The following is a 43,844-nucleotide window of genomic DNA, read 5'->3' on the forward strand; positions in this document are numbered from 1 at the left end:
GCAATCAGCATCTTGTCGCAGGGCAGGCAGACGGTAGCCTGATGGGCATCACAGGGGCAAAGCGAGACGATGAAGGCGGCCAGCCGCTGATAGGTGGGCTGGTTGGTCAACTGATCGAGCTGGCGCACCAGGTAGCGCAGCAGCCCCGACAGGTTGGCCAGCAGGTTGAGGGCCAGGCCGTGGTTCTGCTCCAGGGTGGTCAGGAAGTGGTCGGCGGTGAACACCAGCAGTCGGGCATCCTCGGCCACCGCTGCGTGAACGGGAAAGCCCAGCCGGTCGAACATCGCCGCCTCGGCGAAGGACTCACCGCGGGTGAACAGCCCCACCATGCACTCGTTGCCGTCGGGGCTCTCGCGAAAGAGCTTGACCCAGCCATCCAGCACAACATAGAAGCGATCCGCGGGCTCGCCTTCACTGAACAGCAGCGTACCGCGTCGATAGCTACGCTCCACGGCGCCGCCGGTCAGCAGCGCCAGGGTCTCGTCTTCCAGCCCCCGGAATAACGGCACCTGCCGAACGGCCTGCAGTGCCTCACGGCTCAATGTCGGCCTCATGACCACCTCCTCGAATATGACTTCACGTTCAACCCTCCGCCGCGGAAAGGGCTACCTGGGACAGGTTGCCGCGGATGATGTCTGCCTCCGGCGAATCATCCGGCAGGACGCCGAGCAGCCGCTCCCAGTGCCGTCGTGCAGCGTCGAGATCCGCCTCTTCGAACGCCAGCGAACCAGCCATCCACAGCCCCTGGGCGTGGTCGGGGTCGATGGAAAGCGCACGCTCGATCAGCTCACGGGGCTCCCCTTCCAGGCTGCCCTGCCGCTCCGCCAGCACATCCGCGTAGCGGGTCAACAGATTCGGATCGCGATCGCCGCCGTGGACCATCGCCTCGCGGAAGGCGCGCTCCGCCGCTGCCAGGTCGTCCATGAACGTCAGTGTCCGGCCGAGCAGGATCCAGCCCTCCAGGTCATCGGGGTTCTGCGCCAGCCGCCCCTGCAGCTCCTGGGCGAGCCTCTCGAACTGGCGCTGCATCGCCTCATCGGAAGCCGGTGCGGGCTCCTGCATGCTGGCCATCTCCCCCGGGGGCAGCTGCGTGGCAAAGACCTCATCGGCATAGCCAACGCCCAGATAGAGCCCCACGGCCATGAACGGCAGCACGGCGATACTGGCAAAGGCAGCGATGGCGGCCACTCGCCTCGGTCCGCGAGCTTCATGGGCCGCATTGTTGTCCACCGCATCCGGCTCAATGCTGCCGCTGTCGAGCAGCTCCCGCTCGAGATCGGCCAACGCGGTGTCGTACTGCTCTTGGGTCAGGGTGCCTGTCGCCAGGTCCTGATCGAGCTCACGGACACGGTCACGATGCACCCTCAGGTTGATCGCCCGCCGAGAGTGGCCCGTCTCCTGACGCGGCTCACGCAGCAGCGGATAGACCACGAAGGCAAGCGCCATCACGCACAGCACCATGGCAGAAAGCAGAAAAATTCCGTTCATCATCACCTCCGGCGATCAGTCGCCGCTACGCAGCCGCTGAAGCGTCTCGCGCTCCTGCTGGGTGAATTCCGGGCGCTGCGGCATGCGCTTGCGCCCCACGATCATTCGCCACCAGGCTACCCCCCCGATCAGCATCAGCAGGAAGGGGCTGGCCCACAGCAGGGCGGTATTGGCCTGCAGGGGGGGGCGATAGCGGACGTAATCGCCGTAGCGCTGCACCATGAAGTCGACGATGGCGTCGGCATCGTGGCCGGCCAGGGTCATGTCGTAGACCCGGCGGCGCATGTCGGCGGCCAGCTCGGCGTTGGATTCATGGATGGTTTCGCTCTGGCACACCGTGCAGCGCAGCTCGCGCACCAGGGTGTCGTACTGGCGCTTCTGGGCTTCGCTTTCGAACTCGATCGGCTGGCCGATGGCCAGCGCCATGGCAAGCCCTGCCGCTAGCCAGAGCGGCAAGCCAAGCAGGCTCAGGAACAGGGATCGCTTCATGACTGTGCCACCCTCCTCGCCTCATTCCTGCGCTGTTCATCGCGCAGCTTTTCAACCAGCGGCAGCACCTCGTCGAGCAGCAGCTGCCGGTTGAGCGGCCCGATGCGCTTGTAGCGGATCACGCCTTCGGCATCGAGCACATAGGTCTCCGGCGTGGCGTAGACGCCCCAATCGATACCGGCATCCCCGCGGGGGTCGTAGGCGATGACCTGATAGGGGTTGTCGCTGACACTGAGATAGCGCAGTGCCGCGTCGCGCTCGTCGCGATAGTTGAAGGCATGGATGGGAATGCCGCCGGCAGCCAGCTCCATCAGCAGCGGCTTCTCGGCGCGGCAGGTGCTGCACCAGGTGGCCCAGACATTGACCAGCGCCACTTCACCGATGAAATCCTGCTCGGTGAGGATATGCTCGGCGTCTTCCAGCGCCTCGAGCTGGAAGGCCGGTGCCGGCTTGCCCACCAGCGGCGAAGGCAGGTCGCGTGAGTTCATGCCCAGGCCGATGAACAGCAGGCCGAGCAGGGCCGATATGGCGATCAAAGGTATCAACAGACGCAGGTTCATCAGGTGGTCACCTCCCGCGCCGGGCCGCTGCCCTGGGTGCCGGCGTGGCGGGTATCGACGGCGCGATTGCGTGCCAGCCGATAGCGTCGGTCGCTGGCCGCCAGTAGCCCACCCACGGAGAGCAGGATGGCACCGGACCACATCCAGAACATGTAAGGCTTGTAGTAGAGACGGAAACTCCAGGCATCGCCCACCAGCCGTTCGCCGAGGGAGACGTAGACATCACGGGTCGCCGCACGGTGCAAGGACGCCTGATGCATGGGGTTCTGGGGCTGCGTATCGTAGTAGCGCCGCTGGGGCAGCAGGGTCGCCACCGGCCGGCCGTCACGGGTCACATCGACGACCGCCTGGTCGGCATCCCAGTTGGGGCCACGCACCATTTCCATGCGCTGCAGGGTGAAGTCGAAGCCCGCCGCCGAGGTGGTCTGGCCAGGCTCCATGCGTACGTCGCGCTCCACCTCGTAGGTGTTGACCATGGCGATGGCCACCACGATCAGCGCCAGTCCCACGTGGGCCAGGTGCATGCCCATGAAGCTGGGGCGCATCACCTTTCGCAGCCGAGTGGCCAAGGGCTGCCTCGCCGACCCCATGCGCTTGTGGATATCCAGCAGCGCGGTGACGATGATCCAGGTCGCCAGCATCAGCGACAGCGCGGTCAGCGGCCGCCAGGCGCCCATGGTGAGGGGCCAGAGCCCCCCGGCGATGACGCTCACCAGCAGCGCCCAGCGCAGCTGGCGGAAGGTGTCGCTGGGGTTGGCCTGCTTCCACATCACCGCGGGGCCGAGGCCGATCAGGAACAGCAGCGGCAGCATCAGCGGGGCGAAGACGGTATCGAAGTAGGGAGGGCCCACCGAGATCTTGCCCAGGCCGAAGGCGTCCAGCGCCAGCGGATAGAGGGTGCCGATGAATACTGCGGCGCAGGCCACTGCCAACAGCACGTTGTTGGCCATCATCAGCGATTCGCGGGAGTACCAGGCGAAGGAGCCGCCAAGCCCCACCTTGGGGGCCCGCCAGGCGTAGACGGTCAGCGAACCCAGCAGGGTCAATGCCAGCATGCCCAGGATGAACACGCCGCGCTCCGGGTCGGTGGCGAAGGCATGAACCGATGTAATGACGCCCGAGCGCACGATGAAGGCACCCAGCACGGTCAGGGCAAAGGTAAGGATCGCCAGCATCAGCGTCCAGACCTTGAAGCCGCCGCGCTTCTCCGTCACCGCCAGCGAATGGATCAGCGCGGTGGCGGTGAGCCAGGGCAGGAAGGAGGCATTCTCGACCGGGTCCCAGAACCACCAGCCGCCCCAGCCCAGCTCGTAGTAGGCCCACCAGCTACCGATGGCGATCCCCAGGGTCAGAAACACCCAGGCCACCGTGGTCCAGGGTCGCGACCAACGTGCCCAGGCGGCATCGAGACGGCCTCCGAGCAGGGCCGCCATGGCGAAGGCGAAGACCACCGCCGTTCCCACATAGCCCATGTAGAGCAGCGGCGGATGCAGGATCATCCCCGGGTCCTGCAGCAGCGGGTTCATGCCGCGCCCATCCATGGGTCCCGGAACGATGCGTTCGAAGGGGTTGGAGGTGAAAACGGTAAAGGCAAGGAAGCCCACCGAGACCATGCCGAGCACGGCCAGCACCCGGGCCAGCATCTCCCGGGGCAGCGTTCGGCTGAAGATCGCCACGGCGACACCCCAGGCTGCCAGCAGCCACACCCACAGCAGCAGCGAGCCCTCGTGGCCGCCCCAGACGGCCGTGACCTTGTAGATCGTCGGCTGGCTGAGGCTGGAGTGACTGGCCACATAGCGCACCGAGAAGTCACTGACCACAAAGGCCCATATCAGTACCGCCAGGGAGAGCGACAGGAAGACGAACTGGCCGGTGGCCAGGAAGCGTCCCGTACGCATCAGGCGGCCATTGTCGCAGTAGGTGCCCAGCAAGGGCAGTACGCTCTGGATAACCGCCAGGCACAGCGCCAGTATGAGTGCAAAATTTCCGAGTTCCGCCACCATGGATTGGCTACCTCCTGCCTAACCCCGGCTCGGAGAGGATCACCCTGTCAGCCGGTCACGATCTGGGTATTGGTGGGCGAGGCATCGCGGCTTGGAAGACATCGGCGCAAGGTGCCTCGACCTGCATGCCTGAATGGTCCGGCGATCGGCGCATAAAAGCCATACCAAGTACTTCTTTACTCCGGTCACATGTGATCCACGTCAAACAATCCAGCGTGGCGGTATGTCGCGCCGCGGCCTCAGGCATCGAAAGCCTGACAGCAGGGCCTCACAGACCGTAAGCTAGGCACACAAACAACATCCCTTCGTTCCACGAACAGGAGCCTCCAGTGCTGAAACGAACCCTGTTGACCCTTCTTGTCGCCGGCACTCTACCGCTGGCCGCCCAGGCCAATGCGACCGACGCCGATGTCATCCTGCATACCAACCACGGCGAGATCGCCATCGAGCTGTTCCAGGAACAGGCTCCGGAAAGCGTCAACAACTTCCTGACCTACCTCCAGGACGGCCACTATGACGGCACCATCTTCCACCGCGTGATCGACGGTTTCATGATCCAGGGCGGCGGCTTCGATGAGGATTTCCGCCAGAAGCCCACCCGGGATCCGATTACCAACGAAGCCGACAACGGCCTGAAGAACGAGCGCGGCACCCTGGCCATGGCCCGCACCGGCGCCCCCCACTCGGCCACCGCCCAGTTCTTCATCAATGTGTCCGACAACGCCTTCCTCGACCATCAGGGCACCCACTCCGGCCAGGCCTGGGGCTATGCGGTGTTCGGCCAGGTAGTGGATGGCATGGACGTGGTGGACGCCATACGCGCGGTGCCCACTACCACCAGCGGTCCCTTCCAGGACGTGCCCGCCGAGCCGGTGATCATCGAGCGCGCCGAACTGCGCTAGGTTCGTCGTCATTGCCAGGCTGAAAACGACGACGCCCCGTCACCTTGCGGTGACGGGGCGTCGCTGTGTATCCGCTCTGAAAGCCTAGGCCGCTGCTCTCATGCAGCTTTGGCTAGGAACCTTTTGCGAAAGACATGCAATACCAGCACGGCAGTTGCCGCGCCGAGGCTGTTGGCGAGGATATCCCACCAGTCCCCGCCGCTGCGGCCGGGCACCGGTATCTGCAGGTATTCGATGAAGATGCCATAGAACACCGCCGTGGCGAAGGCCCAGGGGAGCCGCACCCCTGCCAGCGCCACCAGCCCCGCCAAGCCACCGTAACCGACGAAATGATTGAACTTGTCCCAGGGCAGACTCTCGGGCATCTCGCTGCCCGGGGTCAGGCTGCCGATGGCAATGACAATAGCTCCCACAATCGCCAGCACCGCCCAGAGGCGGTGCCGGTCATGCCAGGTTTGCAGCGTGCTTCTGTCAGGCATTCTGGTACTGGATGGTACGGTGGTATTGCGGGCTGAGCTCGTTCAACGCGTCCATGAAGGCAGTGACGTTGTCCGGGTCAGTGAACTGGCTGATGCCATGGCCCAGGTTGAAGATATGCCCCGGGCCGTTACCGTAGCTGTCGAGGATCCGGCCCACCTCGGCGCGAATCGCCGCTGGACGGGCGAACAGCACGTTGGGGTCCAGGTTGCCCTGCAGCGCCACCTTGTGTCCGACCCGGGCGCGGGCGTCGCAAAGCTCGGTGGTCCAGTCGATGCCCAGTGCATCCGGGCCTGCCAGGGCGATATCCTCGAGCCACTGGCCCCCGTTCTTGGTGAACAGGATCACCGGCACGCGCCGGCCCTCATGCTCGCGGATCAGGCCGGCAACGATCTGCTCCATGTAGCGCAGCGAGAACTCCAGATAGGCCGGCGTGGAGAGTACGCCACCCCAGGTGTCGAAGATCTGTACCGCCTGGGCACCTGCCCTGATCTGGGCGTTCAGGTAGTCGGTGACCGAGTGTGCCAGGGTATCGAGCAGCTGATGCATGGCGTCGGGGTTGTCATAGAGCATGGTCTTCACGTGACGGAAGTCCTTGCTCGAGCTGCCCTCGACCATATAGGTGGCCAATGTCCAGGGGCTGCCGGAGAACCCGATCAGCGGCACGCGGCCATTCAGCTCGCGGCGAATGGTCGATACGGCCCGCATCACGTAGTCCAGGTCACGCTCGGCATCCGGCGCCTTCAGCGCTTCCACGTCCGCCACGGTACGCACCGGCTTGCGGAATTTCGGACCCTCGCCGGTCTCGAAGTAGAGTCCCAGCCCCATCGCATCGGGGATGGTCAGAATGTCCGAGAACAGGATCGCGGCATCCAGCGGGTAGCGCTCCAACGGCTGCAGCGTCACCTCGCAGGCCAGGTCGTGGTTGCGACACAGGTCCATGAAGTCGCCGGCCACGGCACGGGTAGCGCGATATTCCGGCAGGTAGCGGCCGGCCTGACGCATCATCCACACCGGCGTGCGATCCACCGGCTGACGCGCCAGGGCGCGCAAAAAACGATCGTTCTTGAGTTCCATGCAGGCAGTCATCCACAGGAAATGTCGAGCTATTGTAGCGCATGAATTTGCGCAGGGCTTGACCGAGGCCAAGGGAAAACGCGAACGCCGCCCGGCAAGCCGCACATTCGTGAGCCCCGACGGCGTTCCTGTTAGAATACGGGATTCACTTCCGGCATCGCCGTGGTCTTTCACCGAGGTACCCCGTGACGATTCGATTCATCGCCGCCTCCCGGCTGCCCACTCCCTGGGCCACCTTCACCATGCATGGCTTCGAGGACGATGCCACCGGCAAGGACCACATCGCCCTGACCCTTGGCGACGTAGCCGATGGCAAGCCTGTACTGGGGCGGGTTCACTCCGAGTGCCTGACCGGGGACGCCCTGTTCTCGATGCGCTGCGACTGCGGCTACCAGTTGCAGGAGGCGCTCAAGCGCATCGCCGACGAGGGGCGCGGCGTGCTCTTCTACCTGCGCCAGGAGGGTCGCGGCATCGGCCTGCTCAACAAGATCCGCGCCTATCACCTGCAGGACCAGGGCGCCGATACCGTGGAAGCCAACGAACAGCTCGGCTTCGGTGCCGACATGCGCCGCTACGATCTCTGCGTCCCGATGCTCGACCACCTGGGCATCGATGGGCTGCGGTTGATGACCAATAACCCGCGCAAGGTCGACGCCTTGACCCAGGCCGGTGTCACCATCATGGAACGAGTGCCCCTCACCACCGGTCTCAATCCTCATAACGAGCACTATCTTTCCACCAAGGCTGGCAAGCTCGGCCACATGATGGCGCTGGGCGACTTCACCCAGGCCAACGATGTGGATATCGAACGCAAGCCCTGAGCTGCACCACGGCATCGGGTGCCCTTCTGAGTGAGAGCCATGCCCCTTAGCCAGCACCACCACAGCGTCATCGAGGAGCTGCTCAACAGCATCAGTCATGGTGTTGGTGCCATCCTGAGCCTTGTCGGGGTGGTGGTATTGATCGTGCTGGCCAGTCTCGCGGCCCACGTCGACCCGTGGAAGCTCGTCGGCATCAGTCTTTATGGCATCACCCTGGTACTGCTCTATACCGCCTCGACCCTCTATCACGGCATCACGCATATTCGGCTCAAGCGGCTGTTCCAGCACCTGGATCACTGCGCCATCTACCTGCTGATCGCCGGTACCTATACCCCCTTCCTGCTGGTCAACATGCGCGGCCCCACGGGCTGGACCCTGTTCGCCATCGTCTGGTCCCTGGCACTCGCCGGGATCGCCTGCAAGCTCGCCTGGCCTCACCGCTTCACCGTACTGCGGGTGGCCATCTATCTGGTCATGGGCTGGCTGATCGTCTTCGCCAGCGGCGAGATGTCGGCCAGCCTGTCCACCAGCGGCATCGTCCTGCTGGCTGCCGGCGGAATCACCTATACCCTCGGCGTGATCTTCTTCGCCATCAGTGCGATCCCCTACAACCACGCCATCTGGCATCTGTTCGTGCTCGGCGGCAGCACCTGCCACTACTTCGCCGTATATGCCGCGGTGCTGCCGCATGGGGCGTAGGCTCTCTGAGCGCAATTCCCAGGCCCTGTTTCTAAACTCAATCCCAGGCACCCTGTCTCTTGCGGGCCGGCCCCCTTGCCATTGCGCTGGAGTGGCGCCGGGAAAAATATAGCGCTTCATGAACGAGGCTTCTTTCGTGTAAAACATGGGAAAAGCACGATTTACTATAAAAACAAAGGACGCGCATGAAGCCCCGGCTCAGTCTGGTTGGTCGCTATTCGTTCCTGTCGCTGACACTGATGATCGGTTCGGTGGCGGTGCTGAGCGCGCTCTATGCGACGGTCGCGGATTCAGTCACGGAGCGCCTGGCCGGCGAGCGGCTGGAAGCCCAGGTAGCGGGCACGGCCAACCGGCTGACCAACTTCATCGAGAACCGCATCTACCAGCTCGAAACCCTTTCGACCCACCCCTCCATGCCGCTTTATCTGCTCTACAGCGATGCGGTACCGGAAGGCCTGCAGGAGCTCGTACGGGTGGAAGCCGACGCGCCCGATCTCTATGGCATCCTCTTCTTCGACGCCAACGACAGACTGTCCGAGGTCATCCCCGGTCAGGCGGCATCCGGGCAGCCTTACTGGGGCCGCGATAACTGGTCAATCCTTGAGCTGCCTTCCGTCTATCTGGGCACCAGCGAGATCATCGGCCCGAGCCTGACCACGGGCAGCGGCCCCGGCTGGCTGCTCATCCGTCAGCCGCTGAGAGACATCGCCGGCCAGAGCACCGACGGAGCGATAGCGCTTCATGTGCGCCTGGCTTCCCTGACCGAACTGATGCGCACTGAAAGTCTGGCCGGCGTGCTGCGGCCGTTCCTGAGAACCCCCGCCGGCAACCTGCTGGACCCAACCGGGAACGTTCATGACAGCGAACCGGAAGGGCTGCGAACCGGCCCGGAAGTGCTGCCCGGCTGGCGCATTGACTATCTGGTTTCCGCCGGAGACATTCTCAGCCCGCTACGTAACGCACAGTTCGGCCTGTATGCGCTTGCCGGCGTGATGGCACTCGGCATCGTCGCCCTATTCTGGGCGTTGGCCAGAAGCCTGCGCCGACGGGTGAGCCGACTGGTTGCAGGGGCCGAAGCCTTCGCCTCCGGCAACCTGCACTTCCGGCTGCTGACCCCCAGAAACGACAAGGACGAAATCGATGTGGTCGCCCATGCGTTCAACGCCATGGCCGACCGGCTGCAGGAGATGATCGAGCGAACCGTACAGGCAGAGAAGATGGCAGTGCTGGGCGAATTCGCCACTGGCGTGGCCCATGAAGTGCGCAACCCGCTGGCAACGATCAAGCTGACGGTACAAGCCCTGGAAAAGGGCGAGCCGGATAGCCGGCGCCGTGATCTACTAATATCCGTGGAAGAGGAGATCGACCGGCTCAACCGGGTCGTCGGCGACCTGCTGGATTACGGCAGGCCGGTCGCCGGTGAGCCGCAAGCCGTGGCGATCGGCCAGGTATTCAGGCACGCTTCCATCTTGACCTCCGGCCTTGCCGACAGGCGGGGCATTACCGTCACCGTCAGTGGCAATCCGTGCCTCGCTGTCTATGCCAGCCCGGACCAGGTGATCCAGTGCCTGGTCAACCTGGTCGCCAATGCCATCCAGGCGTGCGAACCGGGCTGCCAGGTGCAGCTGAAGGCTTTCCCCAGCGGTGACAGCGTGACGATTGAGATCATCGACGACGGCTGCGGCATGGATGAGACGATCCTGGCCCAGGTGATGGAGCCGTTCTTCACCACTCGCCAGGAAGGCACGGGGCTCGGCTTGAGCATTACCCGTCAACTGATAGAACTGAACGGTGGCAGGCTGGAGATCCATAGCACACCGGGAAAGGGCACGACCGTATCCATGAGACTCCCCCTGGTGCCGGCCGACGCCTTAGCACAGCAGGATTCAGCACAGCAGGACTCGTAGCGCCGCTACCATAACAAGAGCAACAATCAGAAAACGCCATGCACACAGATATCCTGATCGTCGATGACGAAAAGAGCTTCGTCCGTTCGCTGACATTCGCCCTGGAAGAAGCCGGCTTCACCACCCGCAGCGCCCATTCCGGCGAAGCGGCCCTGACCGCACTGGCGGACGCCCAGCCAGGGCTGATGCTGCTGGATCTGCGCCTGCCGAAGATGAGTGGCATGGAAGTGCTCGATACCGCCGCCCGCCTTTACCCGGAGCTGCCGGTGGTGATGGTGTCGGCCCACGGCGATACACGAGCCGCCGTGCAGGCCGTCAAGGCCGGCGCGACCGACTATCTCACCAAACCCTTTGCCCTGGACGAGCTGCTGCATCTCGTCGGAGCCATCACCAAGCGCACTCAGCTGCGCGATGAGCTGGCCTACCACCGTAGCCGTGGCGCCTCCTCCTCGGGGCTGGTGGGGGGCAGCGATGCCATGGAGCAGCTCTGGCAGACCATCCAGCGCATCGCCGGCAGCAGTGCCGGCCGCATCCTGCTGCTGGGCGAGTCCGGCACCGGCAAGGCCGTGGTAGCCAGGGCCATCCACGACCAGAGCCCGCGCAGCGACAACGCCTTTGTGGAGATCAACTGCGCCGCCCTGCCGGAGCAGTTGATCGAGGCGGAGCTGTTCGGTGCAGAGAAGGGGGCTTACACCGGCGCGCATCAGAAGCGATCCGGCCTGGTGGCCCTTGCCCATGGCGGCACGCTGTTCCTGGACGAAATCGGCGAGTTGCCCCTGCCCCTCCAGGCCAAGTTCCTGCATTTCCTCGAGAATGGCGACTACCGACCGGTGGGCGGGTCTGCCAGCCATACTGCCGATGCCCGTGTCATCGCCGCGACCAACCGCTCACTGGAAGCCGAAGTCCGCAACGGGCACTTTCGGGAGGACCTGTTCTTCCGCCTCAATGTCATTGAACTCTCCATCCCCCCGCTACGCGATCGGGGCGCGGATATCGAAGAGCTGCTGCAGGTCTTCATCGACGCCCAGGCCCGGGAGGAGGGTTGTCGGCCCATCACCGTGCCCAGGGAGACGCTCGACCTGCTGATCGCCTATAGCTGGCCGGGCAATGTGCGGGAGCTGCGTAACCTGGTAGAGCGCCTGACCATCCTGTATCCCGGCCAGCGGATTCGCCCCGGCCAGCTACCCACCGAGTTCCATCAAGGCCCGGCAGCAAGCGACCAGGCTCACGACCCCTCTCTCGGCGAGCGCCTGCAGAGTACCGAACGGCAGCTGGTGCTCGATGCGCTCGACAAGACCGGTGGCCACAAGGGCCAGGCCGCCCAGCAGCTGGGACTGTCGCGCCACGCCTTCAAGCGCCGCCTGCAACGCCTGGGGCTGGCCTAGCCGAAGGCTCTCACCTGGCCGAAGATCCTGGCCGAGCGGTAACCGCTCACCCTCTCGCGCCGATGAGCGCTATCCGCTCACCTCTCGTACCGCTGTGGCCGAGAGCGCCCCGGAAATGGGGCACTCTCGGCATGGCACGCTTATTGCTCATGCTATAGACCAGCAGGTTTATAACAACAATCAACGACCACACGCCGGACTCAACCGGTCCAGGAGGCAACCTTGCCGGGACTGATAACTCGCCTGCGCTTCGCACAGGGCGCTCGCGTTTTCGCCACCACCCTGATGCTGGCTCTGTACGGCCTGCCTGCCGCCCATGGCACAGAGGCACTCTACGAAACGACCTCGGTGGGCCGGGTGGAACTGGGTGCGGACGCCGCAGATGCCGACGCCACCATCGCCTGCCTGTATCCCATGACCGGGCGCTCCGCCAGCTATGGGCGGGACAGTATCGTCGCGATCCGCATGGCCCTCGACGAGCTGGCCACCGACCCGGCGGCGCCCCGCCTGCGCGTCATTGTCGATGACTCCCGCTCCAAGGCCTCCTTCGCGGTGCGCATGGCCGAAGATTTCATCGAGCAGGATAACGCCAACATTCTCTGCGGCATGGTCAGCTCCGGCGTCGGCATGGCCGTCAGCCGTCTGGCCCGGCAGCGCAAGACCATCCTCATCGGCACCGACCACGCCTCCTCCCGCGCGGCGCTGGAAGAGGGGCATCGCTACTATTTCAGGGTCTCCAGCGATACCTGGCACTCCCAGGCCGCCGGTGCGAAATACCTGCAGGAACTCCAGCAACAAGAAGGGTGGAGCAAGATCGCCTTCCTCGGCCCCGACTACGAATACGGTCGAGTCGCCTGGCGCGACCTGCAGGAGGCCTTCGAACTCTACGATGTCGACTACCAGGTAACCGGCAGCTACTGGCCGAAACTCTACGAGCCGGATTACTCCCTCTATATTCAGTCGCTGCTCGAGTCGCCGCCGGACGTGCTGGTGGTCGCGCTGTGGGGCGGGGATTTCACTGCCTTCATCGACCAGGCCCGCACAACCCGCCTGTTCAGCCAGATGCGGGTGGCCAACTTCGATACCGGCGGCGATTACGAGACCCTGGTTGCCCTCGGCGACACACCGCCGGAAGGCCTGATTCTCTCCGCCCGCCACCACGTCAACTGGCCCCCGACGGCGCTGAACCGCCAGTTCGTGGAGCGGTTCCACGAACGCTCCGGCCGCTACCCCAACTACTCGGCGCAGGGTGCCTGGGCCGGCATCCTCACCGTCGCCAAGGCCATCACCCTGGCCGGTGACGTGACCGACACCGAAGCAATGGTCGAGGCGCTGCAAGGCCTGGAAATCCACTTGCCCAAGGACCCGGAAGGCTACGTCTCCTACATCGACGCCGAGACCCATCAGATCATCCAGGCCCAGGCCATCGGCACACCGGTGCCCAGCCAGGATTACCCCCCTGCCCAAGTGGTTCTGGGGAACTGGAAAGTCTACGACGCCGAATCCCTGAAACCCTCGCCAGCTCTCATCGAGAGGCGGCGCGGTACGCCCGGTGGTGACTAGTTCCTCCACCGTTTTCTTCAAGCAGCACCAGTACCTTGCAAGATAACGACGCACCGCAGAACAGAGCAACGCCACATGGCACACAACAACAATCAAGGAGTAGAACCATGAAGCACGCCACTCAACCCGGAAGCTGGAAGCGTACCCTGCTCAGCACCACCACCGCCGCTGCCATCGCCTCGGCGGGGATGTTGGGCATCAGCGCGACAGTTCAGGCAGAAGAGACCTTCAAGGTCGGCCTGGTCACCTTTCTCTCCGGGGGTGCCTCGGGGCCCTTTGGCGTTCCCGCCGCCCAGGCGGCGGAAACCGTGATCAAGGCGATCAATGCCGGGGAGCTTCCTCCCCCCTACGACACGCCTGGCGTCAACGGCTTGCGGCTTGAATCCGTGGTCGTCGACGAGGCCGGCGGCCCCACCCAGCAGGTCGAGGAGTACCGCAACCTGGTGCAGCGCCAGAACGTGAATGCGGTGATCGGCTACATCTCCAGCGGCGACTGCCTGGCCGTCGGCCCCGTGGCCGAAGAGCTGCGGACCTTCACCATCGCCTTCGACTGCGGCACCCCGCGCATGTTCGAGGAACTCGACAACCCCACCTACTTCTTCCGCACCGGTCTCGATGCCGTCGCCGACAACGTGGGTGCGGCACGCTATCTGCTGGACCTCCACCCCGACGTTACACGCATCGCTGGCATCCAGCAGAACTACGCCTGGGGGCAGGACTCCTGGCTCGACTTCACGCTCTCCATGGAGCAGCTGATGCCGGACGCCGAGATGGTCAACAACCAGACGCCACAGCTCTTCTCGGGCAGCTACGGCAGCGAGATATCCGCGCTGCAGACCCGCCGGCCCGAGATCGTCCATTCCAGCATGTGGGGTGGCGACATGGAGTCTTTCGTCTCCCAGGCCAATTCCCGCGGCCTGCTGGGCCAGGCAACCGCCATCCTGACCACGGGTGAATCCGGTCTGCACCGGTTCCAGGGTCAGGCCCCCAACGGCACCATCCTCGGTGGACGTGGACCCTTCGGTGCCTTCATGCCGGAAAACGCGCTGAGTGAGTGGTTCAACGAAGCCTACGAGGCCGAGCACGGCACCAAGCCCAGTTACCCCTCCTCGAAAATGGCCCAGGCCATCCTTGCCCTGAAGTTTGCCGCCGACAATTCCGGCGCCGACGGGGTACCCACCAGCGAGCAGCTTGCCAGCACCCTGAAAGGGGCTGAGTTCGAATCCGTCAGCGGCACCGTGCGCATGGCCCTGGCCGATGGCCACCAGGCCATGCAGGACATGCTCTACGGCGAGTACCACTACACCCCCGGTGAAGGTGCCGAGCTGCGTAACGTGCGCTCCTACCGCGGCGAATGCGTCTCCGCGCCGGATGGCCAGAACGCCCAGGAGTGGATCGAAGCCGGGTTCCCCGGCGCCCAGTGCGACTGACACTCTCCCCTGCCGGCAACCTTCGGGTTGCCGGCCACCGGGAGCCACTGCCCTCCGCTTGCTACGTCTAAATCCTGTGCCACCGCTCCTCGAGTGGTCGGAGGCATGACGCCGAGCGCCAGCAGTGGTTCCTAACCGATAACAGGAGCACGCGAGATGTTAACGGTCTGGGCAATACTGATCGATGGTTTCATCTATGCCTCATGGCTCTTCCTGGTGGCGGCGGGCCTGACCGTCATCTACGGCGTCATGAGAATTCTGAACATGGCCCACGGCAGTCTCTATGCCCTGGGCGCCTACGCCGCGGCTTCGGCCCTCGGCTGGTATTACGCCGGTGGCGGCAGCCAGCTATGGATGGCCTTCGCCATTCTGGCCAGCTGCGCCCTGCTCATCGGCGCCATCAGCGGGCTGTTGATCGAACGGGGCATCCTGCGGCTGATGTACGGCCGCGACGAGATACTCATGCTGATCGTCACCTTCGCGATCCTGCTGATTCTTGAAGATGTGATGAAGCTGCTGTGGGGCACGACCCCTTATTTCGCCTGGCAGCCCTACGCCGCCATGGGGCGAGTGGAGATCGACGTCCTGACGGTCTCCGGCTACGACATCATGGTGCTGTGTCTGTCCGCCGTCATCGGCCTTGGCCTGTGGTTCTGGCTGGAGCGTACCCACACCGGCAAGATCCTGCGCTCCATCATCCATGACCGGGAAGTCTCGGAAGCCATGGGCGTCAACGTACGCCGCATGTTCACCATTACCTTCATTATTGGCGCCACCCTGGGCGCGGTCGCCGGTGGCATCACCGCGCCGATCATCTCCGTGGTACCGGGTATCGGTATCGAGGTCATCGTGCTGGCCTTCGCGGTGGTGGTCACCGGTGGACTGGGCAGCATCACCGGTGCGGCGGCGGGTGCCATCATCGTCGGCCTGGCACGGGCCACCTCGATCCACACCATGCCCCAGTTCGAACTGTTCATCATCTACGCCGTCATGGCCGGGGTGCTGATCTTTCGGCCCAACGGCCTGTTCGGCCAGGCAATCGCGAGGAAAATCTGATGAGTATCCAGAAATCCGAAGCCCTGATGATTGCCGCCGCCGTGGGCATTGGCCTGGCCGGCTTGATGAGCCCCAACTGGCTGATCTTCACCACCACGCTGGCGGTCGCCAAGGCACTGGTGGTGCTGGGCGTGGTCATGCTGATGCGCTCCGGGCTGGTCTCTTTCGGCCAGGGCCTGTTCTTCTGTATCGGGGGCTATGCGGTAGGCATGGGCGGTCGCTTCTGGGGTATTCAGGACGCCCTGCTGCTGATTCTCCTGGGCGTACTGGCCTCGACGGCGCTGGCCATGATTCTCGGCCTGCTGTTGACCCGATACCGGGAGATCTTCTTCGCCATGCTGACCATGGCGTTCTCGATGATCCTGTTCGGCGTACTGGTCAAGAGCCACAACCTGGGCAGCACGGACGGCTTCAGCGTGGTTGAGTGGTCCCTGCTCGGTTGGGTGCCGCAGTCCGGCATGGGGGTGTTCTGGCTCGCGCTGGTCCTCGGCCTGCTGGTCGCGCTGTTTCTCAATCGCTTCTTCCAGTCCAGCATCGGCCTGGCCTGCGAGGCCATCCGCGAGAACGAGGTGCGCGTCGAATACATGGGCATCTCACGCCGCCAGGTGCTCTACATCAACTACGTGCTGGCCGCAGCCATCGGTGCCATAGGCGGTTCGCTGACGGCACTGGCTGCCGGCCACGTCGACCCCGAAATGGCCTACTGGACGATTTCCGGTGAATTCGTCTTCATCGCGCTGCTGGGCGGTACTGGCCACGTGGCCGCGGCCTTCATCGCCGCCATGCTCTTCGCCCTGGTGCGCACCTACGCGGTGGAGTTCATGCCCCACACCTGGCAAATGATCCTGGGCATCGTGCTGCTGCTGATCATCCTGTTCCTGCCCAAGGGGATATGGAGCCTGTTCACCCGCCACAGGAGGAGCGCCCCATGACCGAGATTCTCAAGACACAAGGGCTCTCCCGCTACTTCGGCGCGGTGACGGCCGCAGAAGATATCAACGTGACCATCACCCAGGGCGAAATCGTCGGCGTCATCGGTGCCAACGGCGCCGGCAAGACCACTTTCATCAACATGGTCACCGGCTACCTGCCGCCCTCGGAAGGCAGCATTTTCTTCAATGGCCGGCCGATCAAGGGCCTGGGGCCGCGCAAGCTGATGCGCGAGGGCCTGGCACGCTCCTTCCAGATACCCCAGCTCTTTCTCGAACTTCCCGTGATCGACAACCTGGCCATCGCGCTGTCGGCTGCCCAGAACGACCACCTGCAGATGCTGCGCCCGGTTCGCACCGCAAAGCGGCTCGCTGCAGCGGACGACATCCTCGAGCAGATGGGCATTACCCGGTATCGCGATGAAATGGTCACCGCCATGCCTCAAGGGGCCCGCAAGTTGCTCGACATCGCCATTGCCATGCTCGGAAACCCCAGGATGCTGCTGCTGGATGAGCCCACCAGCGGGGTCAGCATGGAAGAGAAATATGCGCTGATGGATACGGTAATGGAAATCGTCAATCAACGCAGATTGACGGTGCTCTTCGTCGAGCACGACATGGAGATCGTACAGAAATACGTCACCCGGGTGATGGCCTTCGCCAGCGGCGTCGTGATCAAGGATGGTCCGGTCGAGGAAGTGCTGGAAGACGAACAGGTGCAGACGCTGGTCACCGGCAAGCGGCGCCACACCAGCACGGCAACCGAACAGGGGGACATCTGACATGAGCCTGGAGATCGCCAACCTCAATGTCTCGATCGATCGCATCGCCATATTGCGAGATATCAACCTCACTATATCCACCGGCCAGATGGCCGGCCTGATCGGTCACAACGGTGCCGGCAAGACGACCCTGATCCGCGCCATCATGGGCCTGTTGCCGGCAACCTCCGGTTCCATCCGCTTCAAGGGAGAGGAGCTGACCCAGTTGGCCCCCCACCGCCGCGCCAAGCTTCAGGTCAGCTACATGCCCGAGGACCGTCGTCTCATCCCCGAGCTCACGGTGACTGAAAACCTGCTGATGCCGGCATGGGCCAACCACATTCGTGACGGAGAGGAGCGGCTGAAATGGGTCTACTCGCTGTTGCCGGAAATCGCCGACTTCGGTGAACGCAAGGCGTTGCAACTCTCAGGGGGCCAGCAAAAGCTGGTGGCCCTGGGGCGAGCGCTGATTCCCGGCCGTGAGCTGATCCTGCTCGATGAGCCCTTCGAAGGCGTGGCACCGGTACTGGCACAGCGCCTCACCTCTGTCATCGGCGACCTGCGCGGCGAAGGCCTGACGGTATTGATCGCGGAGTCCGACGACAGCCATTCCGCGGGCCTCGTCGACCAGACGTGGCGCATCGAGCGGGGTGCCGTTGCCTTTGGGCGCAAGGCGCCCTCCGCCTCTGCGAGCCACCAGCACTCTGTCTGAGCACAAGAACACCCCAGCCTGACAACAACAAGGAGTCAGCCATGAAAATACGTGCTGCGGTACTGCAGGCCACCGGCGCCCAGCGCCCCTATCAGGGCAACCAGCCGCTGGTGATCGAGGAGCTGGAACTGGACCCGCCCGGTGACAACGAAGTCCTGGTGCAGATCAAGGCCGCCGGCCTGTGTCATTCCGACCTCTCGGTCATCGACGGCAACCGACCGCGCCCGGTGCCCATGGTGCTGGGCCACGAGGCCGCCGGAATCGTCAAGACCGTGGGTAACGGAGTACACGACCTGCAGGTCGGCGATCACGTGGTGACCGTCTTCGTGCCCAGTTGCGGTCACTGCTCACCCTGCGCCGAGGGGCGCCCCGCCCTTTGCGAGCCGGCAGCAAAGACCAACAATGCCGGCACCCTGGCCAGCGGCGAGCGCCGCCTGCACCGGGCGGACGGTACCGATGTCCATCACCATATCGGCGTCTCCGCCTTTGCCGACCACGCAGTGCTGTCCCGCCACTCCCTGGTCAAGGTCGACCCCGACCTGCCCCTGCATCACGCCGCGCTGTTCGGCTGTGCGGTGCTGACCGGGGTCGGTGCGGCGATCAACTCGGCCGAGATCAAGGCCGGCCACACGGTCGCCGTCGTCGGCCTCGGCGGCGTCGGGCTCAATAGCGTGCTCGGCGCGCTGGTGGCAGGCGCCTCCGAGGTGATTGCCATCGATCTCGATGAGGACAAGCTGGCGCTGGCCAGGGAGCTGGGCGCCACCCATGCCTTCAACAGCGGCGAAGCGGGCTGCGTCGACAAGATCAAGGCGTTGACCAACGGTGGCGTCGACTGTGCCATCGAGATGGCCGGCTCCGAGAAAGCCCTCGAGTTCGCCTATCAGGTCACGCGCCGGGGCGGCATTACGGTGACCGGCGGCCTGCCACACCCCGACAAGAAGGTTGCCATTCAGCAAGTCAGCCTGGTGGCGGAAGAGCGCACCCTGAAGGGCAGCTATGTCGGCAGCTGCGTGCCGGTCCGCGATGTCGCCCGCTACATTGCCCTGTTCCGCCAGGGCAGACTCCCTGTGGATAAGTTACTTAGCGACACCCTGACCCTGGACCAGATCAACGACGGCTTCGAGAAGCTGGCGGCAGGCAAGGCGGTACGGCAGATCATACTGTTCGATTGATCCTCTGCGTCCAGCCGGTGGCCGCGCCGCTCAAGATGATGCAGGGCTCCGGCTCCCCGGTGAACCCAGTCGCCATCAAGTGAAGTGAAACGAAAACCGGGCCTTGGCAGGCCCGGTTTTCGTTTTATCGTTTTCATACTGTACGACTGCGCCTTCACTCTGTCTTGGCCACCGGCTTCTCGCGCTCGATGGCCCTGGCCAGCGCCGGGCGCGACATGCAGCGCTGCCGGTAGTCGTTGAGCCCTTCCGGCAGGCGGTGCTTGAACTGCACGCCCCAGCTCAGGGTGTGGGCCAGCAGCACGTCCGCCACGCTGAACCGATCCCCGACCAGCCAGCCCCCGCCGTCGAAACGACGCTGCAACGCACCCAGCGCACGCTGGAACTCCCAGGCCGCGGTCGGCAGTACCGCCGGTACCCGCTGCTCCTGCGGCAGGGCGAACTTGTGCTTGGCCTGGGTCCATAACGGCTGCTCCAGTTCGCTCACGACGAAGCTCATCCACTGGTCGACCCGGGCCCGCCCCTCTATCGAAGCTGGCAGCAGGCCATCCGGCTCGCCATGACGCTCGGCCAGGTAGCGACAGATTGCCGTGGACTCGAACAGCGTCAGCTCGCCGTCCTGAAGCACCGGCACCTTGCCGTCGGGATGCCGTGCCAGGTGCGCTTCACCCTGCCCCTCGCCAGCCATCATGTCGACAGAATGATAGTCGTACTCGACCCCTAGCTCCTCCAGAGTCCAGGCGGCCCGCAGCGAGCGGGAGTTGGGAAAGCCAAAGAGAGTGATCATTTTCTTCCTCCACTGAATGTGTCGTGGGACTGGGAAATTTTGAAGACGCACTAAAGTTGCCTTTGCTTGCGCCGATAGATACGCCGGATCATCAAAAAACGAACGTACGTTTGAAACATTTGGCAAGGGAACTCACGATGAACTTTAGCAAAAAATGTTGCACAGCATTGGCCATCATGGCCTCGGCCGCCGGCAGTGCTCAAGTAGTGGCTGCGCCCGACATTCGCGTCAGCGGTTTCGGCACGCTCGGCTATGTCACCACCGATACCGATAATGCCGAATTCCGTAGCAGCCTGCGCCAGCACAAGGGCGCAACCGAGTCCAATGGGGACTGGGGGGTGGATAGTCGCCTGGGCCTGCAGGCCAATGCCACCTTCAACGACACCTTCTCGGCCGTTGCACAGGGCTACATCAGCCGTCGCGATGGCGACTCATCGCCCGACCTCGAATGGCTGTTCCTGCAGGCTGACGTACTGGATGGGACCAGCCTGAGAGCCGGGCGCATGCTCGTGCCCACCTTTTTTCTCTCCGATTTTCGCCACGTCGGATACGCCCAACACTGGTTGCGTACACCGGTCGAAGTCTATGGCACCTTTCTAAACACCTCCTTTGATGGCCTGCAGAGTGTCTCTCGCTTTTCGATAGGCGACTACAACGCCACCCTCCAGCTGTCCGGGGGTCAGGCTACCGGCAACAAGAAATACTTCATGATTGGCGAGCGATTCAGCGAAACCGATGAGCAGAGCGACAGCATTTATTCAGCAAACTTCTCTCTGCAGAGGGGCGACTGGACCGGGCGCCTCGGCTACACCCATATGCGGGATGTCGAAATCCTAAGCATGGGCCAAGTCTTCCATAGCGGAAACGACGATTTCTACAGTGCCGGCCTTCAATACGACAATGGCAGTCTGCTCGCCATGTCCGAATATATCTGGCGGCGCTGGGATGCCAGCGGTGAACAAGATGGCATCCTGGACAGTGAAGCCTTCTACCTCACCGCCGGCTATCGCTTGGGTAACGTCATGCCGTACGTCACCTATTCGGAATTCTCTCCTCAAGGTGAAGGCTATCCCAGCACCCTGGATACCCGCAGAACCACAGCGCTTGGCGCTCGCTGGGATGTGGCCAGAAACTTTGCTGTAAAGGCTCAGGTTGAAGAAGTGAGTGGCGGTGTCGGCGACCAGTTCCTGGCCGATCCCATACACCAGATGCGCCAGCCTACCACCCAGGTATACAGCATCGCCCTCGACTTCATCTTTTAAGGAGCTGACATGAAAACCAGTAAAGCCATTGTCGTTGCCTTCCTGCTCTTCGCCTTCTCCACTGTTGCCGTTGCCGCGGAGCTGGTGGTGATCGGGCATCCTTCCGCGTCGTCCTTGAGCAAGGCCCAGGTGGCAGACATCTATCTGGGCAAGACTAGCAGCGGCACGCTCTATGACCTGCCCGAGAACAGCACCCTCTACGCATCGTTCTATGAGCAGGCAACCGGTCGCAACGTCTCTCAGGTGAAATCGACCTGGGCACGGATCGTCTTCTCGGGCCAGGCCCAGGCTCCCACGCAGTTGCCTGACTCAAGCGCCGTAAAGCGTGCCGTAGCAGAGGATCCTCGTGCTATCGGCTATATAGAAAAATCAGCCCTTGATTCAACGGTCAAAGTGCTTCTCGACCTGAATTGATGGATGCTCACCGGCCCAGCCAGGGCCGGTTTTTTCATTCATAAGCATGAGGCTTATTATGAAAATACGCACAAAGATATGGATGCTGCCACTCAGCGCCGCCCTGATCTTCATGGTGGGCATCAGCTTCAGCTTCCTTGTGGGAACCAACACCTCTTCGGCCATAGAGCGCCTCAGGGATATTGACAACCCTTACATGCTGGAAATCAATCAGATCGATCGGCACATCGACGCTTTCCGCACCCAGCTTCAGGCAGCCGCCGCAGAGGGAGACATTGACTCCCTTGATCTGGTCGAGGCACTGAACCGGCAGGTATTCCATCATATTCAGAACGTCGCCGAGATAGCCGAAAAACAGGATATCGCCATCCAGATCAGGGCGAATTATGACGAATACCAGTCCGCCGCTCTCGGGGCCACCCGCGCCATGCTGGGGGTAGGTGAACTCGGCAATCAAATTAGTGAAATGCAGGCTTCTCAATCCAGCCTGACCGAATTGGTTGATTCGGAAATGGCCAATGCCATGCAGGCTACGCTGGATCGCCAGGCTGAAGCAGACCGCGGCATCACTACGTCCCTGCTGGTCAATCTGCTCACCGGTCTGGCAGTACTCATGGTACTGGGGTTGGCCTCTTACCTCGTGATCAATGCCGTCTGGCGAGAGCTCGGCGATGAGCCGGACAATCTCCGCAAGGCGATGAAGCGAGTCACCGAGGGCGATCTCAGCACCGAGTTCAAGGTAGCGAAGAACGACCGGGATTCGCTGAACATGAGCGTCCGGCAAATGGTTCTCACCCTGCGGGAGATCATTGGCCAGATACGACAGTCCACCGAATCGATCAGCGTGGCTTCCAGTGAGATTGCTTCGGGCAACCACGACCTCAGCACCCGTACAGAGACCACGGCCGACAATTTGCAGCGTACGGCAGCTGCCACGGAACAACTGACCGTGACCGTTGGCCAAACCGCAGACTCCGCTCGCCAGGCAGACCAGTTGGCCTCCACGGCGGCGGGTGCTGCAGCGCGTGGCGGAGAGATCGTCGATCAGGTAGTGGCCAACATGGGAGAGATCGAAGCATCGTCACAGAAGATCACCGAAATTATCGGGGTCATCGATGCCATCGCCTTTCAGACCAACATACTGGCACTCAATGCTTCGGTAGAAGCTGCCCGAGCCGGCGAGCATGGCCGCGGTTTCGCGGTGGTCGCCGGAGAAGTGCAGCTACTGGCCCGCCGCAGTGCCGAGGCCGCCAATGAAATCAAGGCACTGATCGGCAGTTCCAGCGAAAAGGTTGTGAGCGGAACCCGGTTGGTAAAAGACACCGGTGAGGCCATGAATGAAATCGTCATGGGAGTTCAGCGTGTCACCGACATCATCGGCGAAATCAGCGCTGCCACCAGCGAACAGTCGTCTGGGCTCACATCAGTCAACGACTCGGTTGCCGAGCTGGACGATATGACGCAGCAGAATGCCGCCCTGGTACAGGAGTCCGCTGCCGCCGCAGCGAGCCTGAGCGACCAAGCGGAAAGGCTCTCCCACGTAGTCGCGGCCTTCCGCCTGGGTCAAGATGATGGCGACGAGCAGGAGGCTGCTCCTATGCCAAGGAACTCATGGGAGAGTGTCGAAGCCATCCAGGAGCCAGGGGGGTTCGACAGGCTGCCAGCTCCGGCCTGACGGCCACTCAACCGGGAGAGGCACCGGCAGCGGGCTTGCCAACAACCGGCTTCGTCGGGTTGCAGAGCCCGTGCCCGGTGCCGATAGCGCCGGGCCCCAGCATGCCCTGCTCTGCCAATCACTGTGCCACTTTGCTCCCCACCCTCAGCCGCTCCAGCCGCGCATAGAGATATTCGGTGAAGAAGCCGTGCATCAGGAAGCGCTGGCCCAGGTTCCAGGGGCCGACCAGGTAGTGGGGATACTTGTTGTAGGCCATCTCCGCCAGGCTCGGGTCGCCGATCAGTTGGCCGATGCGGATGGCGATCGACTGGTCGAGGTTGAAGCCATTGATGGCATCGCGATACTCCTCGCGGGTCAGCAGCAGGCAGAACAGGCACATGAACAGGGCGTGGGCGCTTTCGAAGTCCAGCACCTGGGTGCGCCGTCGCGGCAGTTCGAAGGCGTCATCCTCCAGCGGGCGCCAGTGCGTCCAGTCGATGGCCTCCGGCGCCAGCGGTGTCGGGCGCTGCTGCCAGTGGCCCATCTCCTCGATCACCCGGAACAGCTCCTGGTCGTGCTTGACGAAGCTGGCGTCGAGCATGTCGTCGATACGCCGGGGGTAGAGCCCCAGGGGCTCGACCGTCACCTCCGGGCTGTTGTCGATGAGGAAGTTGAGGATATTGGACTCGGTGGCGAAGTGGCGCAGGATCAGCTGGTTGGCGCTGGGGCTGACGAAGTGGGTGCAGAACCAGCAGATCAGCCGCTGCAGCAGGCCATGGGCGCGGAACTGGGGCAGCGGCAGGCGCTTCACGAACCAGATCAGATGCAGCAGCATCGCCAGCAGGAACTGCAGCAGCGGGCGCAGCGACCAGCGCGTCGGGCTCTCGATGTCATTCAGCCATAGCCGCACCGCCTCGGGCTGAATCGGCAGGGAGTCGTCGAACTCCAGCGCTCGAAGAAAGGGGCTGCGTGGCCTGTGCCGGGCATCAGCCATGGTCGACCTCCTCCAGCTGCAGGGCGTAGAGCCGCGCCACCACCCGCGCGGTGCGCAGGATCGACTGCTGCTCTTCCGGCGTGCGACACACCCGGTCGATCAGCGAGTAGAGCTTGTCCAGGTGGGCGTCGTCGTTCTCGCCGTGATAGCGCATGAAGCGGGTATAACGGCCGTCGCCATCGGTGGCCTCGTCGATCCGCCGGGCCCAGTCGCCGGCCATCTTCTGCCCCAGCCCTTCGATGATCCACATGGCGCCGATCAGGTCGACGGGGTTGGGCTGGCTGGCGCGGTACATCATGAAGGCATGCAGCGCTTCGCTGCCGGCATTGCGCTGCGCTTCGCGGATCTCGCCCGGCTCGCCGCCCGCCGCCACGAAATCCGCCTCCAGCATCTCGTAGTCGCGATGCTCCTCCTTGGCGTGGCCGATCACCTCCGAGCGCACGTCGGCGTAGTCCCGCTCGAAGCTCGAGGCGCCCCGGGTGATCCAGCGCGCCCCTTCGATCACCTGCTGGCGCAGGTGCAGCAGCAGATTGCGATAGTCCTCCCGGGTAAACCGGCCGCGCTCCAGGCGCTGAATGACCGGCACCCGGCCCAGCTGGCGCTCGAAATCGAACCAGACGCGCATCAGTCCCTGCAGGCACTCCTGGCCCAGTTGGGTAGTGACCTTGCTTTCCATGGCTATTCCTCCACGACCGTCAGTTGCATGTAGACGTTATTGAAGCGACCGCTTTCCGGCACCATGCAGAGGATGGTGTCGCCGGTCTCGTAGGCCTGGGTACGGCGGAATTCGTCGAGCATGATGAACAGCGAAGCGCAGCCGGTGTTTCCCCGGGTATAGAGGTTCGTGTACCACTTCTCTTCGGCAATGGCCGCGCCGGCCTGGGTCAACATGTCGAATATCCTGCCGCGGAAATAGTGCGACGAGTAATGGCAGAGCACGTGATCGACGCGCTCGACCTCGACCCGCTTTTCGTCGATCAAGCGCAGCAGCCCATCCACCCCAAGCTTGACGATGTTGTCGAGCAACCGAACGTCCTGGCGAATCAGCAGAGCACCGGCGGCCTCCGCCTCGCCATAGGTGGGGAAGTCCTGCCAGCTTCTCTCATCGCCGCTGGCCGGCCGTCCGACGCTCATGCACACCGGATAGGCATCGGCATGGGAAATGCCACGAATCCAGTCGATGCGAAAACAGCGCCGTCGCGGCGCGTTTTCCAGCAGCAGCGCCCCTGCGCCGTCCGAGAGCATCCAGCGCAGGAACTCGGCATTGAAATCGACCTGCTGCGCGACAGCCTCGTAACGGCTGGCCTTGAACAGCCGTGACGCCAGCTCGCTGGCGATCACCAGGGCATTGCCGTGCTCCCCGGCCTTCAAGCCGGTGTAGGCAGCCTTGAGCGCCATCATGCTGCTGGAGCAGATGCCGTGGCTGCTGTGCAGCTCCACGCCGGCAACGCCCAGCTCCGCCTGAACCATGCTGCCGAACCCCGGCAGCACGAGATCGCCCTGGCTGGTGGCCACGCTGAGCATGTCGAGCCGCGCCTTGCTCAGGTAGCTCTGGTCGAGGCAGGCCTGCCCCGCCCGGGCGGCCATCTCACCGTTGCTGATCAGGGTGTTGTGGTCGGCGTCGATGGCATAGTGCCGCTGGAGGATGCCGTTGGACTGCAGGATACGGCGCTTCAGGCGACTCGGCTTGCCATGCACCATGCCGAGAACCGCCTCGATCCGCTCGTTGCCCACGGGCTCGCCCGGCAGGTAGTGGCCGGTGCTGGTGATATAGACACTCATGCGGGCTCTCCCCTGTTCTTCAGGTAATGGCGCAGGCAACGCAGGTTCTCTTCCATGTAGGGCGCAATGCACAGCAGCCCCATGAAAGTCAGGTAATAGGGCAGGTAGCGCTCCCCGCCGTGGGGTACATCCACCCGAACCAGCTGCATCTGGCCCTGCCAGTTGAAGGAGATCAGATCCAGCAGGACCGGCCAGTTGATCACCAGGATCATCGCCAGCATGTAGAGCGGCAGGCTGCCCAGATAGGTGTGGGCATGCATTTCCCAGATACTGATATGCCGTCGCGGCGCAGCGAAGTGAACGTCCCAGTGGGCTACCGCTTCATGCAGCACCCAGGCAAGAAGGCAGATCAGCAGGACCAGGACATTGATGCGGTAAAGCAGGCACATGAGGATGGGAATGCCCACCTGAATGCCCATGACCGAGTGCATCAGGCTTTCCTTCAGCCCGGAATTTTCCTGGATGCGCGTGGCCCGATGACAGCACCAGTCGACGAAGCCGGCAATGCCCCATAGCGGCAGGAAAACGTAGAGCAGGACATGGATCAGCAGCGTGTGGGTATCCATGGCAATTCCTCTGTTTCAGCGTCTTTCACGACACTCTTGCAAGGCGCTGGCGTTTCGTGGAAGATGTTAGGAAACACTGTTCGATAACTATATTAACCAAGTGCCCTGTATTTGCAAGGGCCAATCGAATGGAAACCAAACGCCATGACACAGAGGCCTCAGGCATTGGACTCGACAACGATAAACGACGGCGAACCTCAGGCCGCCCGGGATCGCTATCCCGATGCCCTGCGCGCCGGTGCGCTGCTGGTCGTCGTGTTCGGCCACTGGATCGCGACGCTGCCCCGGCTCGACAACGGCCTGATGACTACCACCGATCACCTGTTGCTGGTGTGGACGGGCGCCGGCGTACTCACCTGGGTATTGCAGGTGGTCCCCCTGTTCGTGTTCGTCTCGGCCGCGGTCAGTGCCGACGGTGCCCAGCGCCGGTTGGAACAGGGCCATCGCCAGCTGCACTGGTGGGCAGGCCGGGCGCTTGGCCTGGCGCGCCCCACCGTGACCTACCTGGCGGTGCTGGTGGCCTTCGTCATCGTCGCCGCCTACACCGGGGGGCGCCTGCTCGGCCCCCTCAACCACTCGCTGACCGTCCATCTCTGGTTCCTGATGATGCTGCTGGGGGTGCAGGCGCTGCTGCCGTTCAGCGTCTGGGCCGACCGCCGCTGGGGGCTCAAGGCCGTGGCGGGGCTGCTAGTGCTTGCCGCCCTGGTGGATCTCCTGCGCGCCGGCATCACTGCCCCCGGCGAGTTGCTGGAGCTGGGCACTCGCGTCACCGCCAACGGCGGCGGCATCGGCTGGCTCAATGCCATTCTCGTCTGGCTGTTGCCGCAGCAGCTCGGCATCGCCTGGAAGCGGGGCCGCTTCTCCGGCCTGGGCTGCGGCCTCGCCCTGCTGCTGTTCGGGCTGCTGTGGCTGGCAGCCGCGGTGGCGTCGGGCTACCCCGTCGCCATGGTGGACGGTGAATTCGGCGTGCCCAGCAACCTGCTTCCGCCCACCCTGGCCCTGGTGGGCGTGATGTGGGTGCAGGTCGGCGTCGTACTGACTTGTGAAGGCCCCATGCGCCGCCTGCTGGAGCGCCGCCGAGTCGACAGGGTGGTGACTATCCTCGGCGCCCTGGGCATGCCGCTCTACCTCTGGCACAAGCTGGCCGAGCTGCCGGCAGCCTGGCTGGGCGAGCGACTCGGCCTGCCCATCGACGCCGGCATACCGGGCGAGGTCGGCTTCTGGCTCGGCCGCCTGTTGTGGCTCCTGCTGTGCATCGTCGCTGTCGCCCCGGTCATGGTCGCCGTGGTGTCCTTCGAGATGAGCCGCAAGCGCGACGTGGTCTCCGCCACCGGCACCTCGGCGATTCTGACCGGTGGGGCCGCACTACTCGGCGGCATCATCGCCAGCCTGGCCCTCGGCGCCCTGCCCGGCGCCCTCTTCGGCCTGGCCGGCGTAGCGGCCGCCTCCTGGCTGCTGCGCGCCCACCCGCAGCCGATAGGAGAGCCACTGGGACGCCATTGAGCCGAGTAACAGGAAGTGGAACCGAAGGCCTTGTAAGCTATTTCTTACAAATTTTAGCGGCAATGTCTTACACACCACTTGCCGCAGGTTAACGTCACAGGCTAGCTCGAGTGTGACAGTAGAGGCGTACTGAGCACGGAGGCTCAGCCAGGGATGAACGAGTCAGGAATACTCGACTATCCAAGGATGCTCGGGGTGGAAGGATACCCGAGGTGGATGTAAGGAAGCGAAGATCCAGCCCGGCCGAAAGGCCGGGCTTTTTTGTTTACCGTCTCTGGCTGATCTCGTCGCTACCCATTCGTAGCATTAAATCGACGTTTTCTTACAGGATTCATTATCACAGGTTAATTCGGTATCGGCTCGGGGCTGCTACTTTTTATGTACAGGGTAAGGGAAAGCCCTCACGGAAGGCCGAGCGACGGAACGCTCAGATACCAAGGAGGCTTGGGAAGGATTCCCAAGGTAGGTTGACAAGGGAGCGTCAAGGACTCGCCCGGCCCCAGCGGCCGGGCTTTTTTCTTGGATTGAATTGCGCCAGAACGGCTCCTGCTCAGGGGTAGCGCCCCTCTCTTGAAAAATGTTACCTATGCTCTCGAAGAACGTTAACTGTTCGCAGCACTCCAGCACTCAAACAAGATCGCGCGGGATTTTCTCGTCCCAACTCTTGGAAAATACCCGGCTATCGCCCTCAAAGGCATCAAGTGTCGCTCGCAGACGAAAGCTTTGAGCGTCAGACGTCATTAATGTGCGAGTCACACTGCGTACTTCCCAGCCGCCGCGTCGGAAAGTACGCTCCCACTCGGTCCAGCCACTCACGCTGTCGTAATTGCCGTAGGCATAGGTATAGCGCTCGACGACCCGTGCCGAGAGTTCCAGCTCGATGTCATCGAGACGAAAGGTGCCTTGGTCATTGATGACTTCGAGTGTGGTCTGGTCATTGGCCAGGTCACGTATCACTCGCCACGCCTCCTGGCTCGGCTGTATCACGCTAACCGCCAGAGGCGGTGCTGCCTCCGGCGAGCTAAATGGGGGCAGTGCCGCTTCTTCCCGGGGCTGGGGCTCACGGCATGGCAGAATCAGCAGGCACCCGGCAGGATGCACTGTCAGCCTGACAGGCACAGGAGACGGCCAGGCCAGCGGCCAGTAACTTGTCGAAAGCGAGAGGCGTATCGCGTTGCCCACGGGAAACTTCTGCGCGATGTGTTTAAGCGGGATGCGCACGCGATAACGCTTGCCCGGTTCCAAGGCCTGGGGAAACTCGTCACTGTCACGGTGGGTCAGGTTCAGCAGGCCATAGGAAATCCGGGTCGCCTTATCGTCATCGGCAATATCGCTGAGCCGTAGCGCCACCATCGCCACCGGCTGATCGGCTTCGATCTCGAGCTCGACAATGGGTTGTCCGCAAATCTCGATGTCCTGTTCGAGCCGTGCCGTCTGGAAAATCAGCGAGCCGCCGTCCTCGTCGCGTTGATCGTGAGGCAGGTCCGGCGGAGCATTGTAGGAGCACCACTTGCCAGCATACAGCCCTACAGACAGCGGCGAACGAACGGAAAGAGGAGCATCGTCGCCCGATACGCAAGCCGAGGAACTCGGGGGGTCCGGCAGCAAATCATGACCACTGGTGAAACGGAAGTGCTTCGGTTCGATCCGCGGTGATGGCCAGCTCGGTTCGGCAACCCAGCGCCCCGGCCGTACCTCGTAGCGGGCCGACGGCGGAACCGATTCCTGCATCCATACGCGCAGCATCGGCTCGTCCATGATGCCCGTTTCTTTGCCCTTCAACCAATAGTCCCACCAGCGTAGTGATTCCTGCAAAAAACCGATGGCCGGGCCCGGAACACCATGATACGGATACATGTGCGCCCAGGGGCCAACCAGGCCCTTGCGTGGCACGTCGAGCCCCGCGAGCAACCGAAACACGGCGTTGCAATATCCGTCTGCCCAGCCGCTGATGGCATAGACGGGGCAGCGAATGCGTGAGAAGTCCTCGCAAACCGAGCCATGCTTCCAGTAGTCGTCGCGACGCTGATGCTGCAGCCAGGTAGCCAGCCAGAGCCCACTATGCTCAAGGCGCTCCAGCCACATGTCCCGCCAACGCTCACCAACCAACAGCGGGTCGGGTGGGCAGGTATTGCCATCGAACATGGTCGAGGCCCATGACAGGTTATCGCCAAGCAGGCAGCCACCCATGTGGTGGACATCATCGGCGTAGCGATCGTCGGTCGAGCACAGCGTGATGACGGCCTTCAGCTCGGGCGGCTGCATTGCCGCAATTTGCAGGCCGTTGAACCCGCCCCAGGAGATGCCGATCATGCCGACATCACCGGTACACCAGGATTGCTGACCCAGCCAGTGCAGGATTTCGACGCCATCGTCCAGTTCCTGCTTCAGGTATTCGTCGGTCAGCACGCCGTCCGATTCGCCACTGCCACGTATGTCTACACGAACCCCGGCGTAGCCGTGGCCGGCCCAGTAAGCGTGCGTCTGTGCGTCACGCATCGCCGTCAGGTCTCGTTTGCGATAAGGCAGGTATTCGAGGATTGCCGGTACCGGATCACTCTCGGCATCCACCGGTCGCCAGATACGAATGGCCAGCCGACAGCCATCGGCCAGCGTGATCCAACCTTCCTCATCCTGCACGTCGCGGGGAAAATCGCTGACGATATGCATGACCCTGCTCCCATTTTTGTAATCGGGTTTCTTACATTCATTCCCACGACTAGAGCACGTCAGCCGACGATGTCCTCGAACGCAAAATTAAGCTGCTCGGCAAGGCGTGCGTAGTTCTCTTCCAGTGCGAGATCGTCGTCTGCCCCCATCCACACGTAAGCCAGGGCGTAGCTGTAGCTGTCTTGCTCAGGTAGGGATGACAAGCGCATGCCGATCTCGACCTGTACCGTGATCATGGTGCCGGGAAAGGCTTGCTGCAGTGTCTCGATTTCCTCGGCACTCGGTACCCGGCTGACGGTGGCGTCGACGAAGAACACCCGATAGAAGAATTTCGCTGCAACCTTGAATGCCCCTTGACGGTAAGGCATGTCTGGCAACTGTCCCAGAGCCAGGTCCACCGTCACTTGCTGATGGCTGACCCCATCGACCTTTTCGAAAAGGTCGCAGTGTGACTGTGCAATACGGGTATTGATCTCCAGCAGCCAAATGCGATCTTGAACTTCATCCCAGAAGTATTCGACGTTGAAGGCCGCATTATCGTATCCGATATGGGCCATCACTTGGCGAGTCAGTTCCTGCATCTTTGCCTGAATGTGAGAGGGTAGACGGGACGGGTAGCGATAATAGAAAAAACTCAGCACTTGCGGATAGCGAATCGAATCGACAATGGCATAAGGGGTAACATCACCTTGGAAGACGTATCCCTCGACCGTACATTGCCACCCACCGATAATCTCTTCAGCCATGCAGTGGCCACCATCGACAGAGCGCACTTCGCCAGGCAAGCTGGCTTGCTCAAGCACATAATTGAAAGGCTCTGAAATCGTGCCAATGCCTTCACACAATTGCGATACGGCATGGGCGAAGTCCTCGGGACTATCAATGCGGAAGCCAAGTCGCGACCCTGAAGACTTGATGGGTTTCACGAAAAAGGGGAAATAAAGCCCAGCCTCTCCAATATGCTGTAATGCCTGGCTGTCGAAGGGATCAAAAACGGTAAAGCGCGGAATATAATCGGCAATCACCTCATGTTGAACGAGTCGACTCCAATACTTGTGCTCGCATTTTAGCAAACTCTCGAGACTGGTAGAGCGCGTACCAAATCGCTTGCAGAGCAGCGGCAGCATGGTCGAGACGGGGAAATCCATGTAGCCAACGATGGCATCAATAGGCTCACTGAATCCTTTCAGTTGAGTTTCGGCCCTGTCCAGCATGTCTTCGATAGGAAAAACTTCCGTATCGTTGACCTCCATTGGGTCGATCACACCATGAAACCGATAATTCTCAGCCCCACGTAAGTGATTGAGTCGTTTGCAATTATAATCATCCATCCCGACAACAAAAATATTCCGTTCGCTCATGATCGCCTCCTGGCGCAAGCTCGGCTGTCGTAGTCCTCGCAGCCGCGGTGCAACGGGTAGCAGGCAGGGTATGGCCATTGCCGTCCTGACCCACGGGACTGGCATGGGGGAAGGCCGCTTATCAAAGCATAGCGGTTAATTGTTGCTGCGCTGGGGCAATACGCGATAGAGCAGAAATTTCACTACTCCACAGCTGGGGTCTAGTCCTACCGGGGAATCGCTATAAACATGGCTAAGGCGGTTTTCGGCTGTTATAAGTGAAGAGACGGGTTAAAGCATCACGCGATACGCCATTACCAGCACCGGTAATGATTCAGCGTTCCTCAAGAGCGTCGCTGGGCGGCGAATGGGATATGGCTTCACACTACCCCACCATTTCCGGCCACATCGTGGCCATTGGCGGTGCCGAGGACAAGACTTCCGAACTCGCCATCCTGCGACGAGTTTTCGAGCTTGCCCCCAAAGACAATGCCGAAGTCGCCATCATCGCCACGGCCAGCAGCATTCCTGAACAGCTCCTGCCCTGCTATGAAGCGGCTTTTACTCGCCTGGGCGCAAGCCAGGTCCATGCGCTGGAAATCCAGGATCGCCAACAAGCCGCCGACCCCGAGACTGTCCGACTTATTCAACGAAGTGGCGTGATTTTCTTGACCGGGGGCGATCAGCTTCGCCTGACCAATATTTTTGGCGGCACCGCCACCCTGCGGGCGATTCGCGAAAGCCTTAGGGCCGGCGCCGTAGTAGCAGGGACAAGTGCAGGCGCTGCAGCCATGCCAAGCACCATGATCTACAACGGTGCGGCAGCAGACGCCTTGCGCAAAGGGGCGGTCAACATGAGCTTCGGGCTGGGCATCGTTCGCGGGATGGTCATCGACAGCCACTTTCTCGAGCGGGGTCGATTCACGCGTCTCATGGAAGTGGGTGCCAGCAACCCGGAGCAGTTGGGCGTCGGCATTGGAGAGAATGCAGCGGTCATTGTTCATCCGAACCGCATTCTGGAAGCCATCGGGCCGGGGCACGTCATCATCATCGACAGCCGGGATCTGGCGAGCTCCAATATTGCGGAATTGGCGATGGGCGAGCCGGTTGCCGTCGAGCACATGATCCTGCACGCCATGGTCAGTGGCCATGGATACGATATCGATTCACGACGCTATCTCGTCGCTGAGGAACTCAGCGCCATCCTGGCAGGGAGCCATGGGAATGAACATACTTGAACATCGGGCGCTGCGCGGTCCGAATTACTACAGCCGCTATCCGGCTATCTTCCTGCGCCTGGACATCGGTGAACTCGAGGAGCGGCCAAGCGATACCGTTCCCGGCATCACAGAACGCATCACCGAACTCCTGCCGACCCTGTACGAGCACCGGTGCTCGGTCGGACGTGCCGGCGGGTTTCTGGAACGACTCGTCCGGGGCACCTGGGCCGGCCACGTCGTAGAGCATGTCGCAATTGAACTGCAGAACTTGATCGGCTTTTCGGTGGGCTACGGCAAGACGGTCGATTCCTACGAAACCGGAATCTATAACGTCGTCTATCGCTACCGGGACGAGGCCTGCGGCCTGGCGGCCGGGGTGGAAGCCATTGATATCGTCACACGGCTCTTCAATGGCGACGAGATCGATATCCCCACGGTGGTATCCCGCCTCAAGCAGGTGCGAGACGCGCATATGCTGGGGCCATCCTCGGCATCGATCGTGGATGCCGCCAAGCGCCGAGGGATTCCCTGGGCTCGCCTTGACCAGAGCAGCAGCTATGTCCAATTGGGACACGGCTGCCGTCAGCAACGAATCCAGGCAACGGTGACTTGCCGCACAAGCCTGATAAGCCACGGCATCGCCGATGACAAGCACTGGACCAAGCAAGTGCTCGGCGAGGCCGGGATTCCCGTGCCGCATGGGCACATTTGCCATTCGATCGATGAGGCGCTCGAGGCCGCTCTCGATCTCGGCTACCCCGTTGTCGTAAAGCCGCTGATCGGCAATCACGGCCGCGGTGTCAGCACGGACATCACCAACGAAGCGGCACTGCGGGAAGCGTTCACCATTGCCTCCCGCCACAATTCGACGGTCATGGTCGAGAACTTCATCAAAGGAGAGGATCACAGGCTGCTAGTGATCGACGGCAAGCTCGCCGCCGCCGCCAGGCGTCGCCCGGCCCATGTGATCGGCGATGGTCAGACGACACTGCAGGCGCTGATAGACAGGGAGAACCGGGACCCGCGTCGCGGTATCGGCCATGAAAACCTGCTGACACAGATTCAGCTGGACGAACATTCCCATCGGCTGATAGCACAGCAGAATCTTACCTTGGAGAGCGTCATCGCGACAGGCGAGGTCATCTATCTGAAGTCGACGGCGAACCTGAGCACCGGGGGAACTGCAACGGATGTCACCGAGGATGTTCACCCTGAAGTGAAATACGCAGCAGAGCGCATCGCCCGCCTGGTCGGACTCGATATCATCGGGATCGACCTGCTCGCCGAGACTCTGACGGTGCCCTTGGAGGAGCAGTCTGCCGCAGTGGTCGAAGTCAACGCGGGTCCGGGATTTCGCATGCACCTTTCACCGACCCATGGCACGGGCCGGGATGTCGGTCATCATGTCATCGAGATGCTATTTCCAGATAAAGAAGACACCGGTCGCATACCCATTGTTGCGGTGACCGGAACCAACGGAAAAACGACAACGGTACGTTTGATCTCTCACCTGCTCCGTCAGGCGGGAGGCTGTGTCGGCACGGCCTGCACTGGGGCCATAGAGATCGACAACCACGTCATCATGCGGGGAGATTACAGCGGACCACAGGCGGCCGTGACCGTTCTGCGCGAGCCAACCGTCGAGTATGCCGTGTTGGAAGTGGCGCGGGGCGGCATCATGCGTCGCGGGTTGGGTTTCGATGAATGCCAGGTCGGCGTGCTGCTGAATATTGAGAGCGATCATCTCGGGGAAAACGACATCCATACCCTGGATGAGCTGGCGCGTTGCAAGACCGTGGTGATCGACGCGGTCCACCAGGAAGGGACGGCCGTGCTCAATGCCGATGATCCGCGTGTGCTGGCAAGCAGGGAATGGGCCAGAGGGAAGGTGATCTACTTCTCCCTGGATTCCGACTCAGAGCCTGTCCGTGAGCATGTGCAAGACCATGGAGTCGCATTCACGGTTCATGACGAGTGCATCGTGATGCGCCAAGGGAATGTCGAAGCCTCCATCATCTCGGTAGGGGATACCCCGATTACCTTCGAAGGCCATGCCCGTTTCAATGTTGCCAATGCCCTGGCCGCCAGCGCCGCAGCCTACGCGCTGGGGCTGAGCATTGCCGATATCCAACTGGGCCTGCAGACGTTTCACCCGACGCCGGGGCAGAATCCGGGACGCACCAATTTTATCGACGCCGGGGACATAAAAGTGCTGATCGACTACGGCCATAACGTGCCGGCGCTGAAAGCCCTGAGCGAACTCGTCAGCCGTATCCCTGCTCAGCGGCGCATCAGCGTGGCCAGCGCCCCGGGTAATCGTCGTGATGAAGACCTTTATGCCCTGGGAGCTCAGTTGGCCAGCATGCATGACATCGTCTTGCTTTGTGAAACGGCGCCTCGGGGCCGCCCCGTCGGTGAAACCGTCGGCCTGCTGCGCGCTGGGGCAGAATCGGAGTCTGGCACCTGCCGCGTCGAGGTAATCATGGACGAACGTCACGCCGTCGACAGAGCGTTCGACGAGGCCAGGGAGGGCGATCTACTGGTTCTACTGATCGAGGATATCGAGAGTGCCACCGAACGCCTGCGCGGGCGGCGGTTCTTGCCGGATACCCCAACCGCGGATAGCGACGCAGGTGGACGAACATGATACCCAGCGATGTATGTAAAGCCGGGCTCATGACGCTATTGCGCGTCGGTGGTATTAACTCGCCCGAACGGCTCGAGCAAACCGACATCCTCATGGCAGGGGGGAGAATCACAGCCCTGGGACGCGATCTCGACACCCCCAGGGGCTGGCCTATCCATGTGGTGGACGCGCATCATCTTATCGCCGTCCCCGCCTTCATCGACCAGCATGTGCATGTCACCGGGGGCGGCGGCGAAGGCGGTTGCGGTACCCGCTGCCCGGAAATTACGGCCCGGGAAATCGCGTCGATGGGAATTGGCACGGTGGTGGGTGTGCTTGGCACCGACAGCATCAGCCGCTCCCCGGCAGACCTGCTGGCCAAGGTGCGTGGGCTTGGTGCCGAAGGCATATCGGCCTTCATGTATACCGGTGCGTACCGCGTTCCGCCCCCCACGCTGACCGGCGACATTCAACGCGACCTGGCGTGGATTCCTGAAGTCATAGGCCTCGGCGAAATCGCCATCTCGGACCATCGATCTAGCCAGCCACGCCAGGATGAAATCGAACGTATTGTCAGTGATACACGCATCGGTGCCATGCTGGCCGGCAAACGGGGTATCTGCCATTTCCATATCGGTGACGGAAAGCGGGGACTCGAACCGCTGCGCAGATTGCTATCCGAGACCGAAATTCCCGCCGATCAAGTGATCCCAACCCATGTAAATCGCTATCCTGCACTGCTCGAGGAAGCCGCGGACTATGCACTAGCATTCAATGCAACTGTCGATGTCACTGCCTTTGAAGATGCCGGCGATGGCCTCTCCGGCTTTGATGCGGTATCTCGCTTATTGGCCCGCGGGGTTCCCCCCGAACTCATCACCATGAGCTCCGATTGCAATGGCAGCTTGCCAGAATTCGATACCAACGGGACGTACCTGGGGATGAAGGTGGCCAAGAACACGACACTGATTGCGGATTGGCAACGTCTCGTTCGTGAAGGTGTGCTGCCGCTCGAATCGGCCTTGGGCCTGATTTCCACGAACGTGGCCCGGGTACTCGGCTTACACGCCAGAAAGGGACGTATCGCTATCGGCTTCGACGCCGATGTAACGCTACTCGACAGCGAACTTCAGCCGCAACAGACGTTCGTGGCGGGGCAATGTGTCTATGACGTAAACACCACGGAATAGCTCGAGACAGCGTGCTGCCATGCCACCACATAAGAGAATGGGAGGCAGCTTCAGCTCCGGTCCGACGCTTCGGCAACCGCCGCGCTGCCCTACCTGGCTAATCACTCGCTAACCTTCCCGCTGCACCTTCTCACGCCGCGCGGCCTCCGCCGCAGTTGGCGGGTCCATGGCAAAATCCCCCGTTTTCACCGCGCCCTCGCGTATATACTTCGCGATCACAATGCCGTTGGGCGACACGCGACTGGCCGCAAGCTCGAACGCTGCTGGCTCCACCCCATCATCGAACAGCTTCTTGCCCTTCCCTAGCACGACGGGGAACGTGAACGTATTGATTTCATCGACGAGGTCGCTCTTCAGCAGCGTCTGGACCAGCGCAGTGCTGCCTTGGGTGAGAAGTGCCGGTCCGTCTTCCTGCTTCAGCCTGGCGACATCCGATGCCGCGTCACTGAGGGCCACCGACTCCTTCCAGGTCAAATCCAGGCCCTTTCGGGTCGCCACGTACTTCTTGATCGAATTGAAGGTTCTGGCGATGAAGTCATCAGGCCCTTCCTCCGCATACGGCCAGTGCGCGGCGAAGATCTCATACGTCTTGCGGCCAAGCAGCAGGTCGAACGGCTGACGGAACAGCTTATCCATCTCTTCTCCGAACACCTCGTCCACCAGCGGTGCGACCCAGCCGCCGTAGCGGAAGCCACCGGTCGGGTCTTCCTTCGGCCCGCCAGGCGCCTGCATGACGCCATCCAGTGAAACCATGGCGCCGACAATCACTTTACGCATCAACTCATCCTCCTGGTTTGCTTTCGCACCCAGTCGTCGAACGAGACACCACGCAATCGACAGTCCGGTAAACGCGCAGACTACCTTTCACGGTATTGCCGCTTGGCGCACCACCGCTGCTCAGGCCTCCGGCTGATGGCAAACGGCCTCGATGTTATGCCCATCCGGAGCGATGACGAAGGCCGCATAGTAGTTTGGATGATAGTGCGGACGCAGACCGGGAGCGCCGTTGTCCTTGCCACCCGCCTCCAAGGCTGCACGATAGAAGGCCTCGACCTGTTGACGAGTGTCAGCGACGAACGCGATGTGAAGCGGGGCAGGCTTCTCCTTGGCTTGATACAGACACAGCGAGGAATCGCCCCTTCCGCAAAGCTCCACACCGTATGACGGCTCACCTTCGGCCCCTCCCACCACGCCAAGCGGTTCGAGTGCTTTCAGGAAGAAGGCTTTACTTGCCGCATAGTCGCTGACGCCGAATTTGACATGATCAAACATACGCCCTCCGGACTGGTGGGCCGATGGGCCCGCTTTGCATAAACTGATCCTCACGACTTGCCCTAGCATCCAGTAGTCGTATGGGATACGACCTAATCGACAGCCCGCCCCCTTGATTGCCTAAGACAATTGCAGGAGGACACGTTAGCGCACGACAGGCGGAGACGGCGGTGGTTCGATAGCGACCACTTTCACCATGACGCGCCACCACACAAGAAAAGAACGTTGTTGGAGGTAGCTTTAGCTCGCGACCGCGGTGTTGGCCAACCTTGGAGAGAGCACCAGCAATAGCGCGGCACAGAAAGTGAGGAAATCAGCCGACTCGGCGGTCTCAATGACCAAGTGCAACGCCTGACCAATCAGGTATCGTGTTGCCATGCCCCATTGCTATCGCCACTTCACTGCTGAAGACCGAGACGCCATCATGATGATGCGAACTACCCACTCGACCCGGGCCATCGCCGCTCACTTGGGGCGCGCGCCAAGTACCGTGTCACGGGAGCTCGCTCGCCATACCGTCGATGCTAGCAGCGGCTACGATGCCAGCCTGGCTGGCTATAGAGCGCGGTTGGCGCGTCACCGGCCACGTCAGCAACCAAAGCTGCCAGGGAAAACGCATGAAAAACTCTACACAGCGAGAATGTCAGCAAGGTACGTCTCATCCAGCGCAACTTTCTTCTGTTTCCGCCGGATTCCGCCTTTGAAACCCTTCTCCCCTTTTAGGTAATTCAAGGCGATATGACGGATCCGGGCGAGGTTTTCGGCGGCCTGACCGCGGTGGATTTTGCAGGCATCTTCGCGGAGCGCCACATCAAGGGACCAGTGGAGCTTATTCTCGACAAACCAATGCTGGCGGGCCGCTTCGGCGAGCTTTTTGGCGCTCAGCTCGGCTGAGCTGATGTAGTAGCGGATCATCGGTGTCTCTGGTGCTCCGTCTCCTTCCTGACGGAAGCTCATCACCACACCCACCGTTTTCAAGCCGGGCCACTCATAGCTAATATCTTGAAACTCTTCGGTAATATCACTCACGATGTGATAGCGCGTCTCTTGCCGGCCTCGGTTCTTCTCATCAGTGACATAAGCATCCCCTTCAAAATTGGCCACCTTGGCCATGGGGAATGCTGCCTCAAAGGCATCTGCCAGTGCCGGCTGATTCTCCTTCACCGACAGCAGGTAATCCGCGCCCTTCTGTAGGACCTGCGTCGCGATTTTCTTCTGGCAGCCCATGGCATCAATGGTCACCAAACAGCCTTGTAGATTCAGCAGCTTGAGCAACTCGGGTATCGCCGTTATCTCGTTGGATTTCTCCGCCGTCTTGATCTGGCCCAGCACTACCCCATTCGCCGCGCTGAAAGCACTGACCATGTGGATCGCACCTTTGCCCTTGCCTCGACAGTACGAGCCACGCAGTGTCTTGCCATCAATCGCCACCACCGCACCAGCCGTTACGTCATGGCAGGCCTTCATCCACTCGGCAAACGCCGTCTGCAGCTGCTCAGCATTCACTAGGGCCATCACTCTGGCGAGCGTGTCATGGCTAGGGATACCAGACTCAAAATCACCGTATTGGCAGAGAAAATCTAGTTTCGCGTGGTCAAAATCCTCAATTTCGTCCCAACCCTCAGCACCACAGATCACTGCACAGACGGTCAGAAACAGGATATCCGTTAGCTGATGCTGCACTTTCCAGGCCTGGCAGAAGTCGGGAACGATTGATAAATGGTGCATAAGGGACGGTGTCAGCATGGGCTTGGCCGCAAATTCTGAGTGCAACACCTGACCAATCCGGTAAGGTGTTGACCCCATGTCCTAATTCTGAACTCTGCATCGAAGAACGCGCCACGATCCAAGTCAGCCTCAAGCAAGGCTTGAGCATCAGAAAGGTGGCGGACCTGCTGGAGCGATCCCCGTCGACGATCAGTCGAGAGATGCGACGCAATCGATCCCCCGATGGCAGATACCGCGTTTCACACGCTCAACAGTATCGCCATGATCGCCGAGTAGGCTGTCGCCCAAAGCGCAAGCTGCTCCCAGGAAGCCCTCGGTTCGACTTGATTCAGCACATGCTGCGCCAGCGCTTGTCTCCCGAGCAGATCAGCGGCAAGCTCAAGCGTATGACGATGCCTGACCTTCGAGACGCCTACGTCTGCCGTGAAACGATCTACAGTGCCATCTACGCCTTGCCTGTCGGTGAGCTGAGGAAGGAGCTGATCCACTGCTTGCGGCAAGGGAAATCCACTCGAAAGCCCCGCCGTGGGCAAGTGGATCGGCGCAACCAGATTCCTGACATGGTCAGCATTCACCTACGTCCTCCTGAGGTGGCAAAACGCGAATTCCCAGGGCATTGGGAAGGCGACCTCATCAAGGGCAAGGGCAACGCCTCGGCCGTCGGCACCCTCGTCGAACTCAAAAGCGGTTACCTGATTCTGGCGAAGATGAACGATGCGACAGCTACCTCTGCGGTGGAGGGCTTCAGCGCGGCGCTGAATCGCATGCCATTGGCCGCACGAAAGAGCATGGCGTATGACCAGGGGCGTGAGATGACGCAGCACGCCAGGATCACCCAAAACACCGGCGTCGCCATCTACTTCTGCGACCCGCACAGCCCATGGCAGAGAGGCGCCAACGAGAATATCAATGGCCTCATACGGCAGTACTTGCCCAAGGGGACGGACCTATCGGTGTACAGCCAGGAGGAACTGGATGCAATCGCCCCCTCTTAGAGCTCACTCCTCAGATGAGGGGAATAAATAGTACAACTCCTCAAGATTATTTTCATGCACGATGCGCTCCAAAGAGTAACCTTCAGAGTTCGTATAATGGATGTCTGCACCATGTTCAATTAAAGCCTTTACGCCATCAATATTTTCAGCAAGAGCTGCTATTAAAAGAGGGGTATTGTATGGAGCATCATCATCAACGCTAGAATTAGGGTTGAGCGGCATTGACAAAAGATAGTTTAGTTCAGATAGCATGTCTTTCCTCCTTGCCACCTCGAATAAAAGCTCGTTATAAGCTTGAGCTTTCTTTTGCTCAGGCACAGATTCAATTAAAGCTGATATCTTTTCTAAATCATTGCCCTTCCTTAACAAAATATCAAAAAAGGTAGCACCTTTTGGGCTAACAACAGTAAAATCGGCACCATGCTCCAATAGTAGCTCAACCCCGACAAAATTATCATTCACAGAGGCTATCAGAAGAGGCGTGTTGTATATTGCCGTCTCCAGACACGAATGCATTTTTGGATTTGGGTCCCCTCCGTTTTCTAACAGCATAGCCAAAACTTCATTGCTAGACCATTTTGCAGCTGCTTCCACAGGAGTTTCACCTTGAAAGTTCATAACATTAGGGTCCGCACTTTCTGCTAATAACTTTTCAGCTAAAGCAATATCATTGTAAATTGCCGCCATAAGCAAAAGCCCTGCACCACAAGCATTTGTGATATTGGGGTTTGATTCGCTACTAAGCAGCTCAAGCGCTAAAGCATTATTATCCATTGCAAGTATAGCTTGATTAAGCGGTGTATCAGGATCATTTTCATGCTCGCAGGAGCAGTCTGCGATTACACTAAAACTCACCGCAGATAAAATTAATGTAACAATGACTCTAGAGCTATTCTTAATCATCATTTCATGCTCCTATTTTAATCCCAGCTCTCAATCTGCCATGTTTGTTTTCCAGCAGTTTCCCTACAGCTGTTCATATTGTCACCAAACCTTGCAGGCAAGGTTAACAACTTTGAATTTGGTACGACCTTTGCGTCGGAAATTAATTCTTGAATTTTATTGGCCCCATTTACAATCTGCCCTGCTGTTTCAATTTCATCTGGGACCTCGCCTCCTCCCAAGGCAGTCGAAATAATCGCACAACCAAGAATACCTGATGTTGAATTGTCATGGGTTGCGGTTGAAGGACTCAGACCAGCACTGTACCTACCTGAATTGTCATGATATTGACAATGACCGTCTCTATTCACTGCCATTCCTTGTCCTATACAGGCTCGCTCTTCAACACACTCCAAACTGCCGTTCCTACGTTGTACAAGATTCGTGCAAGCTGCCCCCTCCAACCCCAACGGATCCACCATGCCGGTGGGGTTGGTCACGTAACCATACAGGTTGGTGCCGCCATTCAGGCCGATGGGGTCCTGGCTGATATACCTGCCCTGCTGCGGGTCGTAATAGCGGTGGCGGTTGTAGTAGAGGCCGCTCTCTTCGTCGTGCCACTGGCCCTGGAAGCGGATCGGTTGTGGGGTGTTGCCTTGCTCGTCGGTGACCGCCGCCCAGTCATGGGGCTGGGCGTGCCAGAGGGTCTCGCCCTGGGGCGTGACCAGGCGCAGCGGGGTGCCCAGGGCGTCGGTGATAAAGGCGCTAAGGCGGCGCTCTGTTTCACCACTGTGTTGTGCTTCATCGATGCGCAGCATCGGCACGAAGGAGCCGGGTTCGTAGACCACGGTAGTGCGCTGACTGTCGTTTTCCTCCCGCACGATGCGGTCGCCATCCCAGCCGTAGTGGGTGGTGGCCGTGGTGCCGTTGGTGTCGCGCACGGTTTTGCTGATGCGTCGTCCCAGGCCGTCGTAGCGGTAGCTGGCTTCGCGGGTGTAGCCGAGCTCACTGGCCTGGATGAGGTGCACCAAACGATTGGCACCATCATAGCCGAGCGTCAGGCGTTCGCCGTTGGGCTGTTGGCGTTCGATCAGGTTGCCGGCGCCGTCGTAGCGGTAGCGGGTGCCGTTGAGTTGACCAAGGCGGTTATCAGTCAGGGCCTGTTGGCCGTCTAACCGATTGCCCGCGGCGTCCACCGCGTAGCGGTGGGCGTGGTCGCCGTGCTGGCTGCCGATTAGGCGCCCGGCGGCGTCGTAGGTGTAGGCGATGACTTTTGAGGCTTGGTCACCTTGCAGCCCGCGGAAGCTCATCCGCCCCAGGGCGTCGTACTGGTACTGCTGTTCACTGCCGGCGCTGTTGGCGCCGCGCAGGCTGAGGTGATCCAACTGGCCCAGGGCGGTGTAGCCGCGTTCCAGAATCAGCGGTTGGTTGTGCGCATTGGCGCTTGTGCTGAGACGACGCTGGGTCTCCCGGTGCAGGGCGTCGGGTTCCAGGGCGATCTCCAGGTCAAGGCCGGGGGCGCTCATGCCGT

The 43,844-nt window shown here is 61.4% G+C and carries 39 protein-coding genes and 1 pseudogene (1 of these 40 running past the window's edge); 21 read left to right on the forward strand and 19 right to left on the reverse strand.

The features are described from left to right. The 5 genes in view from KZO25_RS11545 to KZO25_RS11565 are tightly spaced (at most 28 nt apart) and all read right to left on the reverse strand, a layout consistent with a single transcriptional unit that may run on beyond the window. Positions 1–554, reverse strand: partial view of a Crp/Fnr family transcriptional regulator gene (locus tag KZO25_RS11545; RefSeq protein WP_223137066.1) — the 5' portion only. It extends 214 nt beyond the left edge of the window; 554 of the gene's 768 nt are visible here — the first part of the coding sequence; its start codon is at positions 552–554; the stop codon falls past the left edge of the window. A 28-nt stretch (positions 555–582) separates the two neighbouring features. Continuing rightward, a complete protein-coding gene (gene ccmI / locus KZO25_RS11550) occupies positions 583–1,488 on the reverse strand; it encodes a c-type cytochrome biogenesis protein CcmI (protein ID WP_223137067.1) in 906 nt (301 codons plus the stop codon). Between the two features lie 15 nt (positions 1,489–1,503). Further along, positions 1,504–1,977 (reverse strand): cytochrome c-type biogenesis protein, encoded by a 474-nt coding sequence (locus KZO25_RS11555; RefSeq protein WP_223137068.1) that lies wholly within the window; start codon positions 1,975–1,977, stop codon positions 1,504–1,506. Continuing rightward, positions 1,974–2,537: a DsbE family thiol:disulfide interchange protein gene (locus KZO25_RS11560; protein WP_066447495.1), complete on the reverse strand. Its 564-nt coding sequence runs from the start codon at positions 2,535–2,537 to the stop codon at positions 1,974–1,976. Before KZO25_RS11560 ends, KZO25_RS11555 begins: the two co-directional genes overlap by 4 nt. Further along, complete coding sequence (locus KZO25_RS11565; protein ID WP_066447492.1) at positions 2,537–4,540, reverse strand: heme lyase CcmF/NrfE family subunit; 2,004 nt, start codon at positions 4,538–4,540, stop codon at positions 2,537–2,539. The genes KZO25_RS11560 and KZO25_RS11565 overlap by 1 nt, the downstream gene beginning before the upstream one ends. A 329-nt stretch (positions 4,541–4,869) precedes the next feature. On the opposite strand from KZO25_RS11565, the gene KZO25_RS11570 reads away from it, so the two are divergent. Then, positions 4,870–5,442: a peptidylprolyl isomerase gene (locus KZO25_RS11570; protein WP_083517500.1), complete on the forward strand. Its 573-nt coding sequence runs from the start codon at positions 4,870–4,872 to the stop codon at positions 5,440–5,442. Positions 5,443–5,540: 98 nt separating this feature from the next. Here the strand turns inward: KZO25_RS11570 and KZO25_RS11575 are convergent, their stop codons facing one another. Then, the gene (locus tag KZO25_RS11575; RefSeq protein WP_223137069.1) at positions 5,541–5,921 is read right to left on the reverse strand and encodes a VanZ family protein; all 381 of its coding nucleotides are present in this window, start codon (positions 5,919–5,921) and stop codon (positions 5,541–5,543) included. Further along, on the reverse strand, positions 5,914–6,996 hold the full coding sequence (gene hemE, locus KZO25_RS11580; protein ID WP_223137070.1) for a uroporphyrinogen decarboxylase: 1,083 nt from the start codon (positions 6,994–6,996) through the stop codon (positions 5,914–5,916). Before hemE ends, KZO25_RS11575 begins: the two co-directional genes overlap by 8 nt. 185 nt (positions 6,997–7,181) lie before the next feature. Between hemE and ribA the strand changes: the two genes are divergently transcribed. The 11 genes from ribA (at position 7,182) to KZO25_RS11635 (ending at position 19,431) form a co-directional block, all read left to right on the forward strand. After that, complete coding sequence (gene ribA, locus KZO25_RS11585) at positions 7,182–7,817, forward strand: GTP cyclohydrolase II (RefSeq protein WP_066447484.1); 636 nt, start codon at positions 7,182–7,184, stop codon at positions 7,815–7,817. Between the two features lie 39 nt (positions 7,818–7,856). Continuing rightward, positions 7,857–8,516: a PAQR family membrane homeostasis protein TrhA gene (gene trhA / locus KZO25_RS11590; protein WP_066447480.1), complete on the forward strand. Its 660-nt coding sequence runs from the start codon at positions 7,857–7,859 to the stop codon at positions 8,514–8,516. Positions 8,517–8,701: 185 nt separating this feature from the next. Beyond that, positions 8,702–10,423 (forward strand): sensor histidine kinase, encoded by a 1,722-nt coding sequence (locus tag KZO25_RS11595; RefSeq protein WP_223137071.1) that lies wholly within the window; start codon positions 8,702–8,704, stop codon positions 10,421–10,423. A gap of 38 nt (positions 10,424–10,461) precedes the next feature. After that, the gene (locus KZO25_RS11600) at positions 10,462–11,808 is read left to right on the forward strand and encodes a sigma-54-dependent transcriptional regulator (RefSeq protein ID WP_223137072.1); all 1,347 of its coding nucleotides are present in this window, start codon (positions 10,462–10,464) and stop codon (positions 11,806–11,808) included. A gap of 222 nt (positions 11,809–12,030) precedes the next feature. Beyond that, positions 12,031–13,371: an ABC transporter substrate-binding protein gene (locus KZO25_RS11605; protein WP_223137073.1), complete on the forward strand. Its 1,341-nt coding sequence runs from the start codon at positions 12,031–12,033 to the stop codon at positions 13,369–13,371. A gap of 107 nt (positions 13,372–13,478) precedes the next feature. Next, positions 13,479–14,801: an ABC transporter substrate-binding protein gene (locus KZO25_RS11610; RefSeq protein ID WP_223137074.1), complete on the forward strand. Its 1,323-nt coding sequence runs from the start codon at positions 13,479–13,481 to the stop codon at positions 14,799–14,801. Positions 14,802–14,957: 156 nt separating this feature from the next. Beyond that, positions 14,958–15,857 carry a branched-chain amino acid ABC transporter permease gene (locus KZO25_RS11615; protein ID WP_066447471.1) on the forward strand — a complete coding sequence of 300 codons (900 nt, stop codon included), beginning with the start codon at positions 14,958–14,960 and terminating at the stop codon, positions 15,855–15,857. Next, positions 15,857–16,789: a branched-chain amino acid ABC transporter permease gene (locus KZO25_RS11620; protein WP_223137075.1), complete on the forward strand. Its 933-nt coding sequence runs from the start codon at positions 15,857–15,859 to the stop codon at positions 16,787–16,789. Before KZO25_RS11615 ends, KZO25_RS11620 begins: the two co-directional genes overlap by 1 nt. Further along, positions 16,786–17,568 carry an ABC transporter ATP-binding protein gene (locus tag KZO25_RS11625; protein WP_223137076.1) on the forward strand — a complete coding sequence of 261 codons (783 nt, stop codon included), beginning with the start codon at positions 16,786–16,788 and terminating at the stop codon, positions 17,566–17,568. Before KZO25_RS11620 ends, KZO25_RS11625 begins: the two co-directional genes overlap by 4 nt. Position 17,569: 1 nt before the next feature. After that, positions 17,570–18,259 carry an ATP-binding cassette domain-containing protein gene (locus KZO25_RS11630; protein WP_223137077.1) on the forward strand — a complete coding sequence of 230 codons (690 nt, stop codon included), beginning with the start codon at positions 17,570–17,572 and terminating at the stop codon, positions 18,257–18,259. Positions 18,260–18,300: 41 nt separating this feature from the next. Next, a complete protein-coding gene (locus tag KZO25_RS11635) occupies positions 18,301–19,431 on the forward strand; it encodes a zinc-dependent alcohol dehydrogenase family protein (protein ID WP_223137078.1) in 1,131 nt (376 codons plus the stop codon). 154 nt (positions 19,432–19,585) lie between these two features. Here the strand turns inward: KZO25_RS11635 and KZO25_RS11640 are convergent, their stop codons facing one another. Further along, a complete protein-coding gene (locus KZO25_RS11640; protein ID WP_223137079.1) occupies positions 19,586–20,215 on the reverse strand; it encodes a glutathione S-transferase family protein in 630 nt (209 codons plus the stop codon). 23 nt (positions 20,216–20,238) lie between these two features. On the opposite strand from KZO25_RS11640, the gene KZO25_RS11645 reads away from it, so the two are divergent. The 3 genes from KZO25_RS11645 to KZO25_RS11655 are packed head-to-tail and all read left to right on the forward strand — an operon-like array spanning position 20,239 to position 23,566. Then, complete coding sequence (locus KZO25_RS11645; protein WP_223137080.1) at positions 20,239–21,477, forward strand: hypothetical protein; 1,239 nt, start codon at positions 20,239–20,241, stop codon at positions 21,475–21,477. 9 nt (positions 21,478–21,486) lie between these two features. After that, positions 21,487–21,891, forward strand: a complete 405-nt coding sequence (locus KZO25_RS11650) for a hypothetical protein (protein WP_223137081.1) — start codon at positions 21,487–21,489, stop codon at positions 21,889–21,891. Positions 21,892–21,937: 46 nt separating this feature from the next. Further along, positions 21,938–23,566, forward strand: a complete 1,629-nt coding sequence (locus KZO25_RS11655; RefSeq protein WP_223137082.1) for a methyl-accepting chemotaxis protein — start codon at positions 21,938–21,940, stop codon at positions 23,564–23,566. Between the two features lie 118 nt (positions 23,567–23,684). Here the strand turns inward: KZO25_RS11655 and KZO25_RS11660 are convergent, their stop codons facing one another. The 4 genes from KZO25_RS11660 to KZO25_RS11675 are packed head-to-tail and all read right to left on the reverse strand — an operon-like array spanning position 23,685 to position 26,887. After that, positions 23,685–24,539, reverse strand: a complete 855-nt coding sequence (locus tag KZO25_RS11660; protein WP_223137083.1) for a DUF6999 family protein — start codon at positions 24,537–24,539, stop codon at positions 23,685–23,687. Continuing rightward, positions 24,532–25,215 carry an iron-containing redox enzyme family protein gene (locus tag KZO25_RS11665; RefSeq protein WP_223137084.1) on the reverse strand — a complete coding sequence of 228 codons (684 nt, stop codon included), beginning with the start codon at positions 25,213–25,215 and terminating at the stop codon, positions 24,532–24,534. The genes KZO25_RS11660 and KZO25_RS11665 overlap by 8 nt, the downstream gene beginning before the upstream one ends. A 2-nt stretch (positions 25,216–25,217) precedes the next feature. Next, a complete protein-coding gene (locus tag KZO25_RS11670) occupies positions 25,218–26,321 on the reverse strand; it encodes a beta-ketoacyl-ACP synthase III (RefSeq protein ID WP_223137085.1) in 1,104 nt (367 codons plus the stop codon). Next, positions 26,318–26,887, reverse strand: a complete 570-nt coding sequence (locus KZO25_RS11675; RefSeq protein WP_223137086.1) for a diguanylate cyclase — start codon at positions 26,885–26,887, stop codon at positions 26,318–26,320. Before KZO25_RS11675 ends, KZO25_RS11670 begins: the two co-directional genes overlap by 4 nt. A gap of 144 nt (positions 26,888–27,031) precedes the next feature. Between KZO25_RS11675 and KZO25_RS11680 the strand changes: the two genes are divergently transcribed. Continuing rightward, the gene (locus KZO25_RS11680; RefSeq protein ID WP_223137087.1) at positions 27,032–28,390 is read left to right on the forward strand and encodes an acyltransferase family protein; all 1,359 of its coding nucleotides are present in this window, start codon (positions 27,032–27,034) and stop codon (positions 28,388–28,390) included. A 627-nt stretch (positions 28,391–29,017) separates the two neighbouring features. On the opposite strand, the gene KZO25_RS11685 is transcribed toward KZO25_RS11680, so the two are convergent. Both KZO25_RS11685 and KZO25_RS11690 read right to left on the reverse strand, forming a co-directional pair. Then, positions 29,018–31,060 carry a CocE/NonD family hydrolase gene (locus KZO25_RS11685; protein ID WP_223137088.1) on the reverse strand — a complete coding sequence of 681 codons (2,043 nt, stop codon included), beginning with the start codon at positions 31,058–31,060 and terminating at the stop codon, positions 29,018–29,020. A gap of 59 nt (positions 31,061–31,119) precedes the next feature. Next, positions 31,120–32,421: an acetyl-CoA carboxylase biotin carboxylase subunit family protein gene (locus KZO25_RS11690; RefSeq protein WP_223137089.1), complete on the reverse strand. Its 1,302-nt coding sequence runs from the start codon at positions 32,419–32,421 to the stop codon at positions 31,120–31,122. A gap of 257 nt (positions 32,422–32,678) precedes the next feature. On the opposite strand from KZO25_RS11690, the gene KZO25_RS11695 reads away from it, so the two are divergent. The 3 genes from KZO25_RS11695 to iadA are packed head-to-tail and all read left to right on the forward strand — an operon-like array spanning position 32,679 to position 37,436. Then, entirely contained in the window at positions 32,679–33,638 is a 960-nt protein-coding gene (locus KZO25_RS11695; RefSeq protein WP_316935694.1) for a cyanophycinase, read from the forward strand. Next, positions 33,625–36,267 carry a cyanophycin synthetase gene (gene cphA / locus KZO25_RS11700; RefSeq protein ID WP_223137090.1) on the forward strand — a complete coding sequence of 881 codons (2,643 nt, stop codon included), beginning with the start codon at positions 33,625–33,627 and terminating at the stop codon, positions 36,265–36,267. The genes KZO25_RS11695 and cphA overlap by 14 nt, the downstream gene beginning before the upstream one ends. Further along, positions 36,264–37,436: a beta-aspartyl-peptidase gene (iadA, locus tag KZO25_RS11705; RefSeq protein WP_223137091.1), complete on the forward strand. Its 1,173-nt coding sequence runs from the start codon at positions 36,264–36,266 to the stop codon at positions 37,434–37,436. Before cphA ends, iadA begins: the two co-directional genes overlap by 4 nt. A gap of 108 nt (positions 37,437–37,544) precedes the next feature. Here iadA and KZO25_RS11710 read toward each other — a convergent pair whose 3' ends face one another. Both KZO25_RS11710 and KZO25_RS11715 read right to left on the reverse strand, forming a co-directional pair. Beyond that, positions 37,545–38,213, reverse strand: a complete 669-nt coding sequence (locus KZO25_RS11710) for a dihydrofolate reductase family protein (RefSeq protein WP_223137092.1) — start codon at positions 38,211–38,213, stop codon at positions 37,545–37,547. 120 nt (positions 38,214–38,333) lie between these two features. Next, positions 38,334–38,708: a VOC family protein gene (locus KZO25_RS11715; RefSeq protein ID WP_223137093.1), complete on the reverse strand. Its 375-nt coding sequence runs from the start codon at positions 38,706–38,708 to the stop codon at positions 38,334–38,336. Positions 38,709–39,084: 376 nt separating this feature from the next. On the opposite strand from KZO25_RS11715, the gene KZO25_RS20005 reads away from it, so the two are divergent. Continuing rightward, the gene (locus KZO25_RS20005) at positions 39,085–39,435 is read left to right on the forward strand and encodes a helix-turn-helix domain-containing protein (RefSeq protein WP_262488962.1); all 351 of its coding nucleotides are present in this window, start codon (positions 39,085–39,087) and stop codon (positions 39,433–39,435) included. Here the strand turns inward: KZO25_RS20005 and KZO25_RS11725 are convergent. After that, positions 39,336–40,454: an ISAs1 family transposase gene (locus KZO25_RS11725; RefSeq protein WP_223137106.1), complete on the reverse strand. Its 1,119-nt coding sequence runs from the start codon at positions 40,452–40,454 to the stop codon at positions 39,336–39,338. The genes KZO25_RS20005 and KZO25_RS11725 overlap by 100 nt on opposite strands. 50 nt (positions 40,455–40,504) lie before the next feature. Between KZO25_RS11725 and KZO25_RS11730 the strand changes: the two are divergent. Then, a pseudogene (locus tag KZO25_RS11730) lies at positions 40,505–41,422 on the forward strand (IS30 family transposase); the annotation flags it as partial. Between the two features lie 12 nt (positions 41,423–41,434). Here the strand turns inward: KZO25_RS11730 and KZO25_RS11735 are convergent. Continuing rightward, complete coding sequence (locus KZO25_RS11735; RefSeq protein ID WP_223137094.1) at positions 41,435–42,337, reverse strand: ankyrin repeat domain-containing protein; 903 nt, start codon at positions 42,335–42,337, stop codon at positions 41,435–41,437. A 14-nt stretch (positions 42,338–42,351) separates the two neighbouring features. Further along, on the reverse strand, positions 42,352–43,844 hold a 1,493-nt coding region (locus KZO25_RS11740; protein WP_223137095.1), incomplete at its 5' end, for an RHS repeat-associated core domain-containing protein.

This window comes from Halomonas sp. ANAO-440 (assembly GCF_019915905.1).
Lineage (GTDB): Bacteria > Pseudomonadota > Gammaproteobacteria > Pseudomonadales > Halomonadaceae > Halomonas > Halomonas chromatireducens.

Excerpts from the sequence above, each read along its gene's own strand:
- hemE (WP_223137070.1), bottom strand. The coding sequence starts at position 6,996 with ATGGAACTCAAGAACGATCGTTTTTTGCGCGCCCTGGCGCGTCAGCCG.
- KZO25_RS11665 (WP_223137084.1), bottom strand. The coding sequence starts at position 25,215 with ATGGAAAGCAAGGTCACTACCCAACTGGGCCAGGAGTGCCTGCAGGGA.
- KZO25_RS11640 (WP_223137079.1), bottom strand. The coding sequence starts at position 20,215 with ATGATCACTCTCTTTGGCTTTCCCAACTCCCGCTCGCTGCGGGCCGCC.
- KZO25_RS11620 (WP_223137075.1), top strand. The coding sequence starts at position 15,857 with ATGAGTATCCAGAAATCCGAAGCCCTGATGATTGCCGCCGCCGTGGGC.
- KZO25_RS11715 (WP_223137093.1), bottom strand. The coding sequence starts at position 38,708 with ATGTTTGATCATGTCAAATTCGGCGTCAGCGACTATGCGGCAAGTAAA.
- KZO25_RS11610 (WP_223137074.1), top strand. The coding sequence starts at position 13,479 with ATGAAGCACGCCACTCAACCCGGAAGCTGGAAGCGTACCCTGCTCAGC.
- KZO25_RS11660 (WP_223137083.1), bottom strand. The coding sequence starts at position 24,539 with ATGGCTGATGCCCGGCACAGGCCACGCAGCCCCTTTCTTCGAGCGCTG.
- KZO25_RS11725 (WP_223137106.1), bottom strand. The coding sequence starts at position 40,454 with ATGCTGACACCGTCCCTTATGCACCATTTATCAATCGTTCCCGACTTC.
- KZO25_RS11635 (WP_223137078.1), top strand. The coding sequence starts at position 18,301 with ATGAAAATACGTGCTGCGGTACTGCAGGCCACCGGCGCCCAGCGCCCC.
- KZO25_RS11655 (WP_223137082.1), top strand. The coding sequence starts at position 21,938 with ATGAGGCTTATTATGAAAATACGCACAAAGATATGGATGCTGCCACTC.
- KZO25_RS11625 (WP_223137076.1), top strand. The coding sequence starts at position 16,786 with ATGACCGAGATTCTCAAGACACAAGGGCTCTCCCGCTACTTCGGCGCG.
- KZO25_RS11565 (WP_066447492.1), bottom strand. The coding sequence starts at position 4,540 with ATGGTGGCGGAACTCGGAAATTTTGCACTCATACTGGCGCTGTGCCTG.
- KZO25_RS11675 (WP_223137086.1), bottom strand. The coding sequence starts at position 26,887 with ATGGATACCCACACGCTGCTGATCCATGTCCTGCTCTACGTTTTCCTG.
- KZO25_RS11690 (WP_223137089.1), bottom strand. The coding sequence starts at position 32,421 with ATGAGCGAACGGAATATTTTTGTTGTCGGGATGGATGATTATAATTGC.
- trhA (WP_066447480.1), top strand. The coding sequence starts at position 7,857 with ATGCCCCTTAGCCAGCACCACCACAGCGTCATCGAGGAGCTGCTCAAC.
- ccmI (WP_223137067.1), bottom strand. The coding sequence starts at position 1,488 with ATGAACGGAATTTTTCTGCTTTCTGCCATGGTGCTGTGCGTGATGGCG.
- KZO25_RS11680 (WP_223137087.1), top strand. The coding sequence starts at position 27,032 with ATGACACAGAGGCCTCAGGCATTGGACTCGACAACGATAAACGACGGC.
- KZO25_RS11595 (WP_223137071.1), top strand. The coding sequence starts at position 8,702 with ATGAAGCCCCGGCTCAGTCTGGTTGGTCGCTATTCGTTCCTGTCGCTG.
- KZO25_RS11670 (WP_223137085.1), bottom strand. The coding sequence starts at position 26,321 with ATGAGTGTCTATATCACCAGCACCGGCCACTACCTGCCGGGCGAGCCC.
- iadA (WP_223137091.1), top strand. The coding sequence starts at position 36,264 with ATGATACCCAGCGATGTATGTAAAGCCGGGCTCATGACGCTATTGCGC.
- KZO25_RS11735 (WP_223137094.1), bottom strand. The coding sequence starts at position 42,337 with ATGATGATTAAGAATAGCTCTAGAGTCATTGTTACATTAATTTTATCT.
- KZO25_RS11560 (WP_066447495.1), bottom strand. The coding sequence starts at position 2,537 with ATGAACCTGCGTCTGTTGATACCTTTGATCGCCATATCGGCCCTGCTC.
- KZO25_RS11685 (WP_223137088.1), bottom strand. The coding sequence starts at position 31,060 with ATGCATATCGTCAGCGATTTTCCCCGCGACGTGCAGGATGAGGAAGGT.
- cphA (WP_223137090.1), top strand. The coding sequence starts at position 33,625 with ATGAACATACTTGAACATCGGGCGCTGCGCGGTCCGAATTACTACAGC.
- KZO25_RS11575 (WP_223137069.1), bottom strand. The coding sequence starts at position 5,921 with ATGCCTGACAGAAGCACGCTGCAAACCTGGCATGACCGGCACCGCCTC.
- KZO25_RS11600 (WP_223137072.1), top strand. The coding sequence starts at position 10,462 with ATGCACACAGATATCCTGATCGTCGATGACGAAAAGAGCTTCGTCCGT.
- KZO25_RS11615 (WP_066447471.1), top strand. The coding sequence starts at position 14,958 with ATGTTAACGGTCTGGGCAATACTGATCGATGGTTTCATCTATGCCTCA.
- KZO25_RS11555 (WP_223137068.1), bottom strand. The coding sequence starts at position 1,977 with ATGAAGCGATCCCTGTTCCTGAGCCTGCTTGGCTTGCCGCTCTGGCTA.
- KZO25_RS20005 (WP_262488962.1), top strand. The coding sequence starts at position 39,085 with ATGCCCCATTGCTATCGCCACTTCACTGCTGAAGACCGAGACGCCATC.
- KZO25_RS11710 (WP_223137092.1), bottom strand. The coding sequence starts at position 38,213 with ATGCGTAAAGTGATTGTCGGCGCCATGGTTTCACTGGATGGCGTCATG.
- KZO25_RS11650 (WP_223137081.1), top strand. The coding sequence starts at position 21,487 with ATGAAAACCAGTAAAGCCATTGTCGTTGCCTTCCTGCTCTTCGCCTTC.
- KZO25_RS11630 (WP_223137077.1), top strand. The coding sequence starts at position 17,570 with ATGAGCCTGGAGATCGCCAACCTCAATGTCTCGATCGATCGCATCGCC.